We start from the raw sequence: 49,559 nt of genomic DNA, 5'->3' as shown, positions 1-49,559 counted from the left end.
GCCGCCCAGCGATCCAACGCGCACATCAAGGCGTTTTGCGACCGCCTGCGCGCCAGAGGCAAAAAGACCAAAGTCGCCTTCGTCGCAGCAATGCGCAAGATGCCCACCCAGCTCAACGCCATGATGCGCGACGGCACAACTTGGAATCCCCCAAACCCATGATCCTTACCAACTCAACCCTTGACGCTCAATACAGTTGCTTTCTTTGCAGCAGCAAAGAAAGTGACTGCCGCCCCGCACAGGGGCAGTGCTAATAGACCGAGAGCAAAACGGGATCCGGCGAAACCAAGCCAAGCGCCCCCAACTACTCCCCATCCAACGCAAGATTCAATTTAAGCACATTCACCCGAGACTCTCCGAGCACTCCAAACTGCCTCCCGCTAGTAGCTTGAGCGACAAGCGCTTCGACGCGAGCCACCGACATCCCCCGCGCCTTCGCGACCCGCGAAACCTGATACGCCGCAGCCGCCGGACTGATTTCCGGATCGAGCCCGCTCCCGGACGAAGTCACCAGATCGACGGGAACGGCCGCCTCATTCCCCGGATCGGCATCGTGCAAGGCGGCAATGCGCGCTTTGATCTCACCGGCGAGCGCCGGATTGGTCGGTCCGAAATTGGAGCCACTAGAACTCCCCGCGTTATAAGGATTCGGCGCAGTAGCCGACAAACGCCCCCAGAAATACCGAGGCGCATCGAACTGCTGCCCGATGATCTGCGAGCCCACGAGACGCCCATCGCGCTCGATCAAACTCCCATTCGCCTGATGCGAAAACGCCGCCTGTCCGATCGCGGTGACGACCGCCGGATACACCACGCCCGTCACGACAGTCAACGCGACGAACAACACCAGCATGGGACGCAACAGATTCTTCATGATGTTCAACTCCAGCCAAGAGCGGTAATGACCATATCGATGAGCTTGATGAACGGAAACGGCAACACGATGCCGCCCAGCCCGTAAATCAGCAGGTTCCGTCGCAACAACGACGCGGCGCCCAAAGCGCGATACTTCACGCCCTTCAACGCGAGCGGAATCAGAAACACGATGATGAGCGCATTGAAGATCACCGCCGACAGAATCGCCGACGATGGCGACGCCAGATGCATCACGTCCAGCAGGCGCAACTGCGGATACGTCGTCGCAAACGCGGCCGGGATGATCGCGAAGTACTTGGCGACGTCGTTGGCGATGGAAAACGTCGTCAGCGAGCCGCGCGTCATCAGCATCTGCTTGCCAATCTCCACGATCTCGATGAGCTTCGTCGGGTTCGAATCGAGATCGACCATGTTGCCCGCTTCCTTCGCGGCCTGCGTGCCCGTGTTCATCGCCACCGCGACGTCGGCCTGCGCGAGCGCGGGCGCATCGTTGGTGCCGTCACCCGTCATCGCGACGAGACGCCCCTCGGACTGATGCGCGCGGATCGTCGCCAGCTTCGCTTCCGGCGTCGCTTCGGCGAGAAAGTCGTCGACGCCCGCTTCCGCCGCGATCGCAGCAGCCGTCAGCCGGTTGTCGCCCGTCACCATCACCGTCTTGATGCCCATCTTGCGCAGCTCCGCGAAGCGCTCCTTGATGCCGCCCTTCACGATGTCCTTCAGCTCGATCACGCCCAGCGCGCGCGTCGTATCGTGCACGCGCTCGGCCACCACGAGCGGCGTGCTGCCGCGCCGCGCGACTTCATCGACGGCATGCTGCACTTCCTGCGGAAAACGTCCGCCGCGTTCTTCGACGTAACGCTTCAACGCATCGGCGGAACCCTTGCGGATCTCCCGATTCGGCAGATCCACGCCGCTCATGCGCGTCTGCGCGCTGAACGCGAGAAAGGTCGCGTGCAACGTCGCCATGTCGCGCTCGCGGATATTGAAGCGCTGCTTCGCCAGCACGACGATGCTGCGGCCTTCCGGCGTTTCATCGGCGAGCGATGCGAGTTGCGCCGCGTCCGCGAGATCGCGCTCGGCCACGCCGGGCGCCGCCACGAACGTCGACGCCTGGCGATTGCCGAGCGTGATCGTGCCGGTCTTGTCGAGCAGCAGCACGTCGACGTCGCCGGCCGCTTCGACCGCGCGGCCCGACGTCGCGATCACGTTCGCCTGCATCATGCGGCTCATGCCCGCGACGCCGATCGCGGACAGCAGCCCGCCGATGGTCGTCGGAATCAGGCACACGAGCAGCGCGACGAGCGCGGTAATCGTGACGACGTGGCCCTGCTTCGCCGCCTCGACGGAGAACATCGAGAACGGCAGCAGCGTCGCGGTCGCGAAGAGCAGCACGAGCGTCAGCGCGACGAGCAAGATCGTCAGCGCAATTTCGTTCGGCGTCTTCTGACGCTTCGCGCCTTCGACCATCGCGATCATGCGGTCGAGAAACGCCTCGCCCGGATTCACCGATACGCGCACGACGATCCAGTCGGAGAGCACGCGCGTGCCGCCCGTCACCGACGAGAAATCGCCGCCCGACTCGCGGATCACCGGCGCGGATTCGCCCGTGATCGCGGATTCGTCGACCGACGCGACGCCTTCGATCACGTCGCCGTCGGCGGGAATCACGTCGCCCGCTTCGACGAGCACGACATCGTCGCGGCGCAATTCCGTGGACGTCGTGATGCGGATCGGCGATTTCGGATGCGGCTCGTTGAGCTTCTTCGCCATGACGTTGTGCTTCGCCTGGCGCAGCGATGCCGCCTGCGCCTTCGAGCGCCCTTCCGCGAGCGCTTCGGCGAAGTTCGCGAAGAGCACCGTGAACCACAGCCACAGCGCGATCGCGAGGATGAAGCCCGCGGGCGCTTCCGCCTGGCCGGCGAGCGCGGCGATCCAGAGCACCGTCGTCAGAATGCTGCCGACGTAGACGCAGAACATCACCGGATTGCGCAACTGCGTGCGCGGCGCGAGCTTCCTGAACGAATCGACGATCGCCGGCTTCACGAGCGCCGGATCGAACATCGAACGTGCCGCTGTGCGCGCCTGCCCGAGATTCTCCGGGCGATGCAGCGGCGTTTGATTCTCTTGATTCATGCTGTCCTCGGAAATCAATGGCTTGCGGTCATCGTGACGTGCTCGACGATGGGCCCGAGCGCGAGCGCCGGCACATACGTGAGCGCGCCGACCAGAAGGAGCGTGCCGAGCAGGAGCACGACGAAGAGCGGTCCGTGGGTCGGCAAGGTGCCCGCTGTCACGGCGAGACGCTTCTTCGCGGCGAGCGAGCCCGCGATGGCGAGGATCGGAATGAGCGAACCGAAGCGGCCGAACCACATCGCGATGGCGAGCATCGAGTTATAGAACGGCGTGTTCACCGAAAGGCCCGCGAACGCGCTGCCGTTGTTGTTGGCGGCGGAGCTGAACGCGTAAAGCACTTCGGAGAAGCCGTGCGCGCCCGGATTCGCGATGCCCGCCGTGCCCGCCGCGCTCAGCACGGCGATCGATGTGCCGAGAAGCACCAGCAGCGGCGTAAGCAGAATGACGATGGAGACCATCTTCATCTCGAACGATTCGATCTTCTTGCCGACATACTCGGGCGTGCGGCCGATCATCAGACCCGCGACGAACACCGCGAGCAACGCGAACGCGAGCATGCCGTAGAGACCGGAACCGACGCCGCCGAAGATCACTTCGCCGAGCTGGATCAGCAGCATCGGCACGAGGCCGCCGAGCGGCGTCAGCGAATCGTGCATGCTGGAGACCGCGCCGCACGATGCGGCGGTCGTCGCGACCGTGAAGATGCCCGATTGCGCGATGCCAAGGCGCGTTTCCTTGCCTTCCATGTTGCCGCCGGCCTGTAGCGTGGACGCTTGCGTATCGACCTTGAGCGACGCGTAAAGCGGATTGCCGGCCTGCTCCGATGCAATCTCTCCCCAGCACGCGACGGCGAACGCGATGGTCATCGCCGCGAGCACGGCATAGCCCTGACGCCTGTCGCCGACCGTGCGCCCGAACACGACGCACAACGCAGCCGGGATGATCAGCATCGCGAGCATCTGCATGAAGTTCGAGAACGGCGTCGGGTTCTCGTACGGATGCGCGGAGTTCGCGTTGAAGAAACCGCCGCCATTCGTGCCGAGCATCTTGATCGCTTCCTGCGAGGCGACCGGCCCCATCGGCAGCGTCTGTTTCTCGGCCTTGAGCGTCTGCGTGACGGGCTTGCCTTGTGCGTCGGTGGATTGCGTCTGATATGTGGTGACCTGCAGCGTCGATACGTCCTGATACGCCTTGAAATTCTGGATCGCGCCCTGGCTCACGAAGACGAGCGCGAACACGACGGCAAGCGGCGCAAGGATGTAGAGCGTCGTGCGCGTGAGGTCGACCCAGAAGTTGCCGATGGTCTGAGCGCTATGCCGCTTGAAGCCGCGAATCAGCGCGATGACGACCGCGATGCCCGTCGCCGCCGAGAGAAAGTTTTGCACGGTCAGGCCGAGCATCTGCGCGAGATAGCCGAGCGTGCTTTCGCCGCCGTAGTCCTGCCAGTTCGTGTTAGTCACGAAGCTGATGGCGGTGTTGAACGCGGCATCGGGCGTCATGCCGGCCATGCCTTGCGGATTGGCGGGCAGCGTGCCCTGCAGGCGCAGCAGCGCATACAGCACGAGCGCGCCGAGCACGTTGAAGAGCATCACGGCGAGCGCGTAATGCTTCCATGACATCTCGGATTCGGGATCAACGCCGGCGATGCGATAGAGCATCGATTCGATCGGGCGTCCGATCTTGCGCACGATAACGGACGATCCGTCGAGCACGTTCGAGATATAGCGGCCGAGCGGAATGGCCAGCGCAATCAGCACGACGATGAAGAGCGCCGTCTGCATGAAGGTGTTGGCGTTCATTCGAGATCCTCCGCACGCAGAAGCGCGTACACGAGATACACGAAGAGCAGCAGCGTGGAAGCCGCCGCGAGCCACAGCATCCAGGCGCTCATGGACGCCCTCCCGTCGCGCGGCGGCCGAGTCGCTCGCAGCCACGCGTGAGCACCACGCAAAGTCCCCAGAACAGGACGATGCCGGCGAGGTAAATCAGGTCCATTTTGGTGTTCTCCCCTTGTGCGGTTCAGGACACCGTGGAGATTAAGAAAATGGACGTAAAGGGCAGGAAAAGATTGGGAGGCGGGGTGTAAAAATGGTGTAAAAAAACGCCCGCCTTGGATAGGCGGGCGCTAATGCTTCGTGCCTTGCGTGAGTGAGCCCGAGTCGATCTGATCAACCGGGCGTCACATCACACGAAAGTTCCGCATAAAGACCACATAGAGCACAGGCAACAATGGAATGGCGAGGATCATCAGCGCGCCATCTGCCGCAACGGTCAAGGGCGTCGCCAGCAGGATGACTTTCTTCGCATTGGAGTAATGGTGCTCCCTGACGGAGACTTCATAAGACTGGTTCAGCAGCATGGGATTGACCTTCGACCGGTCGAAACCTTTCGCGTCATATCGCCGCCCGCTAAGCCTGAACGAGAGAGACCGGCGTTGCGGATCGATTCCAAGATTTCCCAGTTCCTCCTTCTGCTCTTCGCTGAAGCTCGCCGCCTTGTCGAGATTCAAGACGAAGGAACCGCTGACATTGCTGTCTCCGTCTACGTAGAACTGATTGACATCTGCGGTCATTCCGGCGTGAAAGGGTGACTGAAGGACATCCACGAAGTGATCCGGCGCATCGAAAATATAGTGATAATTCTTACCAAGAAACACTAGCGTCTTCTGGTCAGCCGAGATAAGCACACTGCTTATCGTTTCCGCGTACCTGTAGTAATCGGGCGACTTTGCTTCCTCGTTCAATCCGGATGTCAGGCACCCGCTGAGAGCGAAAGGCATCGATACCGTGAGGGCAATAAACTTTCTTCTTTTCATTTGACGTCCTTTGACCGCATCGCCGCCTGTCGTTGGTTCAAACAATCAGCGCGATCAATCGGCGTTCGTCGCGACCAACCTCTTGCAATCCATCCACTGCACACCCGATGCCGTCAACCGGTCATGCAACCAGGGCACCGCAACCTGCGCCTTCGGATGAATATCGTGGAAGAGAATGATCCCGCGTCGCCACAGCAGCATGAGCGTGAGCACGCGCTGTTTGACTTCATCCGCGCTCACCTTCTCGTTCCAGTCTTGCGAATCGATATTCCAGAGCGCCACACGCAGGCCTTGCGATGCGAAGAAGTCGCCGCTGTCCGCTCGGCGTTGACCATAGGGCGGCCCGAAGAGCGGAACGAAACTGTCCGGCAGATTCGCCTGCGCCAGCCCGATGCTCCGCGCCACCGACTCTTCCCACGACGGCCAGGTTGCGTGCGAACGATGCTCCCAGCCATGCGCGCCGACGCACATGCCGCGATAGGCATACGCCATCGACGACACACCCGCCTGCTGCAAGCGCGTTTGCAACCGCGTCCCGAGCGTGAAGAACACGCCATTCAAGCGAGCGTCTCGCAACGTCCGCAGCAACGCGTCGGTTGTGCCGCCGGCGGTGGTCGGGCCATCGTCGAAGGTGAGCAGGAAGGTGCGGTCGGCGAACTCGTTGCCGTCGATCTCGCGCGACGAATACGTGTCGATCTCACTGCTGACCTTCGGAAAGAGCGCGGCCAGTCTCAGCAGTTCGTCGAGATACGTGTTGTGAAACGTCCGAGCCTGCGATGACCACGCGCGATACGGACTATCCGCCGGGACTGCGAAGGCTTTGGCCGCGTTCACGAAGTCAGCCTCGCCATGCACCTTTACGCAAAACGGAGCACTCGGCGTGCAATTCGCCGAAGCGTTCAGATAGTTTCCGGTCAGACGCTTCCAATAACGGCCCCGGATACGATCGACCGATGCCCGATCGAACGATTTCACCTTCAGCCGGCTCTGCAACTCGGCGTCTGACAGTTGTTCGCTATCGGCCAGCGCTTTGCCGAATGCGAGAAGTTCGGCGCGCGAAGCGAGATCGAAGTTCTCCGTACTATCGATGGATATCGGCCACGTCCCGCGATCGCCGATGGCGACCGAAACCGGACCTGCCGCGTGCGACGACATCGCGGCGAATGCCATGAGCATCGCCGCGAGAGCTTTCTTGTACATGTGATGAGCGATGCGGGCCCCGGCGCGATGCCGGGGCCTGGATTGAACGGATTTAGCGATTGCTGACGCGCGTAATGGCGGCGTCGTAGACCGGATTCGACTTTTCGCGTCGCGCTGCGCGGTAGTTGCTCAATGCGTCGGTGAACTGGCCGGCGTCCTCATAGATGCGGCCGATGTTGTAGTACGAACTGGCGCGGACCGTCGCGGCCGTCGCTCCATTCGCCAGCGCGATCGCCTTGCGATTGGCCCAGATGGCTTCGGCAGCACGTCCGGCCTTCTGGAAGGCGAGCCCGAGATTGCTGTACGCCTGGCCGAATTCCGGATTGAAGCTGATCGCCTCGCGGTACAGCCAGATAGCATCGTCGAAGTTGCCTGCGTGATAGGCACGCTCGCCGTCCTTGTTGATCAGGCTCGCGCGGGCCGCGTCGACATAGTCCTGATTGGCCGGCACGATTCTCAACTGCTCGTCGTTGTAGTTGTCGATGGTGCCGAGCACCTCGCTCGCTCTGACCGTCACGCCACGCATGGTGTTGATGTCCTGCATCTCGCCCTCGCCGTTGACGCGGAACACGGTCCACAGATTGCCCGCCTGACGCGGCACGCTGAACGTTCGAACCAGCGACTGGCCGACATACACGAACACCCTTGCCTCGCTGTTCGCAAGCTCCGACGACGCGGGGTTGCTCTCGTTGCTGAAATCGTGCACGGCGAAGACGTAGGTCTGGCCGGAACGCTTGTGATCGAGCGTGATGGTTTCCGGACCGTAGCTATCCGTGTGGTCGACATCCAGATTGGCGTCGTCCCCGGCTTGGTGTTGAAAGTAGACGTGATTCTGCGGATAGGACACGTGCAGATCGAGATCGCGCGGGCGCTGTCCCCATGTAAGCACGACGCGCATGCCATCCAGATTCTTCATCACCGGACTCAGCGCATAGGACAGTCCAGCGCATGGGCACCTGGCGGCCAGATCGGAATAACCAGCCTTCTTGATGATCAGAAGCACCTTGCTGTCATTCGCCATATCGGCTGGAATCTGCGCAGCGCCTTGTGCATCACTCTGGATACGAACCGACTGGGCGCCGTCCCTTTGAAGAATGACAGTCGCGCCGGATATCTTTTAGGAGTAGACGGTTGATTGATGTTGGACATTGCTTTTTCTTCATTACGATGAATGAAGCGATTCATCGCATCGCTACTTCTTCGGATACCGAATCATGAAAGCATAGCAATCGCCGATTCGCTCGATCTAGCAGCCGATGCGCAATTTCTTCAAATTTCCGCAAAAGCCATACGGCACCGTGGACAACAGCGCAGCGTGCTGCAATGCTCGCGACCGGACATACGAAAGGACCGCACACTCGAGGCAAGCATCATGGAACCAACCGAACATCAACTAGACGTGCCTCAAATCAACACCGAGATACAGTCGCCCACGCTCGAACCGGACGTCGCTCTCTTCGTCGGAAAGAACGCGAAGTACTACGCGTACAAATGGTCCTTTCTGAACAAACGCGGGCAGCCAAGATGTACATGGAACGGAGCCGCGTTCGTGATCGGTCCAATTTGGCTCGTCTATCGAAAGATGTACTGGCAAGCTGGAGCGTTGTTCGCGGCTGCTGTCCTGCTTCGGTTCGCCATCGGTTCGCTGGGAGATGGGGCTGGCGGCTTTGTTTCGTACGCGATTTCGTTCGCGCTGGGACTCTCCGGCAATCTTCTCTACCGGGAACATGTGCTAAGGAGCATCGGCAAACTTCGCAGCGAGGGTTCATCCGGCAGCGCGCTGGAATACGAGCTGTGCCGCAAGGGCGGCACGAACGCCGCGGCGGCATGGATGCTCGCGCTTCTGATGATCGTGGTTCTGGGCATTGCCCTCTTCGGCTGATCGCGCGGCAAGGCTCGAGCGGAGTCTTGCTTCACTCGGTCAACGCCACTCTCAAAGGACGCGCATCGCTGCGCCCTTGATCGTCGACCACACGCACCGTATATTCGCCTGCCACGGACGGTTGCCAGAAGAGTGTCTCGCGCGCCGCAGCGCTACCGATGAACGCATCGTCCACGAACCAGTACAAGGTGTGCACGCTGGCGGCCGCCGTTGCGGTGAAGGCGATGCGCCCCGATTCCCCATGATGGAGTCGAAGCGCATACGTGGTAGCGCGCGACGGCGACAGCATTTTCGGCGCATCGTCCAGCATCAGGCCGCTGTCGCGGCATGCCGGATTCGAAGGGACGCTGCGTCGCGGCATCCCTGCGCTAGCAAACACCTTCTGCAAGTCGGAGGGCCAGAACTCGTACACTTCCGTGTGCGTGCGCTTGTCTGCGTACGGCGGGCAGGCAGGTTGTCCAGTTGCATCATCTATCACGATGCGACGATGAACGGTGCTTACACGGATCGGCGATTTGCCCGGGATGAACCAGGTCCATCCCTGCTGCGGGCACCACTCGTTCGGAAGGTCACCGCTCGCAAGACAGACGCGCACGCGTTTGAGATTCGCGGGTGCTCGCCGCTCGGCCTTCGCAATGGGAAACTCCGCCTGCATTGCATCGACGACCTGAAAGAAAAGCGGCGCCGCTGCGTCGACGCCAATGAAAGCGGCATTGCTCGAATTGTCGAAATTGCCGACCCACACGACGAGTACATACGGTCCGAAGATGCCTGCGGTCCAGGCATCGCGAAATGACCAGGAGGTGCCTGTTTTCCAGTACACCGGCACCCCCGACGACGCGGCCCCACTCGTGTCGTCGGGTCGCGGATGTTGCCGAAGAATATCCATGGTCATGAAGCTGGCTTGCTCGCTCAAAAGGCGCTTGCGCATCGCGCGGGGCCGAGTTGTGCGCAGGCGCAGCGGTTCATGGAGTCCGCCATTTGCGAGCGCCGCATAGAGACTTGCCAGATCCTGCATCGTCACTTCCCCCCCTCCCAGCACGAGCGACAGGCCATAGTGCTGAGCGCTCGCCATGCGTCGCACGCCTGCCGACTGCAGGAACTCGTACAGATCAGGATCTTTCAACTGCGCTGCGATCCACACGGCAGGCACGTTGCGGCTGCGATTCAGTGCATCGCTTGCCGTAATCGGCCCGAGGAAACCGCCATCGAAATTCTCCGGCGCATAGGGACCGAACGAAGTCGGCACATCGCGCAATACGGTCTGCGGGTGCAGAACGCCCTGATCGAAACCGAGCGCGTAGATGAACGGCTTGAGCGTCGACCCCGGCGAGCGTAGAGCCGACGTACCGTTCACTTGACCGTGGATCGATCGATCCGCGAAATTCGCCGAGCCGGCCAAGGCCTTCACGCTCATGTCGCGTGTATCGACGAGGATTGCGGCGGCATTGCGCACGCCGTGCGAACCGAAGCGCAGAACGTATCGGCCGATCTGTCGTTCCACCGTGTGTTGCATGTCGAGATCGACGGTCGTGTCGAGTCTCGCTGCGTCGCCGTCGTCGCCAATGCTCCACGCACTGCGCTCGGCGAGCGCCTGATCGACAGCATGCGGCGCTTCGAAAGGCAAGCTCGACAGCGGACGCAGCGAAAGCGGCAGCGTAAACAGCGCCCGCTGCGCGGCGTCCCCAGGATGGCGTGAAAGCCAGCGCTCGTACAACCGATTGCGTGCCGACATCAACGGCGGTGCGATCTGCGTATGCCCCGCGCGCACGCGCCGCGCCGGGTCCTGCGGAATCACCGCCAGCGTCAACGCTTCGGGCAGCGTCAGACGCTCGGCTGTCTTGTCGAAATAAATCAGGCTCGCGGCCGCGGCGCCTTCCACGTTGCGTCCGTAAGGAACGTCGTTCAGATAGGCTTCGAGGATTTGCCGTTTCGAATAGCAAAGCTCGAGTTGCAATGCGCGCGCGACTTGCCGAACCTTGCCCCACGGCGTGCGCGTATTGATCCGCCACAGCGAGCGCGCGAGCTGCATCGTGATGGTCGATCCTCCCTGGGGATGGCCGCCACCTACGTAAGTGACCCACGCGCCGCGCAGAAGTCCGTACGGGCTGAAACCGGGATGCCAGCGAAACCAACGGTCTTCATGCAGCAGGACGGCATCGACCAACTGGGGCGACACGCGCTCCAGCGGCGTCCACAGGCGATAACGGTCGTCCTTCGCGAGCGTGAGCCGCAAAAGCCGGCCGTGATCGTCATACACGGCTGTGGACGTCGGCTTCCAGTCGGCAAGCGCCGGATGCGGCCACAGTCGGATGCCTGCGAGCATGGCGACCGCGAAAAGCACACCCGCGAGCCAGTGATGCCAGCGACGTTTTTCGAACATAGGCGGCTATCCACACGCGCTTATCTTGCGCGCGCTACGTCGAGCGTCGCGCCGCCGGCCGATTGCGCCTGAATGCGACGGTCGTATAGCGATTCAGCGAACGCCGGCGGCACGGCGAAACGGCCTGAGTTGGTCGCACGAATGCGGTAGACGAACTCCTTGACGTTGCTGCTCGCCGTGCCGTACAGGACAACGCGATCTTCACGCACCTCCGCATGCACAGGCTGGAACGTCGAACCCGGCTGACCGATGCGCGGACGCCATTGTTCATCGCCGCCGAAGCTGCTGCCGGCGCGATCATCATCACTCGCATCGGCATCGATCACGGGTGGCGTTTCCACCGGATCGAATCCGCCCGGCAAGAGATCGACGATTGCGATATTGCTCACGTCGTCCGCATCTATCGCACGCAACTTGAGATGGACGTCGATTTCATCGCCCACGGTAATCGTGTCAAGGGGTCGGCCATTCGTGGCGGTGTATTCACGAGCGATTTCAATGCCTTTACTCACCGCTTTTCCAGTCGCGTTGCGGTCGTACCCGGACTGCACGGTCGTCCACCAGGCGGGCAATGCGCTTCCATTGACGATCTCAATGCGCGTGACTGCGCTGTCCCACTTAGCCACACGACGACTGTCTCCCCCAACCGTTGAAATGTCCTTCGGCATCGCGTTCGCACGCCATGCGATGATCGCCAGCTTGTCGAGTCCGCTTACCCCTGCCTGCGCGTAGGCATCGAGCGCGAGAATGGTCATCGCGGCTGACAGCGTGTCGTATCGCCCCAGTTCGAGCGGTGCGGACAGATTTTCAATTACGCGCGGAAGCAGTTTGCGTGCGCGCTCCGGGAAATGCTTCGCCAGGAGATAGAGCACGCTGGCATCGCGAGTAAGGGGATCCATGAAATACCCCTCACTGTATGCTTCATTGCGCGACGGCTTGCGCTCCAACGTGGCCTGCGGTGCAGAGATCAGTTGCGCGGCGTCCTTGTCCTGCCGCATCAATTGATACGACGCCGCCAGCCACGCCGCTGCGAGATCGTCCTTCCACTCTTTCGGATAGGCCTCCTGCAGCCGCTTTTGCACGCCGGCAAGATGGTTGGTCGTCACATTGCCCTGTCGGGTGAGCAGATACACCGCATAGGCGCGCTGGCGCAAGAGATCGAGCGAACCGAGCCGCTCGTTCGACGCGAGTTGCTGCAAGTAGCGGTTGCCCGCTTCCATCATGTCGAGCGGCACGATTACGCCGCGTTCGCGTGCATCGATCAGTACGTGCATCGCATAGGCGGAAACGAAAGGCTCCGCGTCGGGCGTCGCCGTCCACAGGCCGAAACCACCTTGCGCATTCTGACGCGCTCGCAGGCGATCGAAGAACTGGGCGTTCACGTCTGCTTTCGCGACGGGCGTCCGCGCGGCATCGGGCGCCGCGCTCGCAAGCAGGTCGTTCGCCAATATTCGCGGCACCAGCGCGCTCAGCATCTGCTCGCTGGAGTCGTGATCGGCGTACTCGAGATACGTCCCAAGTCCCGCCGCGAATACGCGCGGCGCGGTCGAGACGCTAGCCTCGCGGGTCGCGTGAGCATCGTACATTTGACGCAGGTCTCGCACGCTGGCCTTTGCGCCTGCATCGACGCGCCCGGCGTTCAACTGCGTGCGGTACGCCGCCGCAGGACGCACCGTGACCTCGACACGCTTGCGCGCCGATTTCCCGCCGTGACGTATGTCGAAGTTCAATTCGCCCGGCCCGGGCGTCTGCGTGGCCTTGATGCGAAACGTCACCACGCTTTCATGCATCGGCGCGAGCATGATGTTTTGCGTCACCGCGCCGACCACCTGCAATTGCGGGCCGCTCCTGACGCTCACCGACACGGGCATCGGCTTGTCGCCCATTCCGATCAGATTATTTGCGACGCCCACGCTGATGTCGGCTTCGTCGCCGGGCGCAAGCGTAGCGGGCGTGTTCGGCGAAAGCACGAAATCGCCGCGCACCGTCACCGCGCCTTCGAACGCGCCCACACGCCCGGGCGATACCGCCACCGCCATCACGCGCAGCTTGCCGTTGAACGAATCGGGCACCGTGTAGGAGAGGCGCGCGTGGCCGTTCACATCGGCGATGCCGGACCAGTACGCCACCGGCTTCTCGTGCTTGCGGCTGAACGGATTGAGTTGCCGTCCGATAGCATCGTCGGCATCGCCGCCGGGCGCGGCCATCGACATGATCTTTTCGAAGTCCGGCAGGATTAGATCGAGGATCTGCGAAGTGTCGACTTCAAGCATCCGCTTGCGGAAGAAGAACTGCAGCGGATCGGCGAGCTTGTAACGCGCGACCTGCAGGATCCCTTCATCCACGGCGAAGACGACGACTTTCGCGGGCTCGCTCGTCGTGATGTTGAAGTCGATCTTCTCGCCCGGCTTGACGAGAGCGGGCGCGTCAACGTTAATCTTGGAACGGCGCGCATCGAGGTTCACCGAGAACGGCGCCACGCCATAGCTCAGTGGACTGGTGAAGATTTCATCGGAAGACGGATCGCGAATGTACTGCACGTTGATGTAGCCGTTGCCCTCGAAGCCTGCGGGCACCTTGATGTGCTGAACCGAGCTCGTAGTGTTCGCATGGAACCAGACGTGTGCATAGACCTTGTCGCGCTCGATCGTGATGAGACCGCTTCCCGCGTATGGCGCGCGAATCGCGATCTCGATGTTTTCGCCCGGCTTGAAATCGTGCTTGCTCAAGTTCACTTGCAACTCGGCATTTCGGTCCAGCGAGCGCGTGATGTTCGCGTCTCCCGCGACCGAGTACTGCACACGATTGACTTCCCTGCCGTCGGCGCGACGGATCAGCAACGCGTAGTTGCCTGGCTGATCGGTGCGTAGCGGATAGTCGAGCCCTGCCACGGGCAGCGCGAGCTTGCGTTCCTCGACGGGCACTTCCTTCAGACGCGATTCGTACTTGTAAGCCCCGGAGTCCTGCTTCGTCAGTATGGAGACGTAACGCAGCTCGACCAGTTGCGCACGCAAATCATTCAGCGCGATAGCTTTCGTATTCGGGTCGATGACGATGAGCCGCACAGCGCGAGGACTGCCGCGCTGCACGTAATCGAGATTGTCGACGGACTTGTAACCCACGAGCCAGTCGTTGCTGGACACCATCATGCGCGCGCCTGCTGTTACGCCGCGGCCGCCGTCCTGTTCGTACGCCTTGGCCTCGAAATACAGTTGATACGTCGCATCGGCGTACTTCTTCAGATCGAGGTCGAATTCCGCGTGTCCACTGTCATCGGTCATGCCGTCCTCGAGCGCTACCGAGTAGCCCTCTTGCGCACGACGCGGATCGACGAAGCGGTAATCCTGCCAGCCACGAAATGCAAGCCATGCCGGGCGCAATACGAGCGACGCGCTCACGCGCCGGCCGGCGGCGGGCGTACCGAACAAATTCTGCGCCTTCACGACGCCCTTGACACCGTCCGGCTTGACCCAGCCTTCCGCTGCCTGCTGCGAGAAGCCCGCATCGACCCTCATGCGGTCCGGCATGAATTCCTTGACCTGCACGCTCGCGCTGCCGATCGGTTCGTCCGCCGGCTTGCCGTCCTTGACGATATAGAGATTGACGCCCCACACACCCGTTGGCGCCGATTCCGCGGGCGTGTAGCTCAGCTCCGTGAAGCCGGAGGCGTCGACGGACACCGGTTGACGTTTCACCGTCATGCCGCGTGGATCGACGATCTCCGCCTGCAAGGGCATGCCCGCCGGGCTGCGCGACCAGTTCGCGGCACGCACGATAATTCCCATTTGAATCGACTCGCCGGGACGATACAAGCCGCGATTGGAAAACAGATGCGCGGACAGTTGTCCCTGATTGGGCGCGTTACGCTCGCCGCCGACATCGAAGCGCGAATAATCGAGGCGTCGGTCGCTCGCGGACACGGGCAGGAACGAAGTGTCGTCGCCGCTTTGCACGAGATACAACTGCGGACGCTTTTCGCGCGCGAGGCCCTTGAAGGTCGGAAAATGCGCGATGCCGTCGGCAGTGGTCGTCTGCGTGAACAGCGTCTGGCCGTTAATCGCAAGCACGGATACCGTCGCGCCCGCCACCGGGCGGCCGGTGCGAATTGACTGCACGAACACGTCCTGACTGCCGTCGAGCGCGCGCTTGACCAGCATGCCGAGATCTGTGACCACGATCAGGCGCGTGTCCTGCGGGCCTTCGCCGCCGTCGTCACCGTCGCTGCTTGCTTCGTCGAGCGAGTCCGCGTTCTGCGTGTCGTCGGCAGCGTCGGTGTCGGCCTGCTTTGTTTTGAGATCGGGATCGAAACCGGACAGGTGCAGTAGAAATATCCCCCGCCTGCCGCTCTTCATATACTGGCTCAAATCGACGCCTTCGTAGTGCGCCTTGCCCGGATCGCCGGCCGGAAAAGACCGCTTCATTTCGAAGCGCTCGACAATGTGATCCTCGTCGAAATCCCAACGCAGTCGAGGTTGCGAATACGAGCCTTCATTGAAGCTCACCAGACTCTGAACCTGCTCTGGTACAACGCGGCCGATCTCCAGCTTCATGCCACGCACATTTCGCGACACGATCGAGATGCGCTTGCTGCCGCTCATCGAAAGCAAGGATCCATCGGCCATGATGCGAAGGAGTTTGGGATACTCAGGAACAGTCAGCACCGTCTTCATGGGTTCGCCAAGGACATAACCGCCCGACGATTTCATGCCCGCATCGATGTGCACGTATATCCGAGCGCCCGCCTCCGCGCGGTACTTGAAGCTTTGCATCGACGCGTACTCTTCCGCGGTCGGCACGGATTCGAGGGCGAGCGGCTGCGCTTTCCTGAGAATCCCATCGTCGACTTCGCCAAGCTGCCATTCGTAGGGCGGATCTTCGTCGGACAGTCCGGATCCGGGCTTGTGCCTGGGGAGCATCCATGCCTTCGTGTGCGCCGCCAGGTCTTGCGTGCGGACATCGCCGCTGGTTCGCATGACCAGTACCTGCTCCGGTTCGAAGCGGTCGTTGTCCACCAGCGTGGCAGAGATGCCAACGACGCCAAGACTGTAAAGACCCGGCACACCGACTGACGCTCTTAACGCATCCTTGGTTTGATTGCCGCCGCGCGTGCTCACCAGGCCGCTGTCGACTTCAAGCTGGACCGTCAGAGGGTCTCGAGGGATCTCGAGCGGCTCCGAATGTATCCACGCGTTGAGCTTGACTTCGTCATAGGTGACCGAATAGCGCAAGCTCTTCACCGTCTTGCCGCTACGGTCCCGAAGCGCGAGCACGATGCGCTTCTCGAGCGCGACAGGATCGACCGGATAGTTGAAGCGAAGCTGAATTCGCGCCTGCTTCGAAGCAGGGTCGAGGAGGTTCTGTTCGAACGCGGACGGGACGACCTGCGCCATGAATGAAGCGGTGTCGAACTCGAAGCGGTCATCTTTGAGCATGACGTGCGGAGCGAAAAGCCTGGCCACATCGAAGTCGGCCTGAACGTGCGCTCCCACCGGCCAATCCATTGCCGGCGTGAAGCGGAGCGTGTGATCGTCGGCCCATTGCCATTCGCCTTTGAGCGAAGGTTCCATCTTCACGCCACCGGCAACGGTTTTGCCGACGAGGTCGAGCGCCGCGGCAGAGCGCGAGAATTTCAACTCCAGCGGCTGAATATCCACCTTCGAGCGTCCGTCGGAATCGGCATAGGAAGTCACTGCTGGCGCCCGGACTTCGAAGGTCACACGTTCGGGTTCGACGGGCTTCGGCCGGTGCTGATGCCAATGCCAGCCGTACCATCCGACGAGCGCGAGGACGAGCACGCCCGCCACCCGCAACGGGCAGCGGCGCACCGTGCGGGCCACGGCACGAGGCCACGCCGGCGCGCTCCACGACACGTCGCCGACGATGCGCCGTCCCAGTCGCATCATGAACAGCAAGACGAAGACGATCAGACGGATCGGCGAGAAAACCAGCGTGCGCAGAAACTTCATCGATTTCTCAATGCGATTATTTTTAGAGTCATTGATAAAACTTTTGACCTACGTTCAAAAGCCAACATCATCCGACCAGCTTCGAAGGATCTTGAGCGGATACATCAAAGAGCGCCCTCACGCCCCCTCCATCACCATCACCGCCACACCCACGCACACCCACTGCACGACCGCAAGCATCACGCTCGCCCTGAGCAGTCGAGTCACGCCGCGCACCCGTGCATCGAGCGGCCGGCCGGCACGCGATGCAGCGGTCCATCCGAGCTCGAGCAGCACGCGGTCGAGATCATCGAGCGTCGAAGATTCCATTGCGGCAAGCGTGGCGAACAACTGTCGGTCGATGACGATTCGCACCATTAGCCACAGAGCGCCTATGCCCGAACATGTGCTGATGAGCGCGATCAGCGTTCGCACGTAATGCAAATGCTCGCAATGAATGGCGACACCGCACCCCACGCCTGCCGCTGCCAAGGCGACCGCGCACGCACAGCAGCCAGCATCGAGCGCACCACGCGCCGCCGCGATGAAATAGGCGTTCATCCTTGTCTTCCATGAACCGCGCAATGGTCGATCCAGTCCTGCAGCAACGCGACGGTGTCCTTCGACCAGACCGCGCGACGCTGCGCCGACCGCACAGCCAGAAGTGCCGCGCGTGCATCGTGCAAACCTTGCGTCTTTGCGATCCACGCCGCCGCGCACAGCACGCTGCGCCCATAACCGAGCGCACAGCAAACCAGCACATCGCGCCCGTCGCGATGCAACTCACCGAGCGCCTCGACAGCCGCGTTCAGACGCAGCAGAGTCGGCGGCACGAGATCCAGATGCGGCACGCATAGGTACACATGCGATTGATCGAGCGCGATCCAGCGCGGCATCTCGGCCGTCAGATCGAGCAATGCATCGAAACCATGCTGCCGCCATTCGCGAGGCGTCGGCGTGCGACCGATGGAAACGCCGGTCGCAACGCGAACAGGCGATGGCCTCTTGCGCGTCCATAACCGTGAGTTGATGAATGCGCCAGCGATAGCCGGAGCGAGCAGCAGACGGACGGCCAACGGAATGCGGCCCCGCTCGTCCTTCTGAAACGCGGCAGGCGAGCCTTGCCAATAAATCCACGCAACGCAAGCGAATGCCAGCGAAACCCATCCCGTGACAAGCGCGGCACCAACGGCATGCCGCACAAGGATCAACGCGAACGCGGTCAGCGCGACCGCGACGGTCGCATAGACGCCAGCTATCCGCCGGCTTCGCGCGCAAGGGAGCGCGGCGCCGGTCACATCGTCTGCGAGAGGAAAGAGAAATAGCGCAAAGGCACCCACCGCCGCGCCGGTCGGCACGTCGATCACATGGTGCTGCCATGTGGTCAGAACGGAAACACCGATCGCCATGAACCAGAGATGCAAGACCGCACGAGCAGCTTTGTTCCGCAGAACGCCCGCGTAGAACGTCCAAAGCACGATCAGCAATCCGATGTGCAGCGATGGAGCCTGGTTATACGGCTTATCGATGCCCGTCAGGAGGTCGAATAGCACGCCGGTCACACCGCTCGAGACTGGCCGCTCGGCGCCGAAGCTCAACGGCCACGCGATGAAACATGCCACGGAGATCATTTGCACCGTGAAAAGCCTGCGGACGTGCGCGTGGAGCGCCGCGCGCCTGACGCACAACAGGAACGAGAGCGCGTAGAACACATCGATGGACCAATACGGCACGATGCTCCACGGCATGAACGGAATGGCCCGTTCCCATGCGAATGCGAAGGTGGGCACCGAGGCGCGCGTCGACGCCAGCCAGTTCGCGAAGGCGTATGTCGAAAAGAACAACGCGCCCATGATCGCGAGCCATCCGGATCGCAACATCAAGGAGGCGTCCCGTTCGCTTCGCGCACCGGCGACGGACAAGGCAGCGCTATTCATCAGGACGCGACGCGCTCGGCAAGCGTCACCGTGAAGATCCCCTTTTCATCGATGCGCTGCGTGATCTTGCGAAAGCCGGCGCGCGCGACGAGTTCGTCCATTTCCGCCTGCGAACGGCGACGCATGACCCACGCTGTCTCGCCACGATGATTCCCAAGCACGCGCGCAATGAATTCGAGCTGCGGATGCCACGGCTGTCCGGTATAGACGAGGTAGCCGCCAGGTTGCACGGCGCGCGCGAGACCACGGAGCGACTGTTCTATCGAAGCGTTGTCGCCAAAAAGCTCATACAGCCCTGACACGATCGCAAGCGTCGGACGGGGATCGAGCGCGGCGAGCGAGGCCTCGTCGAAGGCATCGCCTTGCTCGAAACGCGCAACGCTTTCGAGACCACGTTGCGCAATCAGAGCGCGTCCAGCATCGACGTTCGGCGCGCTGTAATCGCGCAACAGAATGTGCTCGGGCGACACGCCATCGCGACGGGTCACCGCGGCGATGGCGTCAAGGACATAACGGCCATGTCCCGCCGCGATATCGACGATCCGGACCGTCTCGCCCGAGCGCGTGATTCGCGTCATCGCCTCGGCGATCAACGCCTCGATATTGATCTTGCGCTGACGGATGCCCACCCAGCCAGGAGAGTCGAGGTAGTTGCGATCGATGTGCCGCCCCACACATCCGCGTCCCCTCGCTTCGTTGCGGTACACGTAGTCGAGCGTCGAGCCGGAATCGAACCCGAGCCGATGCCCAAGTGCAATGCCTTCCGAGAATGCGCCGCCCACCCGCAACCCCGCGCGCGCAGCCATCCAGTACAAACGCGCGAGCGGACTGGCGGGAGCTTGTTTCAACGCTTCGTATTCCGCATGAAAAGGTCCGCGCGTGTCGGCATCCACGAGCGAGACTCGCGCGCAAGGCGCCTCGAACTCACGCAGCAGAAACGCCCGCAGCGGCGCGAGCGCCTGCGCGCGGTCGCGTTCACCGAGCGTATCGTGATAGAAACCGGGCAGCACGATGCGCTCCTTGCGCGCCGACCCGAGCCGCTCGAAGAAGCGTTCCTGCGGTCCGCGATGCACGACCCAATCCGCACCCGAGATCAGCAGTTGCGTCGGCACGGTGATGGCGGCCGCATCGTCGACGATGCGCCTCGCCGTGTCGTGCAGGTCCAGCAGCATATTGACCGCGATCGGCCGCGTGATCAGCGGATCCGCGGCATAGCTCGCGATGCGCTCCGGATCGTGCGTCAAAAATTTTGGCTTCACATAGCTGTTCACATAGAACAGACCGCGAAGCTTGTGCATCAGACGCAAACCCGGACGTGCAAATGGCACGTACAGCTTGATATGAAACGCCGGCGATGCGAGCGCGAGACAGCGCACGGGCGGCGCATAATCGTGCACCCAGGCCGCGGCCAGCACGGCGCCGACGCTCTGACCGACGACCGCCATGTCTTCGATGGCGACGCCATGAACGTCGCGGATGTGTTCGACGAAGCACTGGAGGTCGCGCACGCAAGCCGCTGCGTTCGGACTGTATCCGCGCGCGCCGGGCGAACGTCCGTGCCCACGCGCGTCCCACGCAAAGAAATCGTAGCCAGGCATGTCGAGTTCATCGACCAGATGCGCGACACGCGCCGAATGCTCGTGCCCCCGATGCAGCAGCACCACAGCGCCGCTGCGTGGCGCGCCCGCCGCGGGCCAGTGCCGATAGAAAAGCGCTTCACCGTCGTGAGTCGTGAAGCGCGCCTCTTGTGCGCGTCGAATAGTCGCTTGAGTCATGTGATTTTTGCCTTCGTTGTTTCGATGTTGCAGGTAACGCTTAACGGCCCGTTTCACGCGATAAGCGAACGCCCATCGCGACGCGTCTGATCGCAGTCAATACCGCGAGTGCGATCAGTGCACGCCACAGCCAGACAAACGTCGAACCGACCGGCAGCCCCATTCCGAACCAGAGCGCAAATGCCCCGAGCGCCAGCGCGCGGTCGCTCTTGCCGAATGGCCCGTCGTAGCGACGATCCGCGCCGGCCAGTGGTCCGATCAGTCCCGCGCACTCGACTACGCACGCCGTCCAGGCGAAAAGCCACACGTCCGATGGCGCGAAAGCCGGCACGGCCAGAAACGGCAGCACGAGCGCCGTGTCCGAGATCACATCGCCTAGTTCGTTCAGGTAAGCGCCCAATGCGCTCTTATGGCCGTGTTCGCGCGCAAGCATGCCGTCGATGGCATTCAGCGCCATGCGGATGAAAAGCCACAGCGGAATGAGCAGAAACAGACCGCGCTCGGGATAACCGAGCCACGCCGATGCACCGACTGCCATCGATCCAAGCATCGCGGCTACCGTGACCTGGTTTGCGGTCACGCCTCGCCGCGCGAGCCAATTTGTGAATGGACGAAGCAGAATTTGGAAGCGCGGCTTGAGTGCGTAGAGGCTCATTGCGATGTTTTCGCCGGTTCGTCGACCATGCCTGACGTCCCGATGGATCGAAAAAGCCGCTACTATCAGGTCACTTTCGCATCGCGTCAACCGTTAGGATTGCAGAGCCTCTTTGTTATGCAGTTCTGTTATCACTTGCTAAACATCTGACACATCTTGTCAAGACCACTTGCTCCGTCGATGCGCATGTGAACGGAATATAAATAAGCAATCCACACCACTACCGACTCATGAAACGGATATATGCCTGGCAACGCGATTTACTGTTATCTCTCGTTCGGTTGGTCGCTGGAGCCTACCCAGTCTGTCATGTCCCTCGTGCAGGCGAAACTCAACAGATCTACTTCTCGAATCACACGAGCCATATCGACACACTCGCTATCCTCGCTGCGTTGCCGCGCAGTTTGCGCGATTCGGTGCGGCCCGTTGCTGCGCGCGACTACTGGAACGCCAACGCGCTCAAGCGACATATCGCGCAGAAACTGCTGAACGTCGTGCTGATCGATCGTCGACGCGAAGGGGATGGCGATCCGCTCGATCCGGTTCGCGATGCGCTCACGAAGGGGCATTCGGTGATTATCTTTCCCGAAGGCACACGTGGCACGGATGCTTTGCCGCAAGGCTTCAAGAGCGGACTCTTTCATCTGGCAAGCGAGTTTCCCGGCATCGCCCTCACGCCGGTCTATCTCGAGAATCTTCAGCGGATCATGCCCAAGGGCGCGATCTGGCCGATTCCGTTGATCTGCAAAGTCCATTTCGGCGCGGGCGAAGCGCTTCGGGCGACCGACGACAAATCTGCTTTTCTCACACGCATGCGCGATGCGATCGTCGCGCTGGCGCCATCGGCTTGCTCAGACTGAGCTTGCTGCAACAACATCTCCGATTCTCGAACATGCCAGAACTGTTTTGGAAATTGATCGCAGGCGTGGCGGGCTTTCTCGCCGTCGCGACCGTGACAGGCGCCATCCTCGCCGCCCGGCCGAATGGCAAGAGCGCGACCATCGTCAACCTCAATGAACGCATCCGCGCGTGGTGGGGCATGGTCGCCGTCATGGCGATCGCCATTGGACTCGGCGAGACTGCAACTTATGTGGTCTTCGCGCTACTGTCATTCCTCACGTTGCGCGAGTTCATAACACTCACGCCGACCACGCCGAGCGATCACTCGACGCTGTTCCTCGCGTTCTTTGTCGCGGTTCCCGTTCAGTACATTCTGCTTGGCATCAACTGGTACGGCATGTATTCCATCTTCGTACCGGTGCATCTCTTCTTCGCGATGTCACTGGTATCGGCGCTGACGCAGGATACGCGCGACTTTCTGAGTCGCAATGCACGCATTAACTGGGCGCTGATGGTCTGCGTCTACGGCCTGAGCCACGCCGCCGCGCTCCTGACGCTCGACATTCCCGGCTATCGCGGGCAGAACGCGTTATTGCTCTTCTACTTCCTGCTCGTCGTGCAGATCAGCGATGTCTTGCAGTACGTCGTGGGGAAACTGTTCGGCAAGCGCAAGATCGCACCCGTGCTTTCGCCTTCTAAAACGGTCGAAGGCTTCGTCGGCGGTGGCGCGCTGGCGACCCTTTGCGGCGCGGCGCTTTACCGGATCACGCCATTCGGCTTCGGCGCGGCGCTCGGCATGTCGTTCGCCATCGTTCTGGCGGGGTTCATCGGCGGGCTGGTTCTTTCAGCGGTGAAGCGTTCGCTCGGCGCGAAGGACTGGGGCTCGATGCTCGCCGGACACGGCGGCATGCTCGATCGTGTCGATTCGATCTGCTTCGCCGCGCCTGTGTTTTTTCATCTGGTCAGATTCGTTTATGTGTGACGTCTGCGAGCCCGCCCCGCCCCACCGCTCCGCTAGAATCGAGCCTTCAGCGCAACGGCCGCGCTCTACGAAGAAAACGGGCACTCATGAAAATCGCCACCTGGAACGTCAATTCCCTCAAAGTCCGCCAGCAGCATGTCATCGACTGGCTCGCGCTCTCGGGCGTCGACGTGCTGTGCCTTCAGGAACTGAAGCTCCCCGACGAGAAATTTCCCCGCGCCGAACTCGAAGCCGCCGGCTACAAAAGCTGGTTCGCCGGGCAGAAGACGTACAACGGCGTCGGCATTCTGGTGCGCGCCGATGCGGGCTTCGAAGTCGATGAAATCAGCGTCGTGCGCAACATTCCCGGATTCGAAGATCTGCAGCAACGCGTGATCGCCGCGACGATCGACGGCGTGCGCATCATCTCCGCGTATTTCCCGAACGGACAGGCGCCCGGCTCCGAGAAATTCGCCTACAAGATGCGCTGGCTGGACGCACTGCGCGAATGGTTGCGCGAAGACATGGCGCGTCATCCGCAGCTCGCGTTGCTGGGCGATTACAACATCGCGCCGGAAGACCGCGACGTGCACGATCCGAAAGCATGGGAAGGCCAGAACCTCGTGTCGCCCGAAGAGCGCGCGCACTTCGCGCAACTCGTCGGGCTCGGCCTGACCGATGCCTTCCGCAAGTTCGAGCAGGTCGAGAAGCTCTTTACGTGGTGGGATTATCGGATGATGGCGTTTCGCCGCAACGCGGGGCTGCGCATCGACCACATCCTGCTGTCGGCGGAACTGGCCGCGCGCTGCACGTCATGCGAAGTCGACAAGGTGCCGCGCAAGTGGGACCAGCCGTCGGACCACGCGCCCGTGATCGCGACGATCGGCTGATCCCGTCGTAACGACGTTCACGCGTCGAGATGCAACTCCTGAATCTTGCGCGTGATCGTATTGCGGCCGATGCCCAGACGCTCCGCCGCCTCCACCTTGCGCCCGCGCGTGAAGTCGAGCGCCTCGCGGATCACCGCCGCTTCGAAACGGCGCGCGAGTTCGTCCATGACATCGGCGGAATTCTCGCGCAACAGTCGCGCGACTTCCGTGCGCAAGCCGTTCTCCCACACGCTCGCCGCGACGCCCGCCGGCGCCGCCGCGATCGGCGCGGATCCGGCGCCGTTCACGGCATTGGGAACCGGCGCGACCGCGCCATCCGTCGATACGGCGAGACTCTCGGCGCTCACCTCCTGACGCGACGTGAGATCGGGCGGCAGATCCTTCTGCTCGATCACCTGCGCGGGCGCCATCACCGTGAGCCAGTTGCACAGGTTCTCCAGTTGACGCACGTTGCCGGGAAACGGCAGCGACGCGAGATACGCGAGTGCATCGTCCGACACGCGCTTGGGCTCGACACCCAGATCGCGCGCGCTCTTCTGCAGGAAGTGTCGCGTGAGCAGCGGGATATCCTCGCTGCGTTCGCGCAACGCCGGCAGACGCAGCCGAATCACATTCAATCGGTGATACAAGTCCTCGCGAAACAAGCCCTGCCGCACGCGCGATTCGAGATTCTGATGCGTCGCCGCGATCACGCGCACGTTCGCCTTCAGCGGATTGTGCCCGCCCACGCGATAGAACTGCCCGTCCGACAGCACGCGCAGCAGGCGCGTCTGGAGGTCGAACGGCATGTCGCCGATTTCATCGAGAAAGAGCGTGCCGTTCTCGGCTTGTTCGAAGCGGCCCTGACGCATCGCCTGCGCGCCGGTGAACGCGCCGCGCTCGTGCCCGAACAGTTCGGACTCCAGCAGATCCTTCGGAATCGCCGCCGTGTTCAGCGCGATGAACGGTCCGTTTGCGCGTGGGCTATGTCGGTGCAAGGCGCGCGCGACAAGCTCCTTTCCGGTGCCTGATTCGCCCGTGATGAGCACGGTCGCCGCCGAATGCGACAGACGGCCGATCGCGCGGAACATGTCCTGCATCGCGGGCGCCTGACCGAGCATCTCGGGCGTCTCGGTTACGCGCTCGTCGACCGACGCTTCGCCGCGCATGCTTTCATCCACGGCGCGGCGGATCAGCTCGACGGCCTTGTCGACATCGAATGGCTTGGCGAGATATTCGAAGGCGCCGCCCTGAAACGCGGCCACTGCGCTGTCGAGATCCGAGAACGCCGTCATGATGATGACAGGCAAGCCCGGCAAGCGGTCGCGCACGGTCTGCAGCAGTTCCAGCCCGGACCCGCCCGGCATGCGGATGTCCGAGACGAGCACTTGCGGGCTTTCTCCTTCGAGCGCGGCAAGCGCGTCGCGCACGCCGGAGAAGCTGCGCGTCGTGAAGTTTTCTCGTGCGAGCGCCTTTTCCAGCACCCAGCGGATGGATTGGTCGTCGTCTACTATCCAGATCGGCTTCATATCGTTCGGCGAGAAGTCTTCGTGTGGTTCGGTGTGAGCCCGTCGAAACGGTCAGGCGTCAAAGCATGCGGCACTACGTTCCTTGGCGTGAAGTCGCTGGTCAATTCTCGAACGGCAACAGGATGGCGAACTCGGTACAGCCCGGCCGGCTTTCCACTTCGATCAGCCCATCGTGCTGATGCACGAACGACTGCGCGAGCGTGAGGCCGAGACCGCTGCCGTCTTCCCTGCCCGATACGAGCGGAAAGAAGATCCGGTCGCGGATTTCGCTGGGGATGCCGGGACCGTTGTCAGTGATATGCAAGTCCAGTGCCAGTTTGTGCAGCTTCTTGCCGATGGTCACCTTGCGCGCGATGCGCGTGCGCAGCTCGATCTTCGCATCGCCTTGTGAGATGCGTTCCTTCAGCGCTTCGGCCGCGTTGCGCACGATGTTCAGCAGCGCCTGAATCAACTGTTCCTTGTCGCCGCGCAGATCGGGCACGCTCACGTCGTAGTCGCGCTCGATCGTGAGGCCGCGCGGAAACTCCGCGAGGATCACGGCGCGCACCCGCTCGCAGACTTCGTGGATGTTCACGTCGCCGACGATATGCGGATGCCGGTGCGGCTCCAGCAAGCGATCGACGAGCGTCTGCAGCCGATCCGATTCCTTGATGATGACCTGCGTGTATTCGCGCAGTTCGTCGCGTTCGCGCGCGCCGAGTTCGAATTCGAGCAACTGCGCCGCACCGCGAATGCCGCCGAGCGGATTCTTGATCTCATGCGCGAGATTGCGGATGAGCTGCTTGTTGACCGCGGTGAGATCGTGGATACGCTCTTCGCGGTCCGTGCGCAGATGTCGCTCGTTCTCGAAGAGTTCGAGCAGCACGTATTCCGGCGCGGCTTCCAGATAGCCGACGATCGCATGCACATGCACCGGCTCGCGATTCTGCCTCTCGAGCACCGCGTCGAGCCGCGTCGCATTGAAGCGGTTCTCGGCGATCGACGCGATCGTGGTCGCGAGCTCGTCCGCGTTCGCGAAGAGGTCGGGCCAGTTCGTCTGCGTCAACTGCTTGCGCGACATTTCCAGCATCGCTTCGGCCGATGGATTCGCATACGCGATCCGCAGATTGCGCACGTCCAGAACGAGCACGTTCGTGGGCAGCGCCTCGAAGCCGGGCAGCAGTCCGCTTGCCGCGAGCTGCGTATTGTCGGAGAGCGCATCGGCGTGGCCTTTGCGCGCCTTGATCAGATTCTTGAGCACCATCGTGCAGTCGATGAGGTCGTTCGTGACACCGATCTTCTTATCGTTTCATGACACTGAGCAGCGATTAAAAAAGGGACGGCGCGCCGTCCCTTTGGATCACTGTTCAGCACACGTCGCGCGCCTCATCGGACTGCTCACGACAAAACGCGCTTCGATCATGCTGCTTTACAGCGAGTAGTACATCTCGAACTCGATCGGATGCACCGCCTGACGATAACGCTGCAGCTCGTTCGTCTTCAGTTCGATGTATGCGTCGAGCATCGAATCCGTGAACACGCCGCCGCGCGTCAGGAACTCGCGGTCCGCGTCGAGTGCGTCGAGCGCCTGGTCGAGGCCCGCGCAAACGGTCGGGATCTTCTTGTCTTCTTCCGGCGGCAGGTCGTACAGATTCTTGTCCGCGGCTTCGCCCGGGTGAATCTTGTTCTGCACGCCGTCGAGACCCGCCATCATCAGCGCGGAGAAGCACAGGTACGGGTTCGCGAGCGGATCCGGGAAGCGCGTTTCGATACGGCGGCCCTTCGGATTCGAGACGTGCGGAATACGGATCGATGCCGAACGGTTGCGAGCCGAGTAAGCCAGCTTCACCGGCGCCTCGAAGTGCGGCACGAGGCGCTTGTACGAGTTCGTGCCCGGGTTCGTGATCGCGTTCAGCGCGCGCGCATGCTTGATGATGCCGCCGATGTAGAACAGCGCGAATTCCGACAGACCCGCGTAGCCGTTGCCCGCGAACAGGTTCTGACCGTCCTTCCAGATCGACTGGTGAACGTGCATGCCCGAACCGTTGTCGCCGACGACCGGCTTCGGCATGAACGTCGCCGTCTTGCCGTACGTGTGCGCCACGTTATGGATGATGTACTTCATCTGCTGCAGCCAGTCCGCGCGCTGAACCAGCGTCGAGAACTTGGTGCCGATTTCGTTTTGGCCCTGGCCCGCCACTTCGTGGTGATGCACTTCGACCGGAATGCCGATCTGCTCGAGCAGCAGACACATTTCCGAGCGGATGTCCTGGAACGTGTCGACGGGAGCGACCGGGAAGTAGCCGCCCTTCGTGCCCGGACGGTGGCCGGTGTTGCCGCCTTCGAATTCCTTCGCCGACGACCACGGTGCTTCTTCCGAGCCGATCTTCACGAACGTGCCCGACTGGTCCGTGTTCCACTGCACCGAGTCGAAAATGAAGAATTCCGGCTCCGGACCGAAGTAGGCGGTGTCGCCGAGGCCCGAGCTCTTGAGATAGGCTTCCGCGCGCTTCGCGAGGGAACGCGGGTCGCGCTCGTAGCCCTTGCCGTCGGCCGGCTCGACCACGTCGCAGGACAGAACCAGCGTCGATTCTTCGAAGAACGGGTCGATGAAGGCGGTGTTCGCGTCCGGCACGAGCAGCATGTCCGACGCTTCGATGCCCTTCCAGCCTGCGATGGACGAACCGTCGAAAGCGTGGCCGCTTTCAAATTTGTCTTCGTCGAATGCCGAGACCGGCACGGAAACGTGTTGTTCTTTGCCGCGCGTGTCGGTGAAGCGGAAGTCGACGAACTTGACGTCCTCGTCCTTGACGAGTTGCATGACGTCGGCCACGGATTTACTCATTACCTATCTCCTGATTAACAAAAGTCGGCGAATCGCTTCGCCGCCCCGACCAATCCTGTACATCGATTCAATCGAGGATGGAAAAGCAGCTTCCGTGCCAAGCGCACCATCTTCGCGCTAAGCGCTTGAAGCAGCGCGCGTTTTGGGTGAAACCACTTCGCTTTCGATGGCGGCGTTCGTGTCGCCGTCTCCGCGTCGAGCACCAAATCAGTGCAGCACGGTTTGTCTGATATTTCTTCAGCACTTTTATAGTGCATCCGAGTCTTCTTGCACCAATTTCGCGCGCGGCGTCGAAACTGCGCGCCACGCTAGAATGATTCTTTGCGCCTACGGAGACCCATACGTCATGAGCACGCTCGAACAGCTGTATGCCCAGGCCGGCAAACGCGCCGCCGAAAACAATCTGACCTACGCGGGCGCGTTCTCACCCGCCGAAGCATTTGAATTACTGCAACTCGACCCGCGCGTACGCCTCGTCGACGTTCGCACCCGCGCCGAACTCGATTGGGTCGGCCGCCCGGCCATCGATGGCGCTCAGTACGCGCACATCGAATGGATTCGCTACCCCGGTTCCGTGCCAAACGCCGAGTTTATCGAACAATTGCGACAGGTCGCCACCCCGGATACGCCTGTCGTGTTTTTGTGTCGCAGCGCCGCGCGCTCGAAGCTCGCTGCGGTCGCGGCGCAGAAGGAAGGCTACGCCCAGGCGTACGACCTGCTCGAAGGCTTCGAAGGCGATAAGGACGGACAAGGGCATCGGAAAACGGTATCGGGATGGTGTTTCCGCAAGCTGCCCTGGATCGGGGCTTGAAGGTTTTGCTCAAGCACGCGCGTCGAGCAAGGTGCGCACGCGCCTGACCCTCGCTTCATCGACGGGCGCCAGAGACTTCCCATCGACGCGCACGCCCGAGCCAAAGTGCACCGCTTTCACGCGCGTCGATGCGACGAACGGCGCGACCGCATCGACGGTCAATCCGGCGCCCGCCAGAATCGCGCAGCGCGTTCCCACCGCGTTTTCGACGAGCTTCGAAATCGTTTCCTGAGCGTCCAGCACGGAAGGCTTGCCGCCCGACGTCAGCACATTCGTGACGGCACCGAACTGCAGCAGCGTATCGAACGCAGCGAGCAGATCGCGTGTTTCGTCGAATGCGCGGTGAAACGTGAGCTGCAGGCCATCCGCTGCTTCGATCACGCGCGCGAGGCCGTCGGTGTCGACGGAGCCATCGGCGCGCAGCATCCCCACGACGATCGCGTTCGCGCGCGTCTTCGCGATCGCGCGAACATCGCGCAGCATGACCGCGTAGTCGTCGGCATCGTAGACGAACGAGCGGCTGTGCGGCCGCACGATCACGTTCACCGGAATCCCGACCGCCTCGATCACCGATTCGATCAGGCCGATGCTCGGCGTCAGTCCGCCCTCGCCCATCGCGGTGATGAGTTCGAGACGGTCCGCACCGCCGCGCTCGGCTGCCCGCGCGTCGGCGACGGTCGTGGCGATCACTTCCAGCAGCGTCACTTCGCTTCCTCCGGCGGCACTTCCACGACTTCACCGCCGAGCGCGATCACGCCCTCGCGCAGCACGTCGAACGCCGCGTTCGCCTGCTCTGGATCGCCCTTCACGCCCAGATCGATATGCGCGCGCTCGTAAAGCGCCCCGCGCGTAGCATCGCCGACGCTCGGCAGGCTGAACGCACGCACGCCCTCGAAGTCGCGCTCGATCGAAACCATCAGCGGCGTGATGCGCGACTCGGGCAGGCCGAAGACGAGGAGCGACCGCTCGACATGCGGCGTCGCGTGATGCAGATGCGCGTACTTCGTGTCGAGCACCCATTCGATCATCGGCCAGGCCATGACCGGAAAGCCCGGCACGAAATGATGATCGCCGACCGAAAAGCCCGGAATCTTGTTGTAGCTGTTCGGGATGATCTCTGCGCCGCGCGGAAACGTGCCCATGTTCAGCCGATGCAAGTTCTCCGGCGACTCCAGCTCGACCGGCTTGCCCGCCTGCGCCGCCGTATCGCGGATGCGCGCGCGGATCAGTTCCGCCGCTTCGGGATGCAGCTCCAGCGGCACGCCGAGCGCCTTGGCGGCGCACTGGCGCGTGTGGTCGTCGGGCGTCGCGCCGATGCCGCCCGTCGAAAACACGATATCGCCCGATGCGAACGTGCGCGCGAGCGTCGCGGTGATGCGCGCGGGATCGTCGCCGACGTATTCGGCCCAGTCGAGCGACAGGCCGCGCGCGCCCAGCAGTTCGATGATTTTCGGCAGATGCTTGTCGGTGCGGCGGCCGGACAAGATTTCGTCGCCGATGATGATGACGCCAATGCCCATGAATGCCCCTTTGCTTTTTTCGTGCTTACAGTGAAACGTCGCGGGATTCGACCGTGATCGCCGGGAATTGCGGCTCGCTCGCGCGCAAGCGCTCCAGCGCGTGCAGGCAGTAATGCGCGAACCAGAGCGCCGAAAACACGAGGATGAACGCATACGCCCAGATCGTCACGGCGGCGACGACCGGAAAGAGCGGCAAGAGCCAGACGGACCATGCCCAGAGCATCGTCGGGACAGAACTGAGCAGGCCGCTCACGATGCCGATCGCAAGCAAGGGCCAGCGTGCATCGCGCACGATCGCGCGGCGCTCGTCGGCGCTCGCGTGAAGCGCGAGCGCGTCGTAAGTCATCACGCGATACGTGAGCCAGCCCCACAACAGCGGCGGAACCAAGGCGAAGAACGGCGGAATGAGCCACAGCGGCAGCGTGACGACGAGCAGCACGAGACAGACGACCGTGGTCACGACCGAGTGCCCGAGACTGCCGTACCACGAGCCGCCGCGCCGCTCTTCGAGCGATGAGTAATGACCTTTCGGGCGACGTGTGAGGAGCTTGACGACGCCCGGCATCGACAACGTGGCGATGAGCAGCAGCACCGTCACGACGATCAGCGGCACCGTCATGATGACGACGAGAAACGGCGCGATCACCGCGTGCAGCGACGAAAAGCCGACGGCATCGAAGAGACGGTACATCCACGAGGTCAGCGCCCACGCGCTGAGCCAGTCGTTGGCGGCGCCGGTAAGCGTCTGCCAGAAGAACCAGAGCACCGCGCCCCAGACCACGGTGGCGACGCCGAAGGGCATCAGCGTCAGCCAGAGCATGCGCGGATGAAAGACGTTCGCAAGCGCGCGCACGAACGAACGCAGCAAGTCACTCATGCGTGATTCTTAAAAGAAGAAGGAACCGACAGGATAAACCAGCGCCGCGCACGGGCGCTGGTCGAACCGGAGACGTTCAGACGGCCGCCGAGTTGTCGGAAGCGGATGCACCCGCACGGCGAGCGGAAAGGCGCGCGGCGATGCGCTTGAACGCGAGCCAGTGCTGTTCGACGAAGCCGTCGCCGTAATGGACGGGCGCAACGCCCGGCGCACCGAGCTGGTCGCGAATGCCCGTCGGCTCGACGGTGCGGTCGAACGACGCCGAGCGGAAGATGATGTCCCAGAACGAGAACAGCACGCCGAAGTTGCAACCGTAAGTCGTGCCTTCGTGACCGAAGCCGATCGCGTGATGGCGGCGATGAAACGCCGGACTTACGACAATGCGCTCCCCGAGCCAGCCGAAGTGCATGCGGATGTTCGCGTGCTGCACGCTCTGCATGAAGTTGGTGATGGCGACGAGCACGACGAACTGCGACGGCTCCACGCCGATCACGAGCGCGACGCACGCGAAAAAGCTCGCCTGAAGAACGTCGTCGAGCAGATGGTTGCGGTCGTCGGTCCAGAGCGACATCTTCTGCTGGCTGTGATGCACCGCGTGCAATTCCCACCAGATGCCGAAACGATGCTCCAGCCGGTGATACCAGTATCCCGCCAGATCGAGAATGAGCAGATAGATGACGAACGTGACGAGCGGCTGCGTCGTCACGCCGGGCCACAGGTTGTCGATCTCGAGATTCGGCACGTTATGGAGGCGCAGCCAGCTCTGCATCGAATCGAAGAGCGGCTGGAACGTGAAGAAGAAAAACAGATTGAGGATGCCGAGCTTGACGATCCACGTGTAGAGCACGTCCACGCGCACGCCTTTGCGGTCTTTCCACTCCTCCGCCGGGCGGAAAGCTTCGAGCGGCCGCAGGATCGCGTACATCGCGAGCACTTCGAGCACGCCGACGATCACCCAGTACAGCGCGTCGTAGGTGTCTTCGTCGTAGTCCATCATGCCGATCTTGAACAGGACCGGCTGCACGACATCGACGTAGAGCTGCGTCTGAAGCCAGGAAACGAGACCGTCCAGCGACGAAAGAATGGAATGAAACATGGTGCTCCGTGGTGCGTGCGGCCGTCCGGGACCGGCCATCCCTCAATCGTAGTACAGGGCGCGAATGCGCGCCCTGTTTGCTTACGCCCCGTTCGGCGCCGTCACCGGCGCGCGATTGTAGAAGTAGATGCCGTGCGGCGAGCGGCCGACCTTGATGGTTTCGATCAGCTTACGATTCGCCAGGTCGATCACGCCGACGTGCTTCGCGAAGCGGAACGTAACCCACAGATACTTCTTGTCGGCGGAAAGTTCCATGTCGTCGGGGCCGGGCAAGAGACCGGTGATGTCGCCGACGTTCGTGAGCGTGTCCTCGTCGATGATGCTGATCGTGTTCGCCACGCGATTCGAAACGAGCACGTGCTTGCCGTCGACCATCGAGCGGAAGTTGTGCGCGCCCTTGCCGGTCGTGATGGTCTTGACGACCTTCTGGTTGCGCCAGTCGACCACGGCCACGTAATCCGCGCCGGTCATGCCGACGAGCAGATATTTGTCGCCCGGCGTGAGCCAGACGCCCGCGGGCACCTTGCCGACCTTCATCTTCCATTTGACGGTCTGCGTCGGCAGGTCGATCGCCGCGATTTCGCCGGACACCTGCAGCGAGATGAACGCGGTCGAGCTGTCGTTCGTGAACGCGATGTGGCTCGGCATCGTGGCGAGCGGCAGGCGCTTCGCGACGCTCAAATTCTTGCCGTCGAAATGATAGATATCGAGGCGGTCGAGGCGCAGACCCGTCGAGACGAACCATTTCTTGTCCGGCGAAAAGCCGAGCTGATACGGATCTTCGATGTCCTGCACCCAGCGCTGGAACGCGCCGGTTTTCGGATCGACGAACATCAGGTTGTTCGACACCGAATTCGCAACGATCAGCGATGAGCTGTCGGGCGTGGGCATCAGGTGATGCGGCTCTTTGCCCGTCGGCACGGTGCCGACGACCTGATGCGTGTTTTCGTCGATGAGACTCAGCGTGGCTTCCGCCGAGTTGAGCACGATGACATTGTTGGCCAGTGCTGCGGAGGCGACCAAGGCGGCGCCGGTTGCGATGGCTGCGCGTGCGGCGAAGGCACGCACACGGCCGGAACGGAAAATATTGCGCATGAAAAGTAGGCTTCGGAGGGCAGGCATCATTGTAGAACGTTTGCCTCGCGCGGCGGGTTGACGAGCGAGGTCTTTTTGCGCAATACGTTGATTCTTTGCGTCTTTCCAGCGGAAACCTAACGCTGCATCGATTCCCACACCTTGTGGAGGCGTTTTACCGAGACCGGCATCGGCGTGCGCAGTTCCTGCGCGAACAGCGATACGCGCAATTCCTCCAGCAGCCAGCGATATTCGGCAAGCCGCGCATCCGCGACGCCGCCGCGCTGCGATAACGCGCGCTGATAATTCTGCGCGAGCGGCTGCAGATCGGCGGCGAGACGCGCGTCGCGGGCCGGATCGGCCTTGAGCTTGTCGACGCGCTGCGCGATCGCCTTCAGATAGCGCGGAAAATGCGCAAGCTGCGCATACGGCGTATCGATGACGAAACGCTTGCCGATGAGCGCGCTCAATTGCGCCTGCATGTCCGCATAGGCCGACGCGAACGATTTCACCGACGCCAGCTTTTTGGCGAGCGCCGCATATTCGTTGAGGATCGTGCCGACGAGCCGCGCGATTTCGTTCGCGAGCAGCGTCAGACGCCCTTTCGCGGCGTCGCGGCGCGCGTGGAAGCTGGCGTCGTCGTCGGGCAGCGGGTCTTGAAGGCACGCGCGATCGAGCGCCGTTTCCACGATCTGATCGCGCAGTTCGTCCGCCGTGCCGAGCGCCATGTATTGCATCGACATCTCCCGCAGGCCCGGCAGATTTTTCTCGAGATAGCGAATCGGCTCGCGCAACTGCAGCGCGAAAAGCCGGCGCAATCCCGCGCGATGAATACGCACCGCTTCCTCGGGCGAATCGAACACTTCGACGTCGCAATGCGTGCCGCGATCGACGAGCGCCGGATAGCCGAAGAGCGTCTGCCCGCGCCGGCGGATTTCCAGCAGCTCGGGCAGCTTGCCGAAGTTCCACGTCGTGAGGTTCTCGTAGAGCGCGGTTCCTTCGCTTGCCGGTTGCTGTGCGGGCGGCGTATCGGAGTCCCCGGAAAGCGCATCGAACGCCGCCGCCGACGTCAGTTTCTGGAACTGCTGCTGCGCCTGCCCGCCGAGTTCCGCGCGCAACTGCGCGAGATTGCGGCCCATCGCGAGCTGGCGGCCGTGTTCGTCGATCACCTTGAGGTTCATGAACAGGTGCGCGGGCAGCGTTTCCAGCTTGAAATCGGCGCTTTTCACGGCGATTTGCGTCTGCTCGCGAATATCGGCGATGAGCGAATCGACGAGTGCGCCCGCGCCGAACTTCGGCCCGGCATGACGCCCGGCGAAAGCCGCGGCGTATTCCGGCAACGGCACGACGTGACGGCGCAGCTTCTGCGGCAGCGACTTCAGCAGCAGTTGCACCTTCTCCTTGATCATGCCGGGCACGAGCCATTCGACGCGGCGCGCATCGACCTGATTCAGCCCGTAAAGCGGCACTTGCAGCGTGACGCCGTCGCGCGGCGAACCCGGCTCGAAGTGATACGTCAGCGCCATTTCGATGCCCGACATCGTCATGCGCTTCGGAAACAGATCCGTCGTGACGCCGGCAGCTTCGTGACGCATGAGGTCGTCGCGCGACAGGAACAGCAGCTTGTCGTTGCCCTCTTTCTTCTGCTCGTCGCGATACCAGCGCTCGAACGCCGCGCCCGTCCAGATGTTTTCGGGGATCAGCGAATCGTAGAAGCCGTAGATGAGTTCATCGTCGACGAGCACGTCCTGACGGCGCGACTTGTGTTCCAGTTGCTCGATGTCCGCGACGAGCTTGCGGTTGTGCGCGAAGAACGGCAGACGCGTATCGAATTCGCCTTCGACGAGCGCCCCGCGAATGAACAGTTCGCGCGCGTATTTCGCGTCCTGCTTGCCGAAGCTCACGCGCCGACGCGCATACACCGTCAGCCCGTACAGCGTCGCGCGTTCGTAGGCGACGACCTGCGCGGCCTTCTTCTCCCAATGCGCGTCCGATAGCGATTTCTTCAGCAGATGCGCGCCGACCGTTTCGAGCCATTCCGGCTCGATCTTCGCGATCGTGCGCGCGTAGAGGCGGCTCGTCTCGACGAGTTCGCCCGCCATCACCCAGCGCCCCGCTTTCTTCAAGAGCGCCGAGCCCGGCCAAAGAAAGAACTTGATGCCGCGCGCGCCGAGATAATGCGGCTCGTCGTCGGCCTTGAGACCGACGTTGCCGAGCAGGCCCGTCAAGAGCGACAGATGCACCTGCTCGAAGGTCGCATCCGATTCGTTCAGACGCCAGCCGTGCTCGCGCACGACCGTCAGCAGTTGCGAATGCACGTCGCGCCACTCGCGCAAACGCAGATGCGACAGGAAATTCGCGCGACACGCATCCGCGAGCTGCTTGTTCGATTTCTTGTGCGCGACCGCTTCCTCGAACCACTTCCAGATGCGCGTCCACTGCAGAAATTCGGAGCGCTCGTCGACGAACTGCCGATGCGCCTGATCCGCCTGCTCCTGCGCCTCGATCGGCCGGTCGCGCGGGTCCTGCACCGACAGCGCCGACGCGATGATCAGCACTTCCGCGAGCGCATGATGATCGCGCGCGGCGAGAATCATGCGGCCGACGCGCGGATCCAGCGGCAGGCGCGCGAGTTCGCGGCCGAGACTCGTCAGCGCGTTGTCGTCATCGACGGCGCCGAGTTCGTTCAGCAGTTGATAGCCGTCCGCGATCGCGCGGCCCGGCGGCGGTTCGATGAACGGAAACGTTTCGATCGCCGTCAGATGCAGCGACTTCATCCGCAGAATCACGGCCGCGAGCGACGAGCGCAGGATTTCGGGATCGGTGAAGCGCGGCCGCGCGGCGAAATCGGCTTCGTCGTACAGACGGATGCACACGCCGTCCGCGACGCGCCCGCATCGGCCCGCGCGCTGATTCGCCGCCGCCTGCGACACCGGCTCGATCTGCAGTTGCTCGACCTTGTTGCGATACGAATAACGCTTCACGCGCGCCATGCCGGTATCGACCACGTAGCGGATGCCCGGCACCGTCAGCGACGTCTCCGCGACGTTCGTCGCGAGCACGATGCGCCGCGCGTTCGACGGCTTGAACACGCGCTCCTGCTCCTGCGCGGAAAGACGCGCGAAGAGCGGCAGGATCTCCGTATGCGGCGGATGATGCTTGCGCAACGCTTCTGCGGCATCGCGGATTTCGCGCTCGCCGGGCAGGAACACGAGCACGTCGCCGGGACCGACGCGGCACAGTTCATCGACGGCATCGACGATGCCTTCCATCAGATCGCGATCGGCTTTGCGATCGTTGCGTTTGGGCGCCGTGCCCTGCGCGTTCCTGATCGCCTCGCTTTCCTCTTCGATCGGCCGATAGCGTACTTCCACCGGATACAGCCGTCCGCTCACCTCGATCACCGGCGCGGGCTTGTCCTCGCTGCCGAAATGGCGCGCGAAGCGTTCTGCGTCGATGGTCGCGGACGTGACGATCAGCTTCAGATCCGGGCGTTTCGGCAGGATTTCCTTCAGATAGCCGAGCAGAAAGTCGATGTTGAGGCTGCGTTCGTGCGCTTCGTCGATGATGATCGTGTCGTAGGCGGTCAGCAGCGGATCGGTCTGCGTTTCCGCGAGCAGAATGCCGTCGGTCATCAGCTTGACGGACGCGCCGGGCGCCAGATTGTCCGTGAAGCGCACTTTGTAGCCGACGACTTCGCCGAACGGCGTGCCGAGTTCCTCCGCGATGCGCCGGCCGGTCGCCGAAGCGGCGATGCGGCGCGGCTGCGTATGCCCGATCAGCCCGCTGCCGCCCGCGCCGAGACCGCGTCCGAGCGCGAGGCAGATCTTCGGCAATTGCGTCGTCTTGCCCGAGCCGGTTTCGCCGCTGACGATCACGACTTGATTCGCAGCGATCGCGCGCGCGATTTCCTCGCGTCGTCCGGAAACGGGCAGCGCTTCGGGAAACGTGATCGGCGGAATGGGATTGGGCGTGACGACGCGCGGCGCGCGCGGCGGACGTTGCTCGCGAGGCGGGCGCGTTTCGGCCGGGCGTTCGACGTGCGACGGACGTGCATCAACCGGGCGTTGTTCGCGCGGCGGACGTGCTTCAACCGGGCGTTGTTTGCGCGGCGGGCGCGTTTCGGCCGAAGGTTCGACACGCGGCGCAGGTTGCGGCTGCGGCTGGCGCGCTTCGACGGGCTTCGGCTGCTGAACGCGCGCCGGACGCTGCGGCCGCGCACCTTGTTCACGCCTCGCGTCTTCGCGTTTCGGGGGCGCTTGCGTGGCAGCTTGCGCCGTGTCGCGCGGCTTCGTCAGACGTTGCGCCGTGACCTCCGCTTTCGCGGGCCGCTCTTTCGATTGCGCCGCCTTCTTCGGTTGCGAAGGAGCCTCCGCCGCCGCTTTGCCGCCCGCGAACCGCTGCGCGGCGCGTTCCTTCTTGCTCAAACCCGCCGCTTCGCCGGAATCGGACGTGCCCGCGCCCTCCCGCGTCTCGCGCAGCAGACTTTCACGCAGTTGTCGCAACTGCTCCTGAGTATCGAGGGATTTGTCGGCGGACTGAGACTTGCCCGCCTGATCGGGGCGTGAGGGACGAGAAACATTCGGCATAGCGTCGCATTATAATCCCGGGATGAATTCCCAAACCGACCTCACGATGACCGCGACGCAGCCGGCAGTCGAGCCCGAAGCGCCGAATCCCCACGCCCAGTTCGTCGACTGGATGCGATCCGTCGCGCCCTACATTCACGCGTTTCGAAACAAGACTTTCGTTGTCGCGTTCGGCGGGGAACTCGTGCAGGAAGGTCGCCTCAACGCGCTCGTGCAGGACGTCGGCCTGTTGCACGCAATGGGCATCCACGTCGTGCTCGTGCACGGCTCGCGTCCGCAGCTCGACGAGCAACTGAGCCTGCACGGCGTCGAGTCGTCGTTCTCTCACGGCTTGCGCATAACGGATGCCCGCGCGCTCGAATCCGCGAAAGAAGCCGCCGGCGAAGTGCGTCTCGACATCGAGGCCGCGATCAGCCAGGGCTTGCCGAACACGCCGATGGCGCACGCGCACATCAGCGTGGTGTCGGGCAACTTCGTGACGGCGCGGCCGGTCGGCATTCTCGATGGCGTCGATTTCCAGCACACCGGCGTCGTGCGCAAGATCGACGGCGATTCCATCCGCCAGTCGCTCGCGTCGAACAAGCTCGTGCTGCTGTCGTCGCTCGGTTTTTCGCCGACGGGCGAAGCCTTCAACCTGTCGATGGAAGATGTCGCGTCCGCCGCGGCCATTGCGCTGCGCGCCGACAAGATCATTTTCGTGACCGAAATTCCGGGTCTCGGCGACTCGGAAAACGAGCTGATCCGCGAAATGTCGCTCGACGACGCCTATCGCTTGCAGGAAAGCGGCGAATTGCAGGGCGACACGGCGTTCTATCTGAAGCATACGGTGCGCGCGTGCCGCGGCGGCGTTGCGCGCGGCCACATCATTCCGTATTCGCTCGACGGCAGCGTGCTGCTCGAACTGTTCCTGCACGACGGCGTCGGCACGATGATCTCGTACGAGAATCTCGAAAGCCTGCGCGAAGCGACGCCCGACGACGTCGGCGGCATTCTCACACTGATCGAGCCGCTCGAATCCGACGGCACGCTCGTACGGCGCGGACGGCACCAGATCGAGCGCGACATCGACCATTTCTCGGTCATCGAGCACGATGGCGTGCTGTTCGGCTGCGCGGCGCTCTATCCGTACACACAGGAGCGCATCGGCGAAATGGCCTGCCTGACGGTCGCGCCGGAAGCGCAAGGTTCGGGCGACGGCGAACGCCTGTTGAAGCGCATTGAACAGCGCGCCCGCGCACGCGGCTTGACGCGCATTTTCGTGCTGACGACGCGCACCGAACACTGGTTCCTGAAACGCGGTTTCGTGAAAGTGACCGTGGACGATCTGCCCGAAGATCGCCGGCGGCTCTATAACTGGCAGCGCAAGTCGCTCGTCCTGATGAAACAGCTTTGAACATGATCCAAGAAGCGTCGAACGGCGCTTTGCCCCCGATACAGAGGAGAAACTCACAATGGCCCGAATGGTTCAATGCGCGAAGCTCGGCAAGGAAGCCGAAGGACTCGATTTCCCGCCGCTGCCGGGCGAGCTCGGCAAGCGCATCTACGAAACGATCTCGAAGGAAGCCTGGCAAGGCTGGCTCAAGCAGCAGACCATGCTCATCAACGAGAATCGGCTGAACATGGCCGATCCGCGCGCACGCCAGTATCTGATCAAGCAGACGGAGAAGTATTTCTTCGGCGAAGGCGCCGATACGGCGTCCGGCTACGTGCCGCCGCAAAGCTGAAATCGCGCGTTCATCGCATCGCAAAAACCGGCCCGAGCGGCCGGTTTTTTGTTGTCCGCGCGGCGGAAAATTGTTCCGCTTAGTACATCGGACCACGAGATGACAATCGGCGCAATCCTACGTCCGACAAGGCTTTGCGGCCGCCGGGCTCGAGCGCGGTGGCAGACCGGTTTGCAGATCGTCTGTCATCGTGTTATCATCTTGCTCGTTATCAACAGCAATTCACCATCATTCACGTGCAAATGTTTCCGACTTCAAGTTCGGGCGTTGCGCGGTAGTGACAGTTTCTTATACAAAGAGGCGCGTCGGTTTTCCAAGCAGTAACGCCGGCCTTTTTCGTCTCAAGTTGTTTTTTCGCCGACGTCGCGGCCCACCCGCGGCAACTCAGTCATTCAGCGCTGCGTTCGCCGTCCGCACGTCAAATTCGTGTGTTTCACCCGAGTGCAATTTCGCGACTACACCCGCGCGAGGCACCGGCACCGTGTTTCTTTTCGCTCATCGACTTCGAGCCGCTCGGCCCGAGGTCGCGGAAAGCCTTTGCTTTCGTCTTCAAGCGTTCGCGGCGCCGTCTCGAAACTGCACTATCCCGGCAATTTGCGTCCGTCCTCCGCGGCGACGCACCCGACGTTCTTTGAGCGTCGGGATCGAATACGGAGTTTTTCGAACTATGTCTTCTCTTAACGAGGGCCTTTGGCGCAAACGCGATTCATCCAGTCAGAAGTCCGACCTCACCCTCGACGACATCACCATCGTCGATCAATCCCTGTTGAAGCGCGCCGTCGGCGCCATGGCCATCGGTAACGCGATGGAGTGGTTCGATTTCGGCGTGTACAGCTACATCGCCGTGACGCTCGGCCGTGTGTTCTTCCCGTCGAGCAGCCCCACCGCGCAGTTGCTGGCGACGTTCGGCACGTTCGCCGCCGCTTTCCTCGTGCGCCCGATCGGCGGCATGGTGTTCGGCCCGCTCGGCGACCGCATCGGCCGCAAGCGCGTGCTCGCGATGACGATGATCATGATGGCCGTCGGCACCTTCTGTATCGGCATCATTCCGAGCTACGAATCGATCGGCGTGATGGCGCCGGTGCTGCTGCTCATCGCGCGTCTCGTGCAGGGCTTCTCCACGGGCGGCGAGTACGGCGGCGCGGCGACCTTCATCGCCGAATTTTCGCCGGACAAGAAGCGCGGCTTCATGTCGAGCTTTCTCGAATTCGGCACGCTCGTCGGCTACGTGCTCGGCGCGGGCGTGGTCGCGGTGCTGACGGCGGTAATGTCGGAAAAAGACCTGCTGTCGTGGGGCTGGCGCATTCCGTTCATGATCGCGGGTCCGCTCGGGCTGATCGGTCTCTACATCCGGATGAAGCTCGAAGAAACGCCTGCATTCCAGCGTGAAGCCGAAAAGGCCGAAGCCGTGTCGCACGAGACGACCAAGGAGCAGTTCCGCGAGACGCTGATCCAGCAATGGAAGCCGCTCTTGCAATGCGTGGGCCTCGTGCTGATCTTCAACGTGACCGACTACATGGCGCTGTCGTATCTGCCGAGCTATCTGTCGGCGACGCTCAAGTTCAACGAGACGCACGGCCTCTTCATCGTGCTCGTCGTGATGGTGCTGATGATGCCGCTCACGCTCCTCGCCGGCCGTCTGTCGGACACGATCGGCCGCAAGCCGGTGATGCTCGCCGGCTGTATCGGTCTGCTGGTGCTGTCGATTCCTTCGCTCTCGCTGATCCGCATGGGCACCGTTCCGTCGATCTTCGCCGGCATGATGATTCTCGGCGCGCTGCTGTCGACGTTCACGGGCGTGATGCCGTCGTCGCTGCCGGCGCTCTTCCCGACGAAGATCCGCTACGGTGCGCTCGCGATCGGCTTCAACGTGTCGGTGTCGCTCTTCGGCGGCACGACGCCGCTCGTCACCGCATGGCTCGTCGACACGACCGGCAACCTGATGATGCCCGCGTACTATCTGATGGGCGCGTCGATCATCGGCATCGTGTCGGTGCTCGCGCTCTCCGAGACGGCGAAGAAGCCGCTGAAGGGCTCGCCGCCGGCGGTCGCGTCGAAGTCGGAAGCGCATGCGATTCTGCGCGGCCATCGCGAAGCCGCCGAAATGGACGATGCGTTCCCGGAAGGCACGGTGCGCGCGTAAGCGTTCTGGCGTGATCGAATGGAAGGGCCGGTGCATGAAGCGCCGGCCCTTTTTTCATTCGATCAGCGAAACGATGCGCGCTTCCGCTTTGCCGTCGTCGATATCGAGCAGCGCGAGCGTGACCGGCAATCTGAAGCGACGCGGCCCCGCGCTGCCGGGATTCACGAAGAGCACGTCGCCGCGCCGCTCGATGAGCGGCTTGTGCGAATGACCGGTCACGACGACATCGATGCCGTCGAGCTGCTTCGGCACATCGGCGATATCGTGGACGACGTGAATCGTCGCGCCGCCCAGTTCGATGCGCGCGTGTTCGGGCAGCCGCGCGAGGTCATCGGCGATATCGTTGTTGCCGCGCACGACGGTGAGCGGCGCGAGCGACGCGAGCGCATCGAGCACGTCGCGTCTGCAGATATCGCCCGCGTGGATGATGTGCGCGGAGCCGCGCAAGGCGTCGAGCGCTTCGGGGCGCACGAGGTTATGGGTATCGGAGATAAGGGCAATACGCATGAGGCGTCACGCTTCTTCGTTCGCGCGCACGCCGAAGTCCTCGCCGTGCGCCACGTTCGGTTCCGGCACCATCATCGTGTCCTCGCGACTGAATCGGTGCCGGCGATTATGCGGGACGGCCGAAACCTTGTCGAACGGCTTGTATACGACGAGCGGCGCGGCTTTGGCGCGGTCGCATGCAATGGTAGAATCGCGTCCGCCCTGCCGGGGTGATGAAATTGGTAAACATAGCGGACTTAAAATCCGCCGCCTCACGGCTTGCCGGTTCGAGTCCGGTCCCCGGCACCAAGCAGTATGAAGGGCAGCGCGCCGCACCCTCACACCGCGTTCAACAACCGCTCCGCATCCCTCACTGCATCGAGCAGCGCTTCGATCGCCGTATCGCGTTCGAGCAGGCACACATGCTCGATATCGAACGGCAACGCATCCACGCCGACGAAGCGCACCGTACCGCCGAAGCAGTCGCGCGCCTTGCCGCTCTTCACGGAAGCGATGTAGTTCGGGGTGATGTAGAGCGCAACGGGCGTCATGGCGGGCTCCGCGATGGTCCGGTCGATGAACCCGAGTCTAGCCGCACGCACCATCTCGCTGAACCCGCCGCACGCGGGGAAACCGATCCCCTCTTTCGCTGCCTTCGCTGCCTACACCGCATGCCCCAGCACACGCGCGACGTAGTGCCGTCCCCACGCCTCGCCGTGCGCGATCGCCTCGGCGACGGTCTCGAACGGGCCGCGGTCGCCGGTCATTTCGCCGGAGTCGTCGGCGAGTTTCGAACCGTGCAGCGGCTTCTGGTCGAGGCGCGTCACGCGCACGCGGATCGCGTAACCTTCGGACGGCGCCGCATCCTCGTCGCCATCGGCCGCGAGCGGCTTCGGCACGGCCTGCATGGCGAGCAGGTAATCGCCTACTTCGATGTCCTTCTGCATGGCGGTCGTCTCCATCGGTGAGGAACGCGCTCGTCGAACGTCAGTGCCGATTGTGCTACCGCATCGCTGCACAAAACAAGCGGTCACGCGCCGCGATGCACTAGAGTGATGCACTGCGGCACGCGTGTTATAAAGCTCCGCCCGACACTCATCACGCCCCGGCGCGTCTCGCCGCATCGGGCACCGACCGAATTCATCGATGAACCATCGCATCCGTCACCTGCTGCCCGTCCTGCTCACGACTTCGCTCGCCTGTCTCGGCGGCTGCACGTCCTATTACAAGAACGTCGAGACCTGCAAGGAGAAGGTGCGGGCCGACTATCCCGACGCCGCGAGCGCGCCGCTCAAAATCACCGGTTCCGGCGCGAGTTATCATGGCTCGCGGGTCGTCGTGCACGGCACGATCCAGAATCCGCCGAAGCCGCCGGCCACGAAGTCTTCATCGGTGCCCGCAGCCGCCGAATGCACGTTCAGCGAAACGTCGATGACCGGCTTCCAGTGGCTCGTCCCCGCGAAGCTCGCGCCCAAGCCGCCGGTCGCCGAATCCGACGACTGAATCCGACGACCCAGCCCGAAACCGTCCGCGACGAGGAGATTCGCGCATGCTGCTCGCCCAGATCAGCGATCTGCACATCACGCCGCCGGGCACGCTCGCCTACGGCCGCGTCGATACCGCCGCGTATCTCGCCCGCGCGATCGACGTCCTCAACGCGCTCGATCCGCGCCCCGACGCCGTGCTTGTTACCGGCGATCTCGTCGATGCGGGCGGCATCGACGAATACCGGCATCTGCGCACGCTCCTCGACCGGCTCGCCATTCCGTGGCGCGTCATCGCCGGCAATCACGACGACCGCGCGAATCTGCGCGCCGTCTTCGGCGATCTCCCCGAGCTCGCGGGTCACGACGGTTTCCTGCAGTACGCGTTCGACGTCGGCGAAGTCCGCGTGATCGCGCTCGACACCCTCGATCCCGGCTCCGGCGCGGGACGCCTGTGCGCCACGCGCCTTGCCTGGCTCGGAGCGCAGCTCGACGCCTCGCGCGACCGGCCGGTGCTGATCGGCATGCATCATCCGCCGATCGAATGCGGCATCGGCTTCATGGACGACATCCGCCTCGCGCCCGACGACAGCCGCGCGCTCGACGCACTCGTGCGGCGTCATCCGAACGTCGAGCGCATCGTATGCGGCCACGTGCACCGCGCGATCAGCGCGCGCTTCGGCGGCACGATCGTGTGGTGCGCCCCGTCGACGGCGCATCAGGTCGCGCTGCAATTGAAATCCGATGGTCCAGAAGCCTTCGTGATGGAGCCGCCCGCATTCGGGCTGCATCTGTGGCGCGCCGGCGTCGGCCTCGTCACGCATTGCATGAGCGTCGAACAAGGTGGCGGGCCGCAGCCTTTCTGAGCCGCGCCTTCAGGTGCGCTCGCGCGCGTAGTCGTCGAGCGCGTCGAGCACGCGATCGAACTCGAGCGATTTGTCGAAGAAGTGACGCACGCCGTATTGCAGGCAACGCTCGCGATACGTCGGCAGCGCGTGATTCGTGAGCACCGCGATGAACGCGGTTTCCGAGCGCGGCGCGCCGCCCTCCTTGAGCCAGGCGAGCACGTCGATGCCCGAGCCGCGCTTCAGTTGCAGATCGACGATGATCGCATCGAAAGTCCGCGACGACAGCAGCGCGATGGCCTCGTCGGGCGCATCGGCGAACGCGGTCACGCGCCACGGCCCGAGCGCGTCGATCGCCTCGGTCAGGCTGCGGCGGATAAGCGGCGAATCCTCGATCAGCAACGCCGCGAGCGGCGGCCGCCGCGCGCCCGGCTGCTCCATTCGGTCGTCAGTGTCGATGTGATTGCCCACGGCGGGCGTCCTCCGGCAGTGCTCTCGCGGATGTTCGAACGATGCGCCGCTATTCGATCAGGCCGTTCTTGATCGCGTAATACGTGAGGTCGGCGTTATTGGAAAGCCGCATTTTTTCGAGCACGCGCGCGCGATACGTGCTCACCGTCTTCACCGACAGATGCAGTTCCTGCGCGATTTCCGTCGGCAACTGGCCGCCCGCGAGCTTGCAGAAAATCTGAAACTCGCGTTCCGACAGCAGTTCGTGCGGGCGCTCGGCGGCGGGCTTGTCGAGCTTGTCGGCGAGCGCATCCGCGATGAACTCCGACAGATAACGATGCCCGCGTGCCACCGTGCGGATCGCGCGCACGATTTCGTCGGGCGCGGCATCCTTGTTCAGATAGCCGTTCGCGCCCGCCTTCAGCAGGTTGATTGCGTACTGGCTTTCGGGGAAGCCCGAAAGCATCAGCACGCCCTGCTCCGGACGGATCTGCTTGATGACGCGCAAGGTATCGACGCCGTTCTTGTCGGGCATCGCGATGTCGAGCAGCACGACATCGAACGCCTGCGCGCGCACGAGCGCGATGGCCTCGTCGCCGGTGGCGGCTTCCGCGCCGACTTCCATGTCGGGTTCGTCGGCGACGAACTGCCTGAACCCGCTGCGCACGATGGCGTGGTCGTCGGCTATCAAGACTCGAATCATTCGCGTGGTCCGTGCTGCCGGACGGTCTGCTACCAGTGGATCGGCCATGTCATGCGGGCGCCGGGCGCGCGACGCGTGCCCGGCGCCCTCGTCCTCATCCGTTGCGGCCTTCCAGCAGATCGGCCATGTCGTCGGCGTGCTCTTCCTCGACGGCGAGAATGTCCTCGAAGATGCGACGCGTCGTGACGTCCTTGTCGCCGAGATAGCGGATGATCTCGCGATACGTGTCGATCGCGATGCGCTCCGCGATCAGATTCTCGCGGATCATGTCGATCAGATCCTTACCTTCGCTGTACTGCGAATGCGAGCGCGACGAGAGGCCGTCGGGCGCGAAATTCGGCGCGCCGCCGAGTTGCACGATGCGCTCGGCGAGCGTGTCGGCGTGCTGCTGTTCCTCGTTCGCGTGCTCGAGAAACTCCTGTGCGACGGCTTCCGAGTGGATGCCCTTCGCCATGAAATAGTGGCGCTTGTAGCGCAGCGTGCAGACGATTTCCGTGGCGAGCGAATCGTTGAGCAGCTTCAGCACGGTCTCGCGATCGGCGCCGTAGCCGGTCGTCACCGCGCCTTCGTCCATGTGCTGCCGGGCATCGGCGCGGATCTTCTCGACATCGAGAACGAAGGCGTCGGTGGATTGGCTCGGCTCGGCGTTTACAGCAGACGATTTGGACATGTGGTTCGCTCCTCTTTGACAGGTGAGTTGACGTTGTTCGCTGGAGCAGGCTTCGGCGCCAGGGTTTTCATAGCGCCCTGCTATCCAATCCGATACTCCGATGCACACACCATGCCTGATCTGTCGAAGAAACCGCGCGACGGTGATGAAACCCGCGCGCGGCTTGATGGCTCGTGGCTTTTAGCTAAGCGGGCGTCACGTTCGGAACACGCCGAGCAGCAAAGTGACCACGAACACGACGAGAAAAATGAAGAAAAGGATCTTCGCGATTTCCGCCGCGCCGGCCGCGATGCCCGTGAAACCGAACACAGCCGCGATGAGGGCGATGACGAAGAAGACTGCAGCGTAATGAAGCATGTGACCTCCTTCCTGAGTTGTTGATTACGTTTTGTCGATACGTCCGGAACGCCGCTAATCGATCGCTTTTTTCGTGACGACGAAGCCGAGCACGAGAAACACGACGCACAGGATCAGGAACAGCACGAACAGGAACTTGGCGATGGCGGCCGCTCCGGCAGCGACGCCGGTGAACCCCAGCACGCCGGCGATCACGGCTACGATCGCGAAAAACAAGGCCCACTTCAGCATGATCGTTCCCCGTAGGAGTGGATGACGGAACTATCGTAGCCACGCGATGCGCGCCGCGCATTCGGGCAGGCTCCTTTTTTGCTGTGGGAATCCACCGACACTTGCTTTCAAATCGGCTGCTCTAAGTGAAACGCCGGACGACCCACGCCATGAGCCACGTACCGCCCACCGCGATACCGACGACGATCTTGCCCGACGACACGCCGCCGCCCGCGCCGGAAGGCATCGCGCGCCGCGCCACGCGCTTCAACGACTGGATGCGCCGCTATAGCTGGGCGGTCGCGATGACGGTGGCGATCGTCATCACGGTCGGCGGGCTGATCATTCTGGAATCGGGGCGCATGCGGATCGCGTCGGAATACGAGACCGCGCTCGAAGCGAAAGGCGCGACCGCGCAGCTTTCAATGCTCGCCGCCGATATCGCCGCGCTCACCGCCGACGAACGCGGCTTCGCGCTACAGGCCGACGACGCGTATCAGGCGCATTTCCGCGACGCGGCCGGACGCGTGCGGCGCACGCTGGCGTGGCTCGATGCGTATTACCGGCGCATCGGTGACGACACCGCGCTCGCGAGCTTCGCGCAGATCCGCGCCGCCGCCGACGATGAAATCGCGCAAGGCACCGCGCGCATCGCCGATTCGCCCGACGCCGATGCCACGCGTGCGCTGCCGCCACCCGACGCGAGCGCCACGCTCGATGCGGCGCTGTCGCTGTTGCGCCTGAACGAAGAGCAGCGCGCGCAACACGCGCTCGACGCGAGCCGCGCCGACCAGCGCATCTCGACGCTGTGCGTGGGCGCGTTGTGCGCCCTCAACATCGTGCTATTCATCCTGCTGTTTCGTAATCTCGGCATTCAGCTCGACAAGCAGGCGCGCGTGCAGAAGGCGCTCATCACGCAGCAGGAAGAGCTCGACCAGCTCGTGTTCGCGCGCACGCGTCAGCTCGAGGCGCTCGCGTGGCACTTGCAGTCCGTCAGCGAAAACGAGAAGACGGAGCTCGCGCGCGAACTGCACGACGAACTCGGCTCGATCCTCACCGCGAGCAAGATGGATGTCGCGTGGGTGCGCGGCAAGCTGAAGGACAGCGAGCCCGCGATGGCCGAAAAACTCGCGCGCGCGCTCGGCAATCTGGATCAGGGCATCGCGTTGAAGCGCCGCATCATCGAGGACATGCGCCCGACGGTGCTCGCCAACTTCGGTCTCGTCACGGCGCTGCGCTCGCTCGCCGATGAAGCCGCGCAGCGCAACGGCTGGAACGTCGAATTCGATCTGCCGGGCGAGGACGTGAAGCTCGGCGAGGCGATCGAAATCGCGCTTTTCCGCGTCGCGCAGGAGACGCTCACGAACGCGGCGAAGTACGCGCACGCGAGCCGTATCCGCGTGGCGCTGACGGTCGATGAAGCGAACGTGTCGCTCTCGATCACCGACGACGGCATCGGCATTCGGCCGCAGGATTTGAAGCGCACGCAGACGCATGGGCTCGTCGGCATGCGGCAGCGCGTGTCGGCGCGCGGCGGACGCTTCGAGATCGAGCGCGCGACGCCGCGCGGCACGGCGATCAGCGTGTCGATGCCGCGCGAGCGCAGCGCCGATGCGCCGGTCGTGGCGGCATCCACGTAGGACGGCGCCGACACGAAATGCGGACGACGCCGACACCAGAATCGCATGCGTGCCTACATCCGCGAACGATGCGCTTTTTTATGATTGATCACACCGGTAAGACAGGACGTCAGCCAGGCGCCCGTCGACCACACACGATGCGCGAACCGTTTTTCCTGTCACGCATTTCAACTCCAAGGGGAATACACATGACTCGACTCATCGCTCTACTCCTCATCGCCGGCAGCGCGGCTCTCGCAGGCTGCAACACCGTTTC

Annotated in this window: 42 protein-coding genes and 1 tRNA gene (1 of these 43 only partly in view); 13 read left to right on the top strand and 30 right to left on the bottom strand. The window is 62.9% G+C overall.

Annotated elements, in window-relative coordinates:
- Window positions 1-304: 304 nt before the first annotated feature.
- The 7 genes from kdpC to NCS00_RS05280 all read right to left on the bottom strand — a co-directional run bounded on the left by kdpC (window position 305) and on the right by NCS00_RS05280 (window position 7,940).
- A complete protein-coding gene (gene kdpC / locus NCS00_RS05310) occupies window positions 305-874 on the bottom strand; it encodes a potassium-transporting ATPase subunit KdpC (RefSeq protein WP_250439503.1) in 570 nt (189 codons plus the stop codon).
- A 5-nt stretch (window positions 875-879) separates the two neighbouring features.
- Window positions 880-3,009 (bottom strand): potassium-transporting ATPase subunit KdpB, encoded by a 2,130-nt coding sequence (kdpB, locus tag NCS00_RS05305; protein ID WP_284508106.1) that lies wholly within the window; start codon window positions 3,007-3,009, stop codon window positions 880-882.
- Between the two features lie 14 nt (window positions 3,010-3,023).
- Window positions 3,024-4,808, bottom strand: coding sequence for a potassium-transporting ATPase subunit KdpA (gene kdpA, locus NCS00_RS05300; protein WP_008350502.1), 1,785 nt, complete (start codon window positions 4,806-4,808; stop codon window positions 3,024-3,026).
- On the bottom strand, window positions 4,805-4,900 hold the full coding sequence (gene kdpF, locus NCS00_RS05295) for a K(+)-transporting ATPase subunit F (RefSeq protein WP_008350504.1): 96 nt from the start codon (window positions 4,898-4,900) through the stop codon (window positions 4,805-4,807). Before kdpF ends, kdpA begins: the two co-directional genes overlap by 4 nt.
- 288 nt (window positions 4,901-5,188) lie before the next feature.
- Window positions 5,189-5,824 carry a YidX family protein gene (locus tag NCS00_RS05290; RefSeq protein WP_250439501.1) on the bottom strand — a complete coding sequence of 212 codons (636 nt, stop codon included), beginning with the start codon at window positions 5,822-5,824 and terminating at the stop codon, window positions 5,189-5,191.
- Window positions 5,825-5,878: 54 nt separating this feature from the next.
- Window positions 5,879-7,024, bottom strand: coding sequence for a polysaccharide deacetylase family protein (locus NCS00_RS05285; protein ID WP_250439500.1), 1,146 nt, complete (start codon window positions 7,022-7,024; stop codon window positions 5,879-5,881).
- 52 nt (window positions 7,025-7,076) lie between these two features.
- The gene (locus tag NCS00_RS05280; RefSeq protein ID WP_250439498.1) at window positions 7,077-7,940 is read right to left on the bottom strand and encodes a YfaP family protein; all 864 of its coding nucleotides are present in this window, start codon (window positions 7,938-7,940) and stop codon (window positions 7,077-7,079) included.
- 255 nt (window positions 7,941-8,195) lie between these two features.
- Between NCS00_RS05280 and NCS00_RS05275 the strand changes: the two genes are divergently transcribed.
- On the top strand, window positions 8,196-8,906 hold the full coding sequence (locus NCS00_RS05275; protein ID WP_250439496.1) for a DUF2628 domain-containing protein: 711 nt from the start codon (window positions 8,196-8,198) through the stop codon (window positions 8,904-8,906).
- 31 nt (window positions 8,907-8,937) lie between these two features.
- Here NCS00_RS05275 and pbpC read toward each other — a convergent pair whose 3' ends face one another.
- From pbpC to NCS00_RS05245, 6 genes are all read right to left on the bottom strand, one after another.
- Window positions 8,938-11,289 (bottom strand): penicillin-binding protein 1C, encoded by a 2,352-nt coding sequence (gene pbpC / locus NCS00_RS05270; RefSeq protein WP_250439494.1) that lies wholly within the window; start codon window positions 11,287-11,289, stop codon window positions 8,938-8,940.
- Window positions 11,290-11,309: 20 nt separating this feature from the next.
- A complete protein-coding gene (locus NCS00_RS05265) occupies window positions 11,310-17,255 on the bottom strand; it encodes an alpha-2-macroglobulin family protein (RefSeq protein ID WP_250439492.1) in 5,946 nt (1,981 codons plus the stop codon).
- A 117-nt stretch (window positions 17,256-17,372) separates the two neighbouring features.
- On the bottom strand, window positions 17,373-17,795 hold the full coding sequence (locus NCS00_RS05260) for a hypothetical protein (RefSeq protein WP_250439491.1): 423 nt from the start codon (window positions 17,793-17,795) through the stop codon (window positions 17,373-17,375).
- Window positions 17,792-19,114 (bottom strand): phosphatase PAP2/dual specificity phosphatase family protein, encoded by a 1,323-nt coding sequence (locus tag NCS00_RS05255; protein ID WP_502801571.1) that lies wholly within the window; start codon window positions 19,112-19,114, stop codon window positions 17,792-17,794. Before NCS00_RS05255 ends, NCS00_RS05260 begins: the two co-directional genes overlap by 4 nt.
- Before the next feature lie 56 nt (window positions 19,115-19,170).
- On the bottom strand, window positions 19,171-20,946 hold the full coding sequence (locus NCS00_RS05250; RefSeq protein WP_250439487.1) for a bifunctional alpha/beta hydrolase/class I SAM-dependent methyltransferase: 1,776 nt from the start codon (window positions 20,944-20,946) through the stop codon (window positions 19,171-19,173).
- Between the two features lie 40 nt (window positions 20,947-20,986).
- On the bottom strand, window positions 20,987-21,601 hold the full coding sequence (locus NCS00_RS05245; RefSeq protein ID WP_008350520.1) for a CDP-alcohol phosphatidyltransferase family protein: 615 nt from the start codon (window positions 21,599-21,601) through the stop codon (window positions 20,987-20,989).
- A 230-nt stretch (window positions 21,602-21,831) separates the two neighbouring features.
- On the opposite strand from NCS00_RS05245, the gene NCS00_RS05240 reads away from it, so the two are divergent.
- From NCS00_RS05240 to xth, 3 genes are all read left to right on the top strand, one after another.
- A complete protein-coding gene (locus NCS00_RS05240; protein WP_034474110.1) occupies window positions 21,832-22,461 on the top strand; it encodes a lysophospholipid acyltransferase family protein in 630 nt (209 codons plus the stop codon).
- Between the two features lie 32 nt (window positions 22,462-22,493).
- Complete coding sequence (locus NCS00_RS05235) at window positions 22,494-23,423, top strand: phosphatidate cytidylyltransferase (RefSeq protein WP_034474132.1); 930 nt, start codon at window positions 22,494-22,496, stop codon at window positions 23,421-23,423.
- 86 nt (window positions 23,424-23,509) lie between these two features.
- Window positions 23,510-24,292 (top strand): exodeoxyribonuclease III, encoded by a 783-nt coding sequence (gene xth, locus NCS00_RS05230; RefSeq protein ID WP_250439485.1) that lies wholly within the window; start codon window positions 23,510-23,512, stop codon window positions 24,290-24,292.
- Window positions 24,293-24,309: 17 nt separating this feature from the next.
- Here xth and ntrC read toward each other — a convergent pair whose 3' ends face one another.
- From ntrC to glnA, 3 genes are all read right to left on the bottom strand, one after another.
- The gene (gene ntrC / locus NCS00_RS05225; protein WP_008350524.1) at window positions 24,310-25,800 is read right to left on the bottom strand and encodes a nitrogen regulation protein NR(I); all 1,491 of its coding nucleotides are present in this window, start codon (window positions 25,798-25,800) and stop codon (window positions 24,310-24,312) included.
- A gap of 100 nt (window positions 25,801-25,900) precedes the next feature.
- Window positions 25,901-27,043: a nitrogen regulation protein NR(II) gene (gene glnL / locus NCS00_RS05220; RefSeq protein WP_008350525.1), complete on the bottom strand. Its 1,143-nt coding sequence runs from the start codon at window positions 27,041-27,043 to the stop codon at window positions 25,901-25,903.
- A 165-nt stretch (window positions 27,044-27,208) separates the two neighbouring features.
- Window positions 27,209-28,624 (bottom strand): type I glutamate--ammonia ligase, encoded by a 1,416-nt coding sequence (glnA, locus tag NCS00_RS05215; RefSeq protein ID WP_008350526.1) that lies wholly within the window; start codon window positions 28,622-28,624, stop codon window positions 27,209-27,211.
- Window positions 28,625-28,970: 346 nt separating this feature from the next.
- Here glnA and NCS00_RS05210 point away from each other — a divergent pair, with 346 nt between their 5' ends.
- Entirely contained in the window at window positions 28,971-29,435 is a 465-nt protein-coding gene (locus NCS00_RS05210) for a rhodanese-like domain-containing protein (protein WP_008350527.1), read from the top strand.
- Window positions 29,436-29,444: 9 nt separating this feature from the next.
- Here NCS00_RS05210 and NCS00_RS05205 read toward each other — a convergent pair whose 3' ends face one another.
- From NCS00_RS05205 to hrpA, 6 genes are all read right to left on the bottom strand, one after another.
- Window positions 29,445-30,140 (bottom strand): copper homeostasis protein CutC, encoded by a 696-nt coding sequence (locus NCS00_RS05205; RefSeq protein WP_250434386.1) that lies wholly within the window; start codon window positions 30,138-30,140, stop codon window positions 29,445-29,447.
- Window positions 30,137-30,955 carry a competence/damage-inducible protein A gene (locus tag NCS00_RS05200; RefSeq protein ID WP_008350529.1) on the bottom strand — a complete coding sequence of 273 codons (819 nt, stop codon included), beginning with the start codon at window positions 30,953-30,955 and terminating at the stop codon, window positions 30,137-30,139. The genes NCS00_RS05205 and NCS00_RS05200 overlap by 4 nt, the downstream gene beginning before the upstream one ends.
- 25 nt (window positions 30,956-30,980) lie before the next feature.
- Complete coding sequence (locus NCS00_RS05195) at window positions 30,981-31,832, bottom strand: EI24 domain-containing protein (RefSeq protein WP_250439484.1); 852 nt, start codon at window positions 31,830-31,832, stop codon at window positions 30,981-30,983.
- Between the two features lie 76 nt (window positions 31,833-31,908).
- Window positions 31,909-32,928, bottom strand: a complete 1,020-nt coding sequence (locus NCS00_RS05190; RefSeq protein WP_008350532.1) for a sterol desaturase family protein — start codon at window positions 32,926-32,928, stop codon at window positions 31,909-31,911.
- A gap of 81 nt (window positions 32,929-33,009) precedes the next feature.
- Window positions 33,010-34,023, bottom strand: a complete 1,014-nt coding sequence (locus tag NCS00_RS05185; RefSeq protein ID WP_034474119.1) for a YVTN family beta-propeller repeat protein — start codon at window positions 34,021-34,023, stop codon at window positions 33,010-33,012.
- A gap of 116 nt (window positions 34,024-34,139) precedes the next feature.
- Window positions 34,140-38,591, bottom strand: a complete 4,452-nt coding sequence (gene hrpA, locus NCS00_RS05180) for an ATP-dependent RNA helicase HrpA (RefSeq protein WP_250439482.1) — start codon at window positions 38,589-38,591, stop codon at window positions 34,140-34,142.
- A 22-nt stretch (window positions 38,592-38,613) separates the two neighbouring features.
- On the opposite strand from hrpA, the gene argA reads away from it, so the two are divergent.
- From argA to proP, 3 genes are all read left to right on the top strand, one after another.
- Window positions 38,614-39,984 carry an amino-acid N-acetyltransferase gene (gene argA / locus NCS00_RS05175; RefSeq protein ID WP_033536863.1) on the top strand — a complete coding sequence of 457 codons (1,371 nt, stop codon included), beginning with the start codon at window positions 38,614-38,616 and terminating at the stop codon, window positions 39,982-39,984.
- 58 nt (window positions 39,985-40,042) lie between these two features.
- Window positions 40,043-40,315: an oxidative damage protection protein gene (locus NCS00_RS05170; RefSeq protein ID WP_008350541.1), complete on the top strand. Its 273-nt coding sequence runs from the start codon at window positions 40,043-40,045 to the stop codon at window positions 40,313-40,315.
- A gap of 667 nt (window positions 40,316-40,982) precedes the next feature.
- On the top strand, window positions 40,983-42,458 hold the full coding sequence (proP, locus tag NCS00_RS05165) for a glycine betaine/L-proline transporter ProP (protein WP_033536864.1): 1,476 nt from the start codon (window positions 40,983-40,985) through the stop codon (window positions 42,456-42,458).
- A gap of 54 nt (window positions 42,459-42,512) precedes the next feature.
- On the opposite strand, the gene NCS00_RS05160 is transcribed toward proP, so the two are convergent.
- Window positions 42,513-42,965, bottom strand: a complete 453-nt coding sequence (locus NCS00_RS05160) for a metallophosphoesterase family protein (protein WP_175979903.1) — start codon at window positions 42,963-42,965, stop codon at window positions 42,513-42,515.
- Window positions 42,966-43,168: 203 nt separating this feature from the next.
- Here NCS00_RS05160 and NCS00_RS05155 point away from each other — a divergent pair.
- Window positions 43,169-43,253 (top strand) — tRNA-Leu (locus tag NCS00_RS05155).
- A 29-nt stretch (window positions 43,254-43,282) separates the two neighbouring features.
- On the opposite strand, the gene NCS00_RS05150 is transcribed toward NCS00_RS05155, so the two are convergent.
- Both NCS00_RS05150 and NCS00_RS05145 read right to left on the bottom strand, forming a co-directional pair.
- The gene (locus NCS00_RS05150) at window positions 43,283-43,495 is read right to left on the bottom strand and encodes a hypothetical protein (protein ID WP_008350546.1); all 213 of its coding nucleotides are present in this window, start codon (window positions 43,493-43,495) and stop codon (window positions 43,283-43,285) included.
- A gap of 111 nt (window positions 43,496-43,606) precedes the next feature.
- Window positions 43,607-43,891: a hypothetical protein gene (locus NCS00_RS05145; RefSeq protein ID WP_008350548.1), complete on the bottom strand. Its 285-nt coding sequence runs from the start codon at window positions 43,889-43,891 to the stop codon at window positions 43,607-43,609.
- A gap of 199 nt (window positions 43,892-44,090) precedes the next feature.
- On the opposite strand from NCS00_RS05145, the gene NCS00_RS05140 reads away from it, so the two are divergent.
- Window positions 44,091-44,447, top strand: coding sequence for a hypothetical protein (locus NCS00_RS05140; protein WP_008350549.1), 357 nt, complete (start codon window positions 44,091-44,093; stop codon window positions 44,445-44,447).
- 46 nt (window positions 44,448-44,493) lie between these two features.
- Window positions 44,494-45,294, top strand: coding sequence for a phosphodiesterase (locus NCS00_RS05135; RefSeq protein WP_250439480.1), 801 nt, complete (start codon window positions 44,494-44,496; stop codon window positions 45,292-45,294).
- Window positions 45,295-45,303: 9 nt separating this feature from the next.
- Here NCS00_RS05135 and NCS00_RS05130 read toward each other — a convergent pair whose 3' ends face one another.
- From NCS00_RS05130 to NCS00_RS05110, 5 genes are all read right to left on the bottom strand, one after another.
- Window positions 45,304-45,744: a response regulator gene (locus NCS00_RS05130; protein ID WP_239295414.1), complete on the bottom strand. Its 441-nt coding sequence runs from the start codon at window positions 45,742-45,744 to the stop codon at window positions 45,304-45,306.
- Window positions 45,745-45,793: 49 nt separating this feature from the next.
- Window positions 45,794-46,426 (bottom strand): response regulator, encoded by a 633-nt coding sequence (locus NCS00_RS05125; RefSeq protein ID WP_008350556.1) that lies wholly within the window; start codon window positions 46,424-46,426, stop codon window positions 45,794-45,796.
- A gap of 94 nt (window positions 46,427-46,520) precedes the next feature.
- Complete coding sequence (locus tag NCS00_RS05120) at window positions 46,521-47,096, bottom strand: ferritin-like domain-containing protein (RefSeq protein WP_008350558.1); 576 nt, start codon at window positions 47,094-47,096, stop codon at window positions 46,521-46,523.
- A gap of 195 nt (window positions 47,097-47,291) precedes the next feature.
- Entirely contained in the window at window positions 47,292-47,453 is a 162-nt protein-coding gene (locus tag NCS00_RS05115; RefSeq protein ID WP_008350559.1) for a DUF1328 family protein, read from the bottom strand.
- 54 nt (window positions 47,454-47,507) lie between these two features.
- On the bottom strand, window positions 47,508-47,684 hold the full coding sequence (locus NCS00_RS05110; protein WP_008350561.1) for a DUF1328 domain-containing protein: 177 nt from the start codon (window positions 47,682-47,684) through the stop codon (window positions 47,508-47,510).
- 149 nt (window positions 47,685-47,833) lie between these two features.
- Here NCS00_RS05110 and NCS00_RS05105 point away from each other — a divergent pair, with 149 nt between their 5' ends.
- Both NCS00_RS05105 and NCS00_RS05100 read left to right on the top strand, forming a co-directional pair.
- Window positions 47,834-49,303: a sensor histidine kinase gene (locus NCS00_RS05105; RefSeq protein ID WP_250439478.1), complete on the top strand. Its 1,470-nt coding sequence runs from the start codon at window positions 47,834-47,836 to the stop codon at window positions 49,301-49,303.
- 188 nt (window positions 49,304-49,491) lie between these two features.
- Window positions 49,492-49,559, top strand: partial view of an entericidin A/B family lipoprotein gene (locus tag NCS00_RS05100; RefSeq protein WP_008350566.1) — the 5' portion only. 67 nt of this gene lie beyond the right edge of the window; only the first 68 of its 135 coding nucleotides appear in the window; it begins with the start codon at window positions 49,492-49,494; the stop codon falls past the right edge of the window.

The organism is Caballeronia sp. AZ1_KS37, from assembly GCF_023631165.1.
GTDB classification, from domain to species: domain Bacteria; phylum Pseudomonadota; class Gammaproteobacteria; order Burkholderiales; family Burkholderiaceae; genus Caballeronia; species Caballeronia zhejiangensis.
Note: the sequence above shows the minus strand (reverse complement) of the source record. Positions and strands in the feature narration are given on the sequence as shown.

What these genes read in the sequence shown, in the direction of transcription:
- kdpC (WP_250439503.1), bottom strand. Translation starts at nt 874, where the DNA reads ATGAAGAATCTGTTGCGTCCCATGCTGGTGTTGTTCGTCGCGTTGACT.
- kdpB (WP_284508106.1), bottom strand. Translation starts at nt 3,009, where the DNA reads ATGAATCAAGAGAATCAAACGCCGCTGCATCGCCCGGAGAATCTCGGG.
- kdpA (WP_008350502.1), bottom strand. Translation starts at nt 4,808, where the DNA reads ATGAACGCCAACACCTTCATGCAGACGGCGCTCTTCATCGTCGTGCTG.
- kdpF (WP_008350504.1), bottom strand. Translation starts at nt 4,900, where the DNA reads ATGAGCGCCTGGATGCTGTGGCTCGCGGCGGCTTCCACGCTGCTGCTC.
- NCS00_RS05290 (WP_250439501.1), bottom strand. Translation starts at nt 5,824, where the DNA reads ATGAAAAGAAGAAAGTTTATTGCCCTCACGGTATCGATGCCTTTCGCT.
- NCS00_RS05285 (WP_250439500.1), bottom strand. Translation starts at nt 7,024, where the DNA reads ATGTACAAGAAAGCTCTCGCGGCGATGCTCATGGCATTCGCCGCGATG.
- NCS00_RS05280 (WP_250439498.1), bottom strand. Translation starts at nt 7,940, where the DNA reads ATGAAGAATCTGGATGGCATGCGCGTCGTGCTTACATGGGGACAGCGC.
- NCS00_RS05275 (WP_250439496.1), top strand. Translation starts at nt 8,196, where the DNA reads ATGAAGCGATTCATCGCATCGCTACTTCTTCGGATACCGAATCATGAA.
- pbpC (WP_250439494.1), bottom strand. Translation starts at nt 11,289, where the DNA reads ATGTTCGAAAAACGTCGCTGGCATCACTGGCTCGCGGGTGTGCTTTTC.
- NCS00_RS05265 (WP_250439492.1), bottom strand. Translation starts at nt 17,255, where the DNA reads ATGAAGTTTCTGCGCACGCTGGTTTTCTCGCCGATCCGTCTGATCGTC.
- NCS00_RS05260 (WP_250439491.1), bottom strand. Translation starts at nt 17,795, where the DNA reads ATGAACGCCTATTTCATCGCGGCGGCGCGTGGTGCGCTCGATGCTGGC.
- NCS00_RS05255 (WP_502801571.1), bottom strand. Translation starts at nt 19,114, where the DNA reads ATGTTGCGATCCGGATGGCTCGCGATCATGGGCGCGTTGTTCTTTTCG.
- NCS00_RS05250 (WP_250439487.1), bottom strand. Translation starts at nt 20,946, where the DNA reads ATGACTCAAGCGACTATTCGACGCGCACAAGAGGCGCGCTTCACGACT.
- NCS00_RS05245 (WP_008350520.1), bottom strand. Translation starts at nt 21,601, where the DNA reads ATGAGCCTCTACGCACTCAAGCCGCGCTTCCAAATTCTGCTTCGTCCA.
- NCS00_RS05240 (WP_034474110.1), top strand. Translation starts at nt 21,832, where the DNA reads ATGAAACGGATATATGCCTGGCAACGCGATTTACTGTTATCTCTCGTT.
- NCS00_RS05235 (WP_034474132.1), top strand. Translation starts at nt 22,494, where the DNA reads ATGCCAGAACTGTTTTGGAAATTGATCGCAGGCGTGGCGGGCTTTCTC.
- xth (WP_250439485.1), top strand. Translation starts at nt 23,510, where the DNA reads ATGAAAATCGCCACCTGGAACGTCAATTCCCTCAAAGTCCGCCAGCAG.
- ntrC (WP_008350524.1), bottom strand. Translation starts at nt 25,800, where the DNA reads ATGAAGCCGATCTGGATAGTAGACGACGACCAATCCATCCGCTGGGTG.
- glnL (WP_008350525.1), bottom strand. Translation starts at nt 27,043, where the DNA reads ATGGTGCTCAAGAATCTGATCAAGGCGCGCAAAGGCCACGCCGATGCG.
- glnA (WP_008350526.1), bottom strand. Translation starts at nt 28,624, where the DNA reads ATGAGTAAATCCGTGGCCGACGTCATGCAACTCGTCAAGGACGAGGAC.
- NCS00_RS05210 (WP_008350527.1), top strand. Translation starts at nt 28,971, where the DNA reads ATGAGCACGCTCGAACAGCTGTATGCCCAGGCCGGCAAACGCGCCGCC.
- NCS00_RS05200 (WP_008350529.1), bottom strand. Translation starts at nt 30,955, where the DNA reads ATGGGCATTGGCGTCATCATCATCGGCGACGAAATCTTGTCCGGCCGC.
- NCS00_RS05195 (WP_250439484.1), bottom strand. Translation starts at nt 31,832, where the DNA reads ATGAGTGACTTGCTGCGTTCGTTCGTGCGCGCGCTTGCGAACGTCTTT.
- NCS00_RS05190 (WP_008350532.1), bottom strand. Translation starts at nt 32,928, where the DNA reads ATGTTTCATTCCATTCTTTCGTCGCTGGACGGTCTCGTTTCCTGGCTT.
- NCS00_RS05185 (WP_034474119.1), bottom strand. Translation starts at nt 34,023, where the DNA reads ATGCGCAATATTTTCCGTTCCGGCCGTGTGCGTGCCTTCGCCGCACGC.
- hrpA (WP_250439482.1), bottom strand. Translation starts at nt 38,591, where the DNA reads ATGCCGAATGTTTCTCGTCCCTCACGCCCCGATCAGGCGGGCAAGTCT.
- argA (WP_033536863.1), top strand. Translation starts at nt 38,614, where the DNA reads ATGAATTCCCAAACCGACCTCACGATGACCGCGACGCAGCCGGCAGTC.
- NCS00_RS05170 (WP_008350541.1), top strand. Translation starts at nt 40,043, where the DNA reads ATGGCCCGAATGGTTCAATGCGCGAAGCTCGGCAAGGAAGCCGAAGGA.
- proP (WP_033536864.1), top strand. Translation starts at nt 40,983, where the DNA reads ATGTCTTCTCTTAACGAGGGCCTTTGGCGCAAACGCGATTCATCCAGT.
- NCS00_RS05160 (WP_175979903.1), bottom strand. Translation starts at nt 42,965, where the DNA reads ATGCGTATTGCCCTTATCTCCGATACCCATAACCTCGTGCGCCCCGAA.
- NCS00_RS05150 (WP_008350546.1), bottom strand. Translation starts at nt 43,495, where the DNA reads ATGACGCCCGTTGCGCTCTACATCACCCCGAACTACATCGCTTCCGTG.
- NCS00_RS05145 (WP_008350548.1), bottom strand. Translation starts at nt 43,891, where the DNA reads ATGCAGAAGGACATCGAAGTAGGCGATTACCTGCTCGCCATGCAGGCC.
- NCS00_RS05140 (WP_008350549.1), top strand. Translation starts at nt 44,091, where the DNA reads ATGAACCATCGCATCCGTCACCTGCTGCCCGTCCTGCTCACGACTTCG.
- NCS00_RS05135 (WP_250439480.1), top strand. Translation starts at nt 44,494, where the DNA reads ATGCTGCTCGCCCAGATCAGCGATCTGCACATCACGCCGCCGGGCACG.
- NCS00_RS05125 (WP_008350556.1), bottom strand. Translation starts at nt 46,426, where the DNA reads ATGATTCGAGTCTTGATAGCCGACGACCACGCCATCGTGCGCAGCGGG.
- NCS00_RS05120 (WP_008350558.1), bottom strand. Translation starts at nt 47,096, where the DNA reads ATGTCCAAATCGTCTGCTGTAAACGCCGAGCCGAGCCAATCCACCGAC.
- NCS00_RS05115 (WP_008350559.1), bottom strand. Translation starts at nt 47,453, where the DNA reads ATGCTTCATTACGCTGCAGTCTTCTTCGTCATCGCCCTCATCGCGGCT.
- NCS00_RS05110 (WP_008350561.1), bottom strand. Translation starts at nt 47,684, where the DNA reads ATGCTGAAGTGGGCCTTGTTTTTCGCGATCGTAGCCGTGATCGCCGGC.
- NCS00_RS05105 (WP_250439478.1), top strand. Translation starts at nt 47,834, where the DNA reads ATGAGCCACGTACCGCCCACCGCGATACCGACGACGATCTTGCCCGAC.